The sequence below is a fragment of the Dyadobacter luticola genome (assembly GCF_005860805.1).
GTDB lineage: Bacteria > Bacteroidota > Bacteroidia > Cytophagales > Spirosomataceae > Dyadobacter > Dyadobacter luticola.
Genome location: NZ_VCEJ01000002.1, coordinates 1,514,134 through 1,571,804 on the forward strand (window position 1 = coordinate 1,514,134; position 57,671 = coordinate 1,571,804).

Sequence of the window (57,671 nt, forward strand, 5' to 3'; positions counted from 1 at the left end):
CCTCTGATTTTAGTCGCACTTTTTGCTACTTCCTGCGAGTGGCTGGGCAACTCGCCGAGTTTCAGCGACGATTTTATCACCTACACCATCCAGAAGGGCAACCACGATCCGGACAACAACATTAACACCCCATTTACCTCAACCACCCTGCATTTTCAGGCGCTTTTTGACAGTACCTGTGTGTACCAAAATGCCGTTGTGGAAAACCAGAATGATATCAATAAACTCTACGGATTCTCTGATTGCAGCTCAACGCACCAGAATAATAGTGCGCGTTTTGGCTGGAACTGGCGCGAAGGTGCGCTGCGGATCTACGCTTACATTTATGTGAACGGGCAGCGCATGGAAAAAGAATTGGGCACTGCCGAGTTGAATGAGCCGACGGGTTTCAAGATCGAAGCGAAAGATAATTCGTATATTTTCACCTACCGCGGGGTAGAAACAACAATGCCGCGCCACTGTTCAGGCGGCGTCGGCATTGCGTATAAGCTGCTTCCTTATTTTGGCGGCGATGAAACTGCGCCGCAGCTTGTCAGGATCAAAATCAGGAATTTATAACATTGGCATAAATACTGCACGATTCCGCCGGAACATTCAAGACGCCAGTGTTAATCTCCTCATCCAATGTTCGTTCCCCTTTCCAGCTTTCGTCAGAAGAAGTGATCAGCTTCTTCCAGCTTTTCTGATCTCCTGGCAGCGAAACTTCCTGTGAAGATTTAGAAAAATTCAAAACACCCACAACTTCCTGCTCCGCCGAAATGCGGTGGATTAAGATCATTTCCTTATCAGGAAAAGCCTCCACTGTCAGGCCATCGCGATCGGTATTGTTTAGAGCCGACTGCGTTTTTCTCAGATGAATCAATTTTTTATAAAACTCAAACATCGTCTTATGCGGCTCTTCGCTCAGCAAATCCCACTGTAATTTCGACGCGTTGAATGTATCCTCCGACATCGGATCGGGCGCTTCGCCTTCCAGGTGAAATGCAGAAAATTCCTTTTTACGGCCTTTTCTGACGGCTTCTGCCAGCTCAGGATCCGTGTGGCTGACGAAATACTGAAACGGATTCGGTTCGCTCCATTCTTCTCCCATAAATAGCATCGGCAGATAAGGACTGATCATTACTGCACCCGCCAAAAGTTTCTGCATTTCAAAACTCACCAGCTGGCTGGTACGCTCGCCGAGCATCCGGTTTCCGATATGGTCATGATTTTGGGAAAAAACCACAAACTGTCCGCCGGGACTTCCCTCGGCTTTTACACCAAAACGCCGCTTGCGGTGCTCCGACCACTGACCGTCAAAAACGTACGCGTCCTGATAGGATTTCGCCAGCGAAACAATCGGGTCAAAATCAGAATAATAACCGCTTTTTTGCTGACCCGACGATACCCGCAAAGCATGGTGAAACTCGTCGATCCACTGCGCATCCATGCCGTAGCCGCCTGCGGAAATCGGGTTAATAAACCGTGTATCATTCAGGTCCATTTCCACGATCAGGTAATGTTGCCGGCCGGTTTGCTGAGAGAGTTCATCCACCCGCTCGCGGATTTCCTGCAAAAGCTGCCTCGGCCCAAAATCCTTGATAGCATGAACCGCATCGAGCCGCAGCCCGTCAATGTGGAAATTGCGGAACCACATCAGCGCGTTTTCAATAAAATATTGCCGCACGCCGTCACTCCAAGCATCGTCAAAGTTCAGCGCGTCGCCCCAGGGCGTGTTGTATTTATCGGTAAAATACGGTCCGTACTTCGAAAGAATGTTTCCTTCCGGCCCAATGTGGTTGTACACCACGTCCAGGACCACCGCGATACCCTTGGCATGACAGGCATCGACCAAATGCTGCAAACCTTCCGGCCCGCCATAAGAATCCTGCACACAATAAGGAAAAACGCCATCATAACCCCAGTTACGTGGCCCGGCAAACTGGGACACCGGCATAATCTCGATCGCATTCACGCCCAGCTCAACCAGGTAGTCCAGCTTGCTTTCTACCGCTTCAAAAGTTCCTTCCGGCGTAAATGTGCCGACGTGCAGCTCGTACATGATGTAATCTTTCAGGGCAGGATTTTGCCAATCCTTATCCGTCCACTGCATATTCTTCACATCATGCGCCCCCGACGGTCCGTGCACACCCTGCGGCTGCGACAAGGAAGCCGGGTCGGGCAAAGGCTCGTCGTCATTCACCATAAACTGGTAAAGATCACCCGGTTTCAGCTCCGCGGTCATCAGCGACCAGTAGCCAAACTGTTCCTTTTTTAAAAGTAATTTCTTGTTTTTGTCCGTAATTGCAACCGTTACTTGCTCCGCTTCCGGTGCCCACACCAGTATTTTTGCCTCGCCAAATTCATTAAAGCTCACGCCCGGCTGCCCGTGCCAAATCTCAGTCGCATTCATATTTTCTGTTCCTCCAAAGCGTGTTTAAAAACTACGATAGACCGGCTGTCCACATTTACCTCCGTCCCCGCCGCGATCGTCTGGCCGTCGTCGCTCACGCAGCAGTCGGCGGTATCGATCACCTTGCGCCAAAGGCTGCCATATTTTTCCGGCGGAAGCGTATAGGTTACAGGTTCATAATGTGCATTAAAAATCATATAAAAACTGTCGTCGTAAATCGGCGCACCTTTTGGGTTGACATGACGTATCCCCTTACCATTCAAAAACACCCCGAGCGATTTGGCATAATCGTGATTCCAGTTTTCTTCGGGCATTTCGGTGCCTTCCGGCAGGAACCAGGCGATATCTTCCAATCCTTTGCCTTTGATGGGTACGCCCCGGAACCAATGTTTCCTTCTGAATGTCGGGTGCTTTTTCACAAACGCAATAAGCTGCTGCGTAAAGCCCAATAGTTTTTGGTCAACCTTATCCCAGTTCAGCCATGAAATTTCATTATCCTGGCAGTAGGCATTGTTGTTTCCGCCTTGCGTCCGCCCCCACTCGTCACCCGCCACCAGCATGGGCACACCTTGCGATAAAAATAACGTTGTCAGGAAGTTGCGTTTTTGTTTATCGCGCAGGGCGATGATCTCGGGGTCGTCGGTCGGGCCTTCCACACCACAGTTCCAGGAGCGGTTATGGTCGTCCCCATCATTGTTATCTTCGCCGTTTTCGAAGTTACGCTTCTCATTATACGAAACCAGGTCGTTCAGCGTGAAACCGTCGTGTGCCGTGATGAAGTTAATGCTGGCAGTCGGGCGTCGGTCTTCACCTTTGTATAAGTCCGAACTTCCTGTGAAGCGCTCGGCAAACTCGGCGAGCATACTATCCGCACCACGCCAATAATCGCGCATACAGTCGCGGTAGCGACCATTCCACTCCGCCCACCCGATCGGGAATTTCCCTACCTGGTATCCGTCGTGGCCGATATCCCAGGGTTCGGCGATCAGTTTTACCTGCGAAATGACGGGATCCTGGTGAATGATATCAAAAAAGGCGCTGAGACGGTCTACCGCATGTAATTCCCTGGCCAATGTGGACGCGAGGTCAAAGCGGAAACCATCTACGTGCATTTCGGTGATCCAGTACCTGAGGCTGTCCATGATGAGCCGTAGTACGCTTGGAAGCCGCGCGTTCAGTGTATTGCCGGTGCCGGTGTAATCCATATAATAGCGGCCGTCCATCAAACGATAGTACGCCATATTGTCGATCCCGCGGAAAGAAAGCGTGGGGCCCATTTGGTTACCCTCGCCGGTATGGTTGTACACCACGTCCAGGATCACTTCAATCCCGGCCCTGTGCATTTCCTTAACCATATTTTTGAATTCCGCGACCTGCTCGCCGTGCGTCCCGGCGCTGGAATACCTGGCGTCCGGCGCAAAAAATCCGATGGAATTATAACCCCAGTAATTCGTCAATCCACGTTCTTTCAAGTGCCGGTCGGCCACGAAATGGTGCACCGGCATCAGCTCCACTGCATTGACACCTAATTTTTTCAGATAAGAAATGCTCGCCGGGTGCGCCATACCTGCATAAGTACCCCTGATCTCCTCGGGAATTTCGGTATTGAGATTGGTAAAACCCTTGACGTGTGTTTCGTATATAATGGTATCGTGATAAGGAATCTCGGGTGCTTTCACATCCTCCCAGTCAAACCGGTGATCGATTACGACGGATTTTGGAATGTAGCTGCTGCTATCCGTTTCACTAAAACTGAGGTCTTCCGCCGGATCTCCGATATTATATCCAAAAAGCGAATCATGCCACTGAATGGTACCTGAAATCGATTTTGCGTAAGGATCGATGAGCAGTTTGTTCGGATTAAAACGAAGACCGACGGTTGGCTCAAACGGCCCGTGAACCCGGTATCCATATAGCTGACCCGGTTTTAATCCTGGCACATATACATGCCAAACGTGGTGAGAAACTTCCCTGATTTCAATTTTGACATTTTCAGCCAGACTATCCGGACTATCAAACAAACACAGATCAACACCTGTGGCACTTTCTGAATATAGGGCAAAATTCACCCCTTCTTCGTCCCAGGTAGCACCCAGTGGGTACGGTTCTCCCGGATAAACAATTACATTATCAAGTTTCGACTGATCCTTAACTTTCTTATTGGCAATTTTTCCCATAATGCTTTGATTTGTAAACGATTGGCCACTTCCCACCAGCCCGGACCGGGCTTGCTGCACGTCCTGTCTTTTTGTTTAAACTGAAAAATTGCGGCCTGAGAACGCTATTTGCTATAAAATTATGCCAGTGAGCCAGCGAATGGCAGGGAATATTTTCCACAACTGGGATTTTGAAAAAGTAAAAACCGGCACGATGGACCAGCAAAAACTAACAGACATTTACACATTTTTAGAAGAAACGGAGCGGACCAACGAGGATACCGAATATGATCCATCGCAGGAACCGCTGGTGAATGCGATCATCGAGCTGGTAAATAAGAATGGTAATACATCCATCGCAGAAGATTTCGGACAACCGTTTGTACATCCGATGATTACGATACAAAAATGGGTTACGGAGCTGAAAGATATTGTTCGCGACGAAATGGACGGGAATTTACATTAGCAAGAAGAAAATGTGCTTTGGGACGGCCTGAGGCACGATTTTTATGAATTCTCAACTCGTACACACACTACGATTTTGCAGTAGCACGCTACATGCAGTAATTGGTGTCGTATATACTCCCCGGTTTATTAAAAACTTGAAGTAATTTCGTCCCGAAACCCAGGAAACTCTCCTGTTCTTTACAAATACTTAACCGAAATTATGATTCTGATTGTCGACGACAGGCCGGAAAACATTCTCCCTCTTAAAAAAATTCTGGAACTGCATGATTTTGAAACAGATAGCGCTGAATCCGGTGAAGAAGCATTAAAAAAGATCCTGAAAACGACTTATTCCGTAATCATCATGGACGTGCAAATGCCCGGCATGGATGGTTTCGAAGTGGCTGAGGCAATCGCCGGTTTTAATAAAGCAAAAGATACCCCCATCATTTTTCTCTCGGCGGTGAATACCGAGAAACGTTTTATTACGAAAGGCTATTCTTCGGGCGGTATAGACTACCTCACGAAGCCCGTCGATCCGGATATTTTGCTGCTGAAAGTCAAAACATTTTACAAACTCTACGAGCAGCAGCAGGAGTTGAAAGTGATTCAGGAATCATTGCGCCGGGAAATAGATTCCCGCAAACGTGCGCAGGAGGAACTTGCCGCCAGGATGGAAGAGCTGCGGATGGCCCATGAAATGCTCGAACAAAAAGTGCAGATCAGGACAAGTGAGCTGACGGACAAAAACTCGGAACTGGAAACCACCAACCATGAATTGCAGCAATTTGCCTGGGTTGTATCCCACGATTTGAAAGAGCCGCTGCGCAAAATTCAGACATTCAGCCAGTTAATTAAAGACAAATATTTAAGCGAAAATCCGGAGGCAACTTCTTACCTCAACCGGTCTATCAATTCCTCGGCACGCATGTCGCGGCTGATCAGCGATTTGCTGGATTATTCGCGGCTGTCGGTGAAAGCTTACTTCCAACCTACCGACTTGTATGCGCTGGTAAATGAGCTGCTGCTGGATTTTGACGAGCAGATCAGCGAAAAGAATGCGGTGATCCATCTTGCCAAATTGCCGGTCGTAGATACGATACCGAGCCAGATCCGGCAGGTATTTCAAAACCTGATCAGCAATGCTTTGAAATTCTCGAAACCAGACGTGCAGCCGGTGATCAACATTACCTGCGCGCTCTGTGAAACGAAAGATACCACAAGCCCGGAATCCCCTACCGGCCGGTTTTGCCGGATCAGCATTGAGGATAACGGAATTGGCTTCAACGAAAAATTCCTGGACAGGATCTTCATCATTTTCCAGCGGCTCAACAATCCCGGAAATTATGAGGGTACCGGCATCGGCCTGGCCATCGCCAAGAAAATTATGGACAAACACAACGGCTTAATCTCGGCCCATAGCATGGAAAACCAGGGCGCTAAGTTTGTGCTGGTTTTGCCTTTGGAACAAGATAAACCGCAAAAAGAAACTCAGTCAGAAAATCAGTACACGGAAAATTTATGAATAGACCTTCTAACACCATCATTCAGCAGTTACAGATTGTCTTCTCGTTTTCTATTCTCCTGCTCATTTTCAGCCTCCTGGCGTCCTATTACAGTACGCAGAAACTCATTAACAACTCGGAGTTGGTAAATCATACCAATGAAGTCCTCATTGAAGCCGAAAGCATTATTTCGCACATGAAAGATGCGGAAACAGGCCAGCGCGGCTTCCTGGTAACCTCCGACGAAGCATTTCTGGAACCTTATAATGGTGCTTACCAGGCCACTACCGATAGTTATAACAAGCTCAGCGACCTTACCGCTGACAACCCGACCCAGCAAAAAAACCTGCGGGAAGTGAAGGCTTTGTACGAAGCCAAGTTCGGACAGATGCAAAACATTATCGATCAGGCGAAGCGGTCGCAAAATTTTGTGAATGATACCGAGAGCCGCCTGAAAGAAATGCTGCGGGGAAAAAAGCTGATGGACGATTTGCGGATGGCGACCAAGCGGATCAAGGAGGAGGAAGCCGCAATCCTGAGTACCCGGCTAGAACAGCAGCAGATCTACATTACTTATACGCCGGTGCTGCTGGTGATCGCTGCACTGATTTCCATCCTGATTACGGTATTTGCTTATATCCGGATCAAAAACGACATGGACAAGCGCATTGCGCAGCAAAACCGCGACGCGGCGCTGTATGATGAAACAAACCGGCGGATCGGGCACATTGAAGAAGTAACCAGGCAGGTATCGGCGGGGGATTTTACCGTACGAAGCCAGGACGATAAGGAAGACGAGCTGGGCCGGATTTCGGTGGCGCTAAATGCTATGACCGAGTCGCTGGCGAGTACGATTTCGGATTTGACTACCCGTAACTGGCTGCAAACCGGTACGGTAAAAATCAGCGACGCGATCCGGGGCGAGCGGATCGTAAAAAAGCTGGCCTCCAATTTATTGAATGCACTGACGGATTATACCGGTGCGCAGCTGGCGACGATTTATATTCTGGATAATGACTGGAATTTCAGGCTGACGGCCTCTTATGCCGTGCAAAATGCGCCGGAGGTAATCCTGGCGGGCGAAGGTTTGACGGGCCAGGTGATTGCGACCATGAAACCGATGATCGTGCGGAATGTGCCTGAAAATTATTTGAAAGTGAAATCGAGCCTCGGTAACAGTACTCCGGGTGCGCTGGCAATCCTGCCTCTGACTTACGCCTATGAATGTATCGGGGTGATTGAGCTGGCCTATCTGCAGGCGCCTGGCGAAACGGAAGTGAAATTCCTGGAAGACAACCTCGAAGCGATGGCGACGGGGATCAACTCGGCGATGGACTACCTGAAACTGCAAAACTTCCTGGAAGAAACGCAGGCGCAGGCCGAAGAGCTGCAAACCCAGCACAACGAGCTAGAAAACCTGAACGCTGAGCTGGAAGCGCAGTCGCAGAAATTGCAGGCTTCGGAAGAGGAATTGCGAGTGCAGCAGGAAGAGTTGCAGCAAACCAATGAAGAGCTGGAAGAACGCAGCGGGCTGCTAGAAGAGAAAAACCTGGAAATCCAGAAAAAAGCGGAAGAACTGGAACTGACGACGCGCTACAAATCGGAATTCTTAGCCAATATGTCGCACGAGCTGCGGACGCCGCTGAACTCTATTCTGCTGCTCAGCAGGCTTTTGGCAGAAAATGATGATAAAAATCTGAATGCTGAGCAGATTGAATATGCGACGGTGATCCAGTCGTCTGGTAATGGTTTGCTGGGACTGATCGATGAGATCCTCGACCTTTCCAAAATCGAAGCCGGTAAGATGGAGCTGGACTACGTAAGTGTTTCGGTGAAGGAAATTGCCGAGGATATGAAGGCGCTTTTTGCGCCGGTAGCACGGGAAAAAGCGCTCGATTTCGATATTCAGGTAGCTCCGGGCGTACCGACATTGATCGTGACGGACAAAATGCGTTTGGAACAGATCATCAAAAACCTGCTTTCGAATGCATTGAAGTTTACTTCAAAAGGCTCGGTGAGAATGGATGTGAAGCTGCGCGACGACAGCAATAACATGATCTGCTTTTTGGTAAAAGATACCGGTATCGGTGTAGCAGCCGACAAGCAGGCGCAAATTTTCGAAGCATTCCAGCAAGCCGACGGTTCTACCAAAAGAAAATACGGCGGCACGGGGCTCGGGCTCTCGATCAGCCGTGAGCTGGTGAAATTATTGGGTGGGGAAATTTCGCTGACGAGCGTGGTGAATGAGGGAAGCGAGTTTACGATCATTATCCCGATATCACCGGAACATGCACTTAATGATCCTGAAAACGCCAATTTTGTTTTAAAACCGACGGTGGCAGACGAGTCGCGCCTGCGGAAAATTTCCATCAAAGATCCACAGTATATCAGCACGGTCATCCCTGAAAATATCCCCGACGACCGCAACGAAATCACGGAGCACGATAAAGCGATCCTGATCATTGAGGATGATACTTTTTTTGCCAAATCGTTATTGGACTACACTCGCAAGCAAGGCTACAAAGGCATTGTTTCGGTGCGGGGCGATGAGGGTTTGCAGCTAGCCCAGACATTCAAGCCGATGGGTATCCTGCTGGACATTCAGCTGCCGATCGTAAGCGGCTGGGAAGTGATGGACCAATTGAAGGCGAATGCGGAAACACGGCACATTCCGGTTCACATTATGTCATCGCACCGGTTAAAAAACGAAAGTCTCATGAAAGGCGCGATCGATTTTATCGATAAGCCTGTCTCCGGTGACAAAATCCAGGAGGTGTTCAGGAAGATCGAGCACGTGATTAATAAAGAATCGAAAAAGGTGCTGATTCTGGAAGATAACTCCATGCACGCTAAGGCATTGGCTTATTATCTGGGCACTTTTGATATTAATTCCGAGCTGAAAAGCGACATTAACGAGGGTATCGACGCATTAAAACGGAATCAGGTGGACTGCGTGATCCTGGATATGGGTATCCCCGACAAAAAGGCCTACGAAACGTTGGAGGAAGCCAAAAAGAACCCGGGTTTTGAAAATGTGCCGATCATTATTTTCACAGGAAAAAGTCTTTCGATGTCGGAGGAGCTGCGGATCAAGCAGTATGCGGATTCTATTATTGTGAAAACCGCACACTCCTACCAGCGTATGCTCGACGAAGTTTCGCTTTTCCTGCATGTGGTGGAAGAAAACAAGAAAGATGCGAAGCGGTCGGACCAGAAGAAATTGGGTGCGCTGGGCGAGATCCTGAGCAACAAAACGGTACTGATCGCCGACGATGATGTGCGCAACATTTTCTCGCTTTCCAAATCATTGGAAAACTATAAAATGAATGTGATCACGGCGCTGGACGGAAAAGAAGCTTTAACTAAACTGGAAGAAAACCCGGAGATCGACGTGGTGCTGCTGGATATGATGATGCCGCAGCTGGATGGTTACGAAACCGCCCGCCGCATACGTGAAAATATAAAATGGCGAAACCTGCCTGTGATCGCCGTGACTGCCAAAGCCATGACCGGCGACCGCGAAAAATGCATTAACGCCGGCGCTTCGGATTACATCACCAAACCAGTCGATATCGACCAGCTTTTATCGCTTTTGCGAGTTTGGCTTTACGAACGATTTTAAATCCTAATCCCTCCCATGAAAAAGAAAGTGCTGATTGTTGATGATGATGCCCGGAATATTTTTGCCTTGAAGGCTACTTTGAAGGCGAAAGGTTTTGAATGCATTTCGTGTATGGCTGCGACGGAAGCGCTCGACATTCTCCGCTCCGAACAAGAAGTTGACGCCGTGCTGCTCGATATGATGATGCCGGAAATGGATGGTTATGAGGCGATTCCGCTGATTAAGCGCATGGATAGCCGGGAAAATATTCCGGTGATCGCGGTGACGGCGCAGGCCATGGTAGGCGATAAAGAGAAATGTCTGCAGGCGGGCGCTGATGATTACATATCAAAACCCATCGATGTCGAAAAATTGTTAAAGCTCTTGCAGGATATTTAATATGTGGGAAATGATTGAGGACGAAGACATTGACCTGTTACTGAACGACTTATTTGATCTGTACGGTTACGACTTTACGAGTTATTCCCGGGCGTCGCTCAAAAGGCGTATTGTGCGGTTATGTTCCCTGGACAAGTTTCCCAGTTTCGCGGAGCTGCGTTACCGCGTGAAGAATGATCCCGATTATTTGAAAAGATTTGTGGAGGAGATCACGGTGAATGTGACCGAAATGTTCCGGGACCCTTCTTTTTATAAATCATTGCGTGACGATATTCTGCCGATCCTGGGTACCAAACCGTTTATCCGGATCTGGCATGCGGGCTGCTCCACAGGTGAGGAAGTGTATTCGATGGCGATCTTATTAAAGGAAGCCGGGCTGCTCAAAAAATCACTTTTATATGCTACCGATCTGAATCCGAGTGTTTTGGAAAAAGTACGGAAAGGGATTTTTCCTTTGAACCAAATGAAGCAATACTCGGAAAACTACATTGCTTCGGGTGGCAAAAAAGACTTTTCGACTTACTATACGGCCAATTACGGACAAGCCAAATTGGACCGCGACCTTTCGGAAAAAATCATCATTTCAACGCATAACCTGGTGTCGGACAGCTCTTTCAACGAATTTGACCTGATCCTTTGCCGCAATGTGCTGATCTATTTTGATAAAAATTTGCAGGACAGGGTACTCAATCTTTTCGACGCAAGCCTGGGATCGCTGGGTTACCTCGCGCTCGGGACGAAAGAGACATTGAAATTTTCGGCGATCCAGAACAAGTTCAAGCAGATTAACCGGGAAAAAATATGGAAGAAAATCGTGTAGTACCACCTTGCCAACTGCTCCTGATCGGTGGCTCGGCCGGCAGTTTGGAAGTACTTTTCAAGCTGCTTCCGAGGCTGAATGCAGACCTTCCTTTCGCAATTGTGCTGGTACTGCACCGCCGCAGCACCGGCGATTCTTCCCTCACAGAATTGCTTTCTTCCAAAACCGTGAACCACACTTCGGAGGTCGAGGACAAGGAACCCGTCAAGCCGGGCAACATTTACCTGGCTCCCGCCGACTATCATTTACTCATTGAAAAAGACCGCACATTCTCGCTGGACTATTCGGAAAAGATCAATTTCAGCCGACCCAGCATTGACGTTACGTTTGAATCCGCCTGCGAAATTTATGGGGAATCGGCCGTGGCATTGATTTTGTCAGGCGCCAACGAAGACGGAACGCATGGTATGAAATGCATTAAGAAGGCCGGCGGACGTACGCTGGCGCAAAATCCCGAAACTGCGCAAATGCCTTTTATGCCGAATTACGCTATAACTCATGGGGTGATTGATTACGTTCTTGACATTCCGCAAATGGCGGATTTCATCAATCAAATGAAGTGAAAATTCAGGCGATCGTTGATTTCTACCATAAAAGAAATGATCAGTCTTTTGTTGTGACGCAGATTTCGGGGAAATTTGCAGGAAAGTAATTCGTACCAGATCATTAAGACAACATGGCAGCGCCCAACAGATTATATAGCGTCTTATTCAACAAATGCCCAAGATGCGGCGTCGGCGATTTTTTCATTACAAAAAGCGCCTATAACCTCCGGAATTTTGATAAAATGCACAAACATTGCCCGCATTGCGGCGAAAACCTGGTGCCCGAGCCGGGATTTTATCAGGGTGCATTGTATATGAGCTACTCTTTCTATGTAGCTTTCATGGTGATCTACTTCCTGATCTTTGTCAACTTTTTTGAAAAATACATCGACTATTTCCTGATCAGCATTATCCCGATTCTGATCATTCTTACACCGCTCTTTTACAGGCTGGCGAGACGTTCCTGGCTGGCATTATTCATCAAACCCCTGGAAGAAAAGCATCCCGAAAACTCGGCACATTAAGCCACAGAGCGTTTTCGGAACTCTTCGGGCGTAATACCTGCTTCTTTCTTGAAGAATTTCGAAAAGTAAGAGTTATCGCTAAAATTGAGCTGATCGGAAATTTGGGAAATGGTCAGGTCCAGGTTGACGAGCAGCCTTTTTGCTTCCAGGATAATCCGGTTCCGGATCATTTCCCCGGCCTGGATCCCGAGCCGCTCCTTGCAGATCGCATTCAAATGGTTGGGCGTCAGGTTCAGCATGGAAGCATAAGCACCCGGCAGCCTCTGCTCGTGAAAATGGGTCTCGATCAGCTTTTTAAAATCCCTTACTACCTGACCTTTACGCCCCGCAGGCTCATTTTCTATGTCCCGTGTCCGGCTCTGTTCAATGGTCAGAAACACTTGCAGCAGCAACGCCCGGATCATATCTTCCCGCAGAAAAGATTTGCCGGCAGCCTGCTCAACCAATACTTCCAAAAGGGCTACTACCGATTTCCCAACACTGACATCAAGATCAACAACCGCATGACTTGCATCACCATCGAAGAAAGAAAAACTTTCCAGATAATCGGGCTGGTGCAGAAATGAGCGAAAGAATGTGTCGGAGAAATTGACAACATATCCATCCATCTTTCCGGCAAAATACCAGGCGTGGACCTGGCCCGGCACCATGAAATAAATCTGGTAAGGCACAACTTCAAACCGGTGAAAATCAATGGTATGATAACCGCTGCCCTCAGTGAAAAGCACCATGTGATAGAAGCTGTGGCGGTGCGGAAAAACCAGGTTCTGGTGCGCTTCCAGATAGTCGGCAAACCGGCTGACCATCATATCGTCGGACCTAAAATCTGATAGCGGGCCAATATCCAGCCGCGGAAATGTCGTCTGCATTTTCGTTTTTTAAGTGGTGTTGGGGCGAACCTGGATGTTGGGGCGAACCTCCTGGTTCGTTCCGCCTTTTCCAAGGCCTCCGGCCGCATTATCTTTGAACACCGGCCAGAGGCCTGTTAATAATCGGCACGAACCTGAGGTTCGCGCCAGCTTTCGTCGCGGGTGCCTTGTCGCTTTAAGATTAATGCGCAAATCAGGGATACGATGAGACCTACCGGCAAAATTTCCATATAAGTCAGCAAGGCGAAGCTGACCGGATTTTTATACATTTCCTTATAACCATTCATTTCGTCGATTTGTGATTGCAGCTCCGCGCCCGTCACACCTTTGGCTTGCAGGCTTTTGATTTGTGCGGCGCAGAATTTATCCATGAAATCGGGCATAAAAAAATGGAAATCGATGCCCCAGGCGATGACATACATGGTTGAAGCGATGAGCGAAATGCCCAGCCCGATCATCAGCGCCTGCCCGAATTTGATCCTACCCTGATTATACTTATCCCGGAAATTTTTTACACCCACAAAAATCAGTGAAAACGACAGCAGCATCGAGGCATAGCCGACGATCATCCCGCTGTTCGAATCCATTTTATCGTGCAGGAAATTCATTGAGAAAAGCATAAAAGCCGATACAATTGTCCCGGCAATCAATCCGCAGGTAAGTATTACTTTTTTCATTTTGTTAAATGTTTTGGTAAATGTGATGCCGCAAATTTGAGTTTCAGGGCCGGTTTTCGGGTCATACTTTCGGGTGATTTTAAGCAGAAAAAGCGTTTTTCACCTAAAAGTATTAAGGGATAAGGCTCAACCTCCTCGCTTTTTCGACCGCCTGGATCCTGCTTTTCACTTCCAGTTTTTCAAAAAGACGAGAAGTGTGTGTTTTAATGGTGTTGAGGGAAACAAAAAGCCGCGACGCGATTTCCTGGTTGCTATGACCTTCGGCGATCAGCTGCAAAACTTCCAGCTCGCGCCTGCTCAGCCCGAGGCGCAGCATTTCGCTTTCGTTAAAGGTAAACTGGCCGTCGGAAACAACCCGTATTTCTTTTTCGATGACAATGGTTTCTACGCGAGGCGTGCCGATGCCCGGCGTACCGACGCCCGGCGTAATGAGTTTCAAAGCGAGCCAAATGCCGAGGCCGGTGAAAAGCAGGGCGATTGCCCCGGCGTAAATTTCAAAAGCGTGGTCGATGATGAGGAAGCGGAATTCCAGCCATTTTAACAAAAACAGCAGCAGCGCGAGGGACGCGCCGTAGAGAATTACCTGCCTGTGTCTTGTGAAGAAGCCGGTCAACATTCGCTGGATGATCTGAAATTTAAGCCAGCCAAAATTAAAAATTTTTTGATGCTGGCTGGCTTAAATTTCGAAGGCGACCGGGCTGCAGTGTGGTTTAAACTACTTTTTAGGATTGATAACCTGGTCCAGGCCTTTGCACATTTTCTTGATGCGCTGGTACGATGCCAGACTATTCTGCCTTTTATCGAGCTCAATTTCCAGCTTCCCCGGCGAGGCTTCGTAATCAAATTTCGTGTTGTCATCGAGCGTCGTAGTAACATCCACCGCATTATCGTAACTAATACTCGACGGCGAAATGCGGTTGTTGATATACCGCTCCACATCCCGGCTCCTGCTCCTCGGAAAAGTTGCGTTGTACCGGTAAATGTGATCATCATCCACAACTTTAATACTAATGTTGTCCGATTCGCGGCAGGCAACAAGACTGACAAATAAGCAAAAAGCGAAAAGAATGTTTCTAGATTTCATGGCCATTATTGTTTTGCAAGGTACTATGCAATATACAGTAGCTACGTGTTGAAGTGCAGTTTGTTATACATGAGCGGGCTAATTTCGGGACGAGTAACTCTGTTTTGCCATTTATGATTAAATTGGCATACGAACCATTATGAAAATATTTTGAAAAAGACGCTGCTCCACTTCATCTTCTGCCTGGCGATTTTCACATCGGCATCCACCTTCGCCCAAACCAAAATCAACCAGGATTCCCTTTACATCCGCGAACATTATGATAAAATCGAGCGGATGATACCGATGCGGGATGGCGTGAAACTGTTCACTTCGATCTACATTCCGAAGGACATTTCGGCAGCTAAAACGTATCCAATCATGCTCAACCGGACGCCGTACAGCGTCGCGCCTTACGGAGAGACAGTGTTTAAACCGCTGATCGGGCCGAGTATGTTTTTCGCGAAGGAGGGCTACATTGTTGTTTATCAGGATGTGAGGGGTAAGTATATGTCGGAGGGTGATTTTGAAGCCTACCGCCCTTTTATTCCAAATAAAAAAGGGAACAAGGATATTGACGAAAGTTCAGACACCTACGATACCATTGAGTGGCTGATCAAAAATCTTGAAGGAAATAATGGAAAAGTAGGTACCTGGGGTATTTCGGCGCCTGGCTATTATACCACGATGACAAATGTGGAAGCGCATCCCGCATTGAAAGCTTCATCACCACAAGCTCCTGTAACCGATTGGTTTATGGGCGACGACCGCCACCATAATGGTGCATTTTTCCTGATGGGTACCTTTGCGTTTCTGTCTTCTTATGGCGCGCCGAGGCCGGTTCCAACTCCCACGGGTACGCCGCAGTTTTCTGCTTACGGGACGCCCGATTCCTATGAATTTTACAAAAATCTCGGTCCGCTGAAAAATGTAAACGAGAAAATTTTTCATGGCGAAAACCGCATCTGGAACCAGATGATGGAAAATGAAACTTACAACGATTTCTGGAAAGCGCGTACGCCGGTGCCACATTTGAAGAACATTAAGCCTGCGGTAATGGTGGTCGGCGGCTGGTTTGATCAGGAAGATTTGTACGGACCGCTGAAAACCTACCAGGGCATTGAAAACAACAAACCGAAATCGCCGAACCTGCTGGTGATGGGTCCTTGGATTCACGGCGGCTGGGCGCGCGGGCTGGGCGAATATCTGGGCAACATTCGTTTTGGTTCTCAAACAAGCCTTTTTTACCAGAGGGACATTGAATTTCCATTCTTCAACCATTACCTGAAAGGCACCGCCGACCCGGCCTTGCCGAAAGCGATGATCTTCGAAACCGGCGCAAATGAGTGGAGACAGTACGACCAGTGGCCGCCTAAAAATACGGTCGAAAAAAAGCTGTATATGCATCCCGACGGCACATTATCCTTCTCACCCACAATGACAACCATGCAAGTCGGCGCTAAACCAGATTTCAAAGAATACACCAGCGATCCGGCCAAACCGGTACCATATACTTCCGAAATCCGCATCATCCGCGGCAGCGATTTTATGTATGAAGACCAGCGGTTTGCGGCTACCCGCCCGGATGTCCTGGTCTTTCAGTCGGAAATTTTGAAAGAAGATGTGACAATTTCGGGTAATGTTTTTGCCGATCTGTTTGTATCGACCACCGGCACGGACGCGGACTTTGTGGTGAAACTGATCGATGTTTATCCCGGCGACGCCCCGAACGACAGCCCGATTAACAAGAATATGAAAATGGGTGGTTTTCAGCTGCTTATTCGCGGGGAAGTGATGCGTTCGAAGTTTAGAAAAAGCTTTTCCAAGCCGGAAGCGATGGTACCCGGAAAAATCGAAAACGTAAAATTCGATATGCAGGATGCGGCGCACCGGTTCAAAAGGGGGCACAAGATCATGATCCAGGTGCAAAGTTCCTGGTTTCCGCTGGTCGATCGTAACCCGCAGAAATTCGTCAACATTTATAAAGCTTCCGAATCGGATTTTCAGGCTGCGCAACACCGGGTTTACCTTTCAGGAAATAGCTCCTCTTATGTCGGCGTGCGGGTGGTGGAGTAGCTTACAGCTTGTACTCGTCGATTTTGCGGTAGAGGGTAGCAATGCCAATTTCGAGCAGCCGCGCGGCTTCTGCCTTGTTGCCTTTGGTGTAGTTCAGGATTTTTTGCAAATGCAGCTTTTCGGCGCTGGCGAGGGAAAACGCAGACAGGTTTTTTGAATTTCCATTTGAAATTTGCAGCAGCTCAAATGGCAGGCTTTCCACATTCAGCTCTTCGCCATCGGTCAGGATCACGCTTCGCTCGATCACATTTTTCAGCTCCCGGATGTTACCATTCCAGGCATAATGTTCCAACGCAGCAATAAAATCCCGGGAAAGTGACTTGATCTTTTTATTGGCCTTTAATGCAAAACGTGTTGCAAATTCGGTAGCGAGCGGACCGATATCCTCTACCCTTTCCCGCAAAGCCGGAATCGTGATCTGAAAAACCGAAAGCCGGTAAAACAGGTCGCTGCGAAAATCACCGGAAGCGATTTCTTTTTGCAGATCGCGGTTTGTGGCCGCTATAATCCTGACATTCACTTTGGTAGGAACCGTCTCGCCGATTTTGATAAATTCGCCGGTTTCCAACACACGCAGCAATTTCGCCTGTAACTCCGATGCCAGCTCGCCGATTTCGTCCAGAAAAATGGTACCGGAATTAGCCTCCTCGAACAGCCCTTTTTTGTCGCGGATCGCGCCGGTAAATGCGCCGGCTTTGTGGCCGAACATTTCACTTTCCAGCAAATCTTTCCCGAATGCCGAACAGTTGATCGCAACAAATGACTTTTTGGCCCGCGGGCTGGCCTGGTGGATGGATTGGGCAAAAACCTCTTTGCCAGTGCCGGTTTCGCCCAGCAAAAGCACCGTGGTATCGGTGGGCGCTACACGCCTGGCAAGTTCAATGCTGGCCGTAATGTTCCTCGATTTGCCAATGATCGAATGGAAAGAATATTTATCACTTACCTGTTTTTCAAGCTTTTGGACACGCTTGTTCAGCTCGGCTTTTTCGAGTGCGCGGTAAATCAGCGGAATGATCTTATTGTTGTCGTCACCTTTGGTAATATAATCGAAGGCGCCGCTTTTGATCGCCTGCACGCCGTCGGGGATGTTACCGTAGGCCGTGAGCAGGATCACTTCCAGCAAAGGATATTTCTCGCGGAGCGTTTTTACAAACTCAACCCCGTTTCCGTCAGGCAATTTTACGTCGCAAAGTACTACGTCAATGTCCGACTGGTCAAGCTTTCTGACAGCCGATTTGAGATCTCCGGCTTCAAGCACTTCGAAACCTTCAAGTTTAATGATCCGCGCGAGCAGCCCTCTCAGCTTTTCCTCATCGTCGATAATCAGGATTTTATTCATCAATGACTGATTCGCTACGTACGGTTGGGGTGCAGGCAGCATTGCCAGTAATCGTAGATAATTTTGACGCGTCTTTTCAGCTCGTCAAAACTGCTTTCTTTCTTGAAAAAACCTTGTATAGTAGAATCGTACGCGGCTTCGATGACCATTGGATTGTCCGCTGTGCTCAGGAAAACGAAGGGGATGGATTTTTTTCTGAGGTAATCATTCTGGTCGATGCGGCCCCTGAGTTCCAGGCCGTTCATGATGGGCATGTTAATATCGCAGATGATCAGAAAAGGTTGTTCATTGGTTGTTTCGAGGTGCAGCAGCGCTTCCAGTCCATTCCCGAAAAAAAGCAGCTTGTTTGGGATCTCCAATTCTTCTATGACGCTCCTGACTAAAAACTGGTCGTCCGCATCGTCCTCAATACAAATGATCGGCCCCTTTATCGACATTCCTAAACTTGTTAAGTATAACCAGGGGCAAATATCGCACTATTTACGTCCAATAACAATCCGTAAAATTTTGAAGAAAATCCGTTTCGCGTAGGTTTTACTCCTTTTTGCGTAGGCACCCTGCTGCTGCTGCGGGCTACTTTTGCATTGAAATTATTAGCCACGTCAAATAAAATAGCAAGATGAAAATGTTAAAATCTATGATGAGAACAGGTCAGATCGGTGCAATGCTCGCAGTATCGGTAAGTGTATGGAATTGCACCGATCACGCACCTGATACGGCCAACTATAAGCTGAACGACGCTGTTTCGGTAGCAGAGTGGAAGGGTTACCTGAAAACCGGGTACTTTAACGAAGGGTCTATCACAGTGAAAAGTGAAAGTCTTGTTATCCGCGACGGCCAGGTAAAAAGCGGTTCTTTTACGATCCCGGTTTCATCGATCCTCAATTTTAATCTGCCTACGGACGAGTTGAAGCACCAGCTCGTACACCACTTGCAGAGCCCCGATTTCTTCAACATGGCTTTGCATCCCGATGTCAAGTTTGAGATCAGCAACGTGTCGCCTTTTTCCGGAACAGGTGAAAATGTGGTTCCTGGCGCCAATTTTCAAGTGACCGGCAATTTAACAATGTTAGGGAAGACCAATTTGATCGTATTTGCGGCGAAAATCGATCTGATCGGGGACGACTTCAAACTAGAAGCCCTCGCCCCGATCGACCGCACCAAATGGGGCATGAACTATGCCACCGAGTCAAACCTGCCGGACGATGCATCGATCAAGCCCGTCATTGATGTGCATCTGAAGTTGAGTGGGAAAAAGTTGTAACACCTGTCATGCTGAGCGGATCGAGCCGCTCAGCCTAACTTGTTTACAGATTCATCCCACCCGACGCTTCAATCCTTTGCGCATTTACCCACCCGGCTTCCGGGGAACAAAGAAACGCTACGACGCCGCCAATATCATCGGGACGACCGACGCGGCCCAGGGCGGTGATTGAATTCATGTGATCTTCCAGGCCTGGTACGCCTTCGAAAGAGCCTTTGGTGAAATCGGTGTGAATGATGCCGGGCGCTACAACATTAGCAGTAATGCCGCGGGAGCCGAGTTCTTTGGCGAGGTAGCGGGTCAATGTTTCGATCGCACCTTTCATCGAGGCGTAGGCCGCGTATCCCGGCGTCGAAAATCTGGCTAAACCAGTGGACAGGTTGACGATCCGTCCCCCATCGGCAATGAGTGGTAACGCTTTCTGTGTGAGGAAGAAAACACCTTTGAAGTGAATGTTCATCAGTTCATCAAACGCTTCTTCCGGTGTGTCCTGAAATGCGTAATACTTCCCGATCCCGGCATTATTGATCAGAAAATCGAAGGTATCCCTGCCCCATTTTTCTTTCAAAATGCCAGACAGGTTCGTCAGAAATGCGTCAAAAGATTTGGTGTCGGATGTGTCGAGCTGCACAGAAACCGCTTTTCTGCCCATCGCTTCAATTTCGGCGACAACTCCGTTGGCTTCTGCTTCTTTGCTGCGGTATACGACAATGATATCGGTACCTTTTCCGGCGAGCGTCAAAGCCATATTTTTTCCCAGGCCGCGGCTGGATCCGGTGATGAGTGCGATTTTGTTACTTGATTCCATCTTTTTTGTTTGTTTAAAATTGATAGAACAAAGGTATACCACAGCATTGCGGCGCATTTGCCGGTTTCAAATCAAAACTTACAAAATTCAAATCTATACCCGGAATGCGCGCGGACTGAGAGATGTATGTTTCTTAAAAAGGTTATTGAAATGGGACGCTTCTTCAAACCCGAGGCTATACGCAATTTCCGAAACATTCCAGTCGGTGTGTTTCAAAAGGATTTTGGATTCCTTGATAATGCGGTCAGTAATGAGCTCTGTGGTGGTTTTGCCGGTAATTTCCTTTAATACTTTGTTGAGGTAATTTACGTGGATCGAAAGCTGGTCCGCGAAATCTTTGGCAGAGCGGAAATTCAGTTTCTGGTGCGGCGGCTCGATGGGAAATTGTCTTTCCAACAATTCTATAAAAAGGCTGGAAACACGCTTGTAAGCATTCGTTTCCGTAAAAAGTGAGGTAGCAGGCTGCAACTTTTGCCCAAAATGGATCAGCTCGATCACATAATTACGCAGCAGGTCATATTTGTAGGCATAATCAGAATTGATTTCCCGGAACATTTTGTCGAAAATGTGCCGTGTTTCTTCAATCTGCGCCTGATCCAGTGTGAACACCGGCGTGCCGCCTGGCTTAAAAACCGGCAGATCTTTGAGCTTGACGCCGCTGTTATCCTGCGTCAGAAAGTCTTCGGAAAAGATACAGAACACGCCGGACTGTTGATCATCCAGCGGTTCGTAATTATAGGGTATCAGCGGGGTAGCAAAAAGCAGTGCATTATGCTCAATATCAATTACTTTGTCTGCATACTCCGCCCGGTTACGGCCGAGTATCAGGCTGATTTTATAGTATGCCCGCCGGTTATAAGGCATTCCCTTGGCTTTTCCCGCCCGGAACAGATCTTCGGTTTTAAATAAATTAAAATGCCCGATTTCTTTCTGTACCGGCTCCGGGATCAGCTGGGAAATCTCTTTGTAAAATTCAGGAACCGTGGTCGACTTTTGCATGCCGAAAGTTACGAAATTCAATACAACAAAACGTCCTAAGTGTATCTCACAAATGCTTCGTCGACATAGCACCACATCCAGTTGTCGCCCGGCTCGGCGGAAATGACCACCGGGTGGCCGGTATGGTGGAAATGCTGCGTCATGTGCTTTGCAGGAGAAGTGTCACAACACAATGTTACGCCGCAGGTCTGACAGGTACGCAGATGCACCCAGCTGCCGCCTACTTTCATACATTCCTCACACACAAACTCGTCGGGCGTTTTCAGCTCCGTGATCTCGCTGATATGCTTACAAACATCACTCATTATACTTCGCTTAAATATTGGTGAACAAAACTGATGGACATGGATCCCTCGCCTACCGCCGATGTTACCCGGTTCATGGCCCCTGCGCGCACATCGCCAGCCGCAAATATGCCCGGAGAGCTGGTTTCCAGCAAATAAGGATCGCGCTCGGCTTTCCAGATCTGCCTAAAATTCTTGTATCCCTTCATTTCCCGGCCGGTTTCAATAAAGCCTTTGCCGTTTTTGATAATTTCCAATCCTACCCAATCGGTGTAAGGTTTGGCGCCGATGAAAATGAATAAGGCATCTGCTGGCACCGTCCGCTCTTCGCTGGTATTGAGGTCAACCAGCCGGAGTGATTCCAAATGCTCATTTCCTTGTGCCTCAACGATTTCTGTACAGCCCAAAACGCTGATATTATCCGTACCGCTAATCTGGTCGATCAGGTAGGACGACATCGAGGACGTCAGATCATTTTTGCGGATCAGGATGTATACATTTCTTGCAAATTTGGAAAGATACATCGCAGCCTGGCCCGCTGAGTTACCGCCGCCCAAAACGTACGCATCTTTGTTTCCGCAGGAAGATGCCTCCGTACTCGCCGCGCCGTAATAAATTCCTTTACCCGTAAAGTCCTCAATGCCTTTGGTTTCCAGCTTACGATAGTCTACGCCCGTCGTAATGACCACGGCTTTTGCATTCACTTCACTGCCATCGCCCAGGATGATGGTTTTGTATTTGTCTTTCAGCTTAATTTCCTTCACATATTGCGGGGAGAGAAATTCCGTCCCGAAACGCGTCGCCTGGGTGATTGCCCGGCGCGTCAGTTCCGCGCCGCTTAAACCCGTCGGGAAGCCTAGATAATTTTCTATTCTCGAACTTGTACCAGCCTGACCGCCAGGCGCTTTTCGCTCGATCAGTAAAGTACTTAAACCTTCGGAAGCGCCATAAACAGAAGCCGCCAGGCCAGCCGGGCCTGCACCGATGATCACAACGTCGTAAATCTGCTGCTTGGTTTTAGCATTCAACCCGATCCGCTCCGCAATGTCGATCAGGGAAGGTGTTTTTAGCAAGGTACCGTCTTCAAATATCACGGCGGGAAAATCCACCGGACATAAATTGTTGGTGGCGGCAATCTGCTTACCAACATCGCTGCTTTCGGCATCCAGCCAGGAATAAGGTACCAGATTACCCGCCAGAAAATCCTTAATTTCGTGCGCTTTGGGTGAAAATTGATAACCCAGCACCTTGATACCTTTAAAATCCGGACGATAGTTGGCCTGCCAGTCTTGCAGCAGATCGTCGATCGCCGGGTAGAGCTTTTCCTCGGGGGGATCCCACGGTTTCATGAGGTAATAATCCAGCTTCACTTCATTAATCGCCTTGATAGCCGCCTCAGTATCAGAGTATGCCGTGAGCAAAACCCTTTTTGCAAAAGGAAACATTGTCATCGCTTTTTCCAGAAATTCGACACCCTGCATTTCGGGCATCCGCTGGTCTGATACGAAAATGGCCACTTCCTCCCCTTTGTTTTGCAATTCGAGCAGGCTCTCCATCGCTTCGGCTACGGAGGTGGTGCTCAGCACTTTGTATTGTTCGCGGTAATGTGCTTTCAGGTCGCGGCTGATCGCTCTCAGTACCTGCGGGTCGTCGTCTATCGAGAATATAATGGGCAAACCCATGGGGAGATTTTTGTTAAGATTAATAACCAATTTATCCATTAATCGGGAAACAAACCAGAAATTCGGTTTTCCCCGCCTCAGAATGCAATGTTACCGAGCCATTATGCTGTTTTACAATCCGGTTGACCACATCCAGGCCCAGGCCCGTACCCTTACCGACCGATTTGGTAGTAAAAAAGGGATCGAAAATTTTGTTCTTGATCGCCTCGGGAACGCCCGGACCGTTGTCGATGATGCACACTTTGATAAAATCCTTATCAAGGTGTGTGCTAATGGTCAGCTCAGGATTCGGCTGGCCTTCCAGCGCGTCGATTGCATTGTCGATGAGGTTGGTCCAGACCTGGTTCAGCTCACCAACCATCGCCCGGAGATGCGGCAGGCTGAGGTCGAATTCTTCCCTGACTTTAATGTTACCCTTCTTCAATTTGTAATTGAGCATCGTCAGGGTATTTTTTATGCCGGTGTGAATGTCGATTACCTCCTTCTCGCCGCCGCGGTCCATGTGGGTAAATGTTTTCACAGAGCCGACCAGGTCAGCAATCCTTTTGGAAGCTTCCTGGATGTCGGCCACCATTCTCTCGGTCGTTAGATTATTATTGATCCACAGCAGGATAGGCGAAAAATCGTCCTTATTAATTTTGGCTTTTAAATCTTCCAGATCGTCTTCGGTGATCCCAAATTCTACCAGGTTATCCGCAATGTCGTCGCAGCCATTTACATTATGGCCGTCGAGCCAGTCGAGAATTTCATCCTCTTTTTCCGAGCGCTTCATCATGCTCAGCACCGGGCGGTTAGTGTTGCTCAGGATCGCCGCCATTTTATCATTGATCAGGTCGATTTCTTCCGGCGATAAATGGATGGAAATGAGTTTCTTGAAATCGCTGGGCTGCATCAGCAAATGCTTTTTAAGCGAAACCGAGCCACGCACAATCGCCGCCGCCGGGTTGTTCAGCTCGTGGGCAAGGCCAGCTGATAATTTTCCCAGGGCCATCATTTTCTCATTCTGCTGTTCCAATTCCGTAAACTCCCGCACCCGGGACGTCATCACGACGACCAGCGCCTGCGTCAGCTCATAATGCGTCACGATCAGGTCGCGCATTTTCTCAACCGGGTAAGTCATCAGCTGCGCCAGCTCGGTGCATTGCCCGTAAGCTACGCCCACTTTTCCGCGCGAGAAAGGCAATGTACCCGTCACATCGCCTGCATGCAAATCTGCAATAAAAAGTTTGGCATTGTTCTGGATCCTGTAAAGCTCGATTTTCCCGCTGAAAATCACGTGCGTGCCGGTGATCGGCTCGCCGGGCTTGGACAAATATTCGCCTTCCTGCAACTCATAATGCCTGCTCTGATCGATCATCCATTGCAGCTGGTCCTCGGGAACATCCTGAAAAACCTTGATGGATTTCAAATCCTTTGCATTAATATCTTTCATGGAACGTTGGGTTGTCATTGAGAACCCAATTACGGGATTAATCAGGATTTACCTCAAAAATTTTTGGGTTAAACCAGCGAATTTCCGACTCTGCTAACTTATGCCGCGCTGCCCGTCACGATCCGGCTGTAAATCTTGTATTCCGGTAGACCCGTAAAATTTTCGGCTACACTTATTTCCACCCAGTCGCGGTTGTGCTGGTGTACAAATACGCCGTTGAATGTCGGAAATAAGGCTTTTAGTATTGAAATGGATTCTTCGTCCAGGATAACTTCTTCATGGCCAAGGTCGCTCGCGTGATAATGTCCGCGGCAAAGACCGATAGAAGTTTCAAATTCTATTTTAATCAGGCTTCCGGAAATTTCGGGCTGCATCACTTCCACCACAATTTCTTCCCGCAGATCTTCTGCCGTACCCAATGTTTCTTCCTGGTCGCCCAGAATATCGATCACACTCATCAGTAACAGGAGTTTAAGTTTAACCTTTCAAGTCAAAAACCATTCCTGATGACGTTTAGCGAAGTCAGTTTCAGGACGGTACGATTATTTTATCCGAGGCATTTTTTAAATGTTTCAAAATGGAAAGTGGTCACATTCACATTGGTACCTCTGGTTGGAGCTATAAACATTGGGCGGGTATTTTTTATCCCGAAGATGTGAAGCCGGCGGACTATCTTTCCTTTTATGCCAAACGTTTTTCCGTATCCGAGCTAAATACCAGCTTTTACCGGTTACCCTTAAAAAGTACGGTCAAAAAGTGGGTTTCCATGGTTCCGAAAGGCTTTCTGTTTTGCCCTAAAATGAGCCGGTATCTCAGCCACATGAAAAAACTGAATGATCCGGAAGAGCCGCTCGAACGTTTTTTCAAAATCTTCGAACCTATCAAAAATCACCTCGGCCCGATACTGATCCAGCTCCCGCCGGGCGTGCAATTTCACCATGATGTGGTCTCACATTTCTATGGTGTCGTGCATGAACATTACAGCGAATACCGGTTTGCGATGGAGGTCAGGCACCCGTCCTGGTTTGGCGAGGAGAGCATCGATTTGATGAAAAAGAATAAAATAACCCTCGTTTTTGCGCAGTCCGACCGGTTTCCCTACCATGAGGAAATCACGGCAAAAGATATTTTTTTTCGTTTCCACGGCCCGAAAGACTTGTACAGCTCTTCCTATCCCGACAGCGCATTGAAAGAATATGCCCAAAAATTCTGCGATTGGAGCAACGAGGGACACAACGTGTGGGCATTTTTTAATAACGACGTCAACGGTCACGCATTCCGTAATGCGGCGAAATTACAAGAATACATTGACCAGCTTGCCTGACACCTTTTCTCAACATTCTAAATTACCAAAACCATGAGCCTCACCAAATACAACGAAAAACGGAAATTCGATAAAACGCCCGAACCCAAAGGCGGTAAAGCCAAATCGGAAGAATTGATTTTTGTGATTCAAAAACACGACGCAAGCCGCCTGCATTATGATTTCCGACTGGAAATGGATGGCGTACTCAAAAGCTGGGCAGTTCCCAAAGGTCCATCTACGGACCCGGCGGTGAAACGGCTGGCCATGATGGTGGAAGATCATCCTTACGATTACAAGGATTTTGAAGGCATTATTCCGGAGGGAAATTACGGCGCGGGTACGGTGATGGTGTGGGATTATGGTACGTATGAACCGTTGGAAGAGGCTGAATCCAAGGAGGATAAAGAGAAGATGTTACTGAAAGAACTGCATTCAGGATCTATCAAAATCCGCTTGCATGGAAAAAAATTGAAAGGTGAATTTGCGCTGGTGAAAACCCATGGTATGGCAGAAAATTCGTGGCTGCTCATCAAGCACAGAGATAAGTATGCTGACGAAGATGACATTACGGAAAAAGACCGGTCTGTCATTTCGAAAAAGACATTAAAAGGTATTGAAGAAAATCCGGGTGCCGTTTACGGCGAGGACGACGAGGAGCCGGAGGCAAAAACCAAAGCGAAAGAGGACAAGCCCAAAGAAAAAGTGAAGGTAAAGAAAGAGGCAAAAAACTCGAAAAGCACGGCCAAGGCGAATGAAGTTTTAGAAGAGGAAACAGAAAAGGACAGCAAGGCCGATACGAAAAAAAAAACGGCGGACATCCTGAAAAGCGCGCCAAAGGGTAAGTTTCCGGAAACATTGAGCCCCATGCTGGCCACGCTGGTCGGCGAGCCTTTTGACGATCCGGGCTGGGAATATGAAGTGAAATGGGATGGGTACCGCGCGGTTGCGTTCATGAACGAAGGTTCGGTGGAGATCAAATCGCGGAACAATAAATCTTTCAATGATAAATTTTATCCGGTCCTTCAAAGCCTGACGGATTGGAAGATCAATGTGGTCCTGGATGGGGAAATCGTGGTTGTGAAAGAGGATGGACATTCGGATTTCAATGCGCTACAAAACTGGCGCAGCGAGGCGGACGGGCAGCTGATCTACTACGTTTTCGACATTTTGTGGCTCGATGGGAAAGATCTGACCGGCCTGCCGCTTTCGGACCGGAAGGTGATTTTACAAAATATCGTCACCGAAGACAGCCCTGCGAAGCTGGGATACAGCATTGAAGCAGAGGGTACCGCGTTTTTTGAAGCGGCAAAAAAAATGGGACTGGAAGGTATCATTGCCAAAAAATCAGACAGCACTTATTCGGTAGGAAACCGGACCAAGGACTGGCTTAAGATCAAGATCAACAAGCGTCAGGAAGTAATTGTGGCGGGTTACACCAGAAATGAGGGCACTTCCAAACCTTTCAGCGCGCTGCTTCTGGCGACTTATGAAAATGGCGTCTTGCAATACGCGGGAAAAGTCGGCACCGGTTTCAAAGATGCACAGCAGCGCGATATGCTGAAACTTTTTAAACCGCTTGTGACGGAGGACAGTCCGTTTAAAGAGACGCCGGATTACAATAAACCGTCCAGTTTCCGGCCCAATCCACCAAAAGCCAATGCGACCTGGCTGAAACCGGAGCTGGTGTGCGAGGTGAGTTTCGCGGAAATTACTTCCGACGGTGTTTTCAGGCATCCGTCATTTGAGGGAATGCGGGAAGATAAGTCGGCAAAGGATGTGGTGCGCGAGGTCGCGAAGGAAACCGACGAGGTTGTGGAGGAAACAAAAAAGCCGGTGACGAAGGAAAAAGCGGCAGAAAATGAGGTGATTAAAAAACCCGGGCAGGCGGGCCGCAAAACATTGCTGAACCCGAAAGACGAGTCGCAGGTGCGGAAAGTCAATGGGCATGAAGTGAAATTTTCGAACCTGAGCAAGCTTTACTTTCCGGAGGACAAAATCTCCAAGCGGGAGCTGATCAATTATTATTATCAGGTGGCGCCTTACATTCTGCCTTATCTGGAAAACCGGCCGCTGTCCCTGAACCGTTATCCGAATGGGATTAACGGAAAAAGTTTTTACCAGAAAGATGTAACCGGAAAAGTGCCTTCGTGGATCGAAACGACGCCTTATGTTGCTGGCGAAGAGGACGAAAAGAAAAATTTCATGATGGCCAATGATGAGGCAAGCTTGCTGTATGCCGCAAATCTGGGTGCGATCGATGTGAATCCCTGGAACAGCCGCATCGAAACGCCGGATAATCCCGATTGGTGCCTGCTCGACCTTGATCCTGACACGACGAATACATTTGAGCAGGTGATTGAAACTGCGCTGACGATCAAGAAGCTGCTGGATTTGATCAAAGTGGATAGTTATTGCAAAACTTCCGGCTCTACGGGTTTGCACATTTACATTCCGCTGGGCGCAAAATATTCCTATGATCAATGTCAGATGTTCGCCCAGTGGGTGGCGGCGCAGGCACAGCAGAAGCTGCCAAAGTTTACCAGCATTGAACGCATGACCAAAAACCGGAAAGGCAAACTATACATTGATTACCTGCAAAACCGGCCCAAAGCAACATTGGCGGCTCCGTATTCTGTCCGCCCCAAGCCAGGCGCGACGGTTTCCATGCCGCTGCATTGGGAGGAAGTGAAAATTGGTTTGCAGCTGAAAGATTTTACCATTCATAATGCGATGGAACGTATCCGGCAGGAAGGAGATTTGTTTAAACCGGTGCTGGGAAAAGGCATTGACCTGGAAGATGTGATCTCAAAAATCGATCAGTTGGAGACGGCGTAAAGTCGATTTACTTCGATATAAGACAGGCTGTTTTACCGATCGCTAATTGATTCCTGCCTATAAATCATTGCTTTTGGTTCTGGGAAAGATAAGCGTTTTGTTTGTGACGGCTTAATAACGAAGGGTCGCACACACTATCATCTTAAAACTGTACACACACTACCTTTTTCAACACACCGTCTCAGGTAAAACTACAGTACGCTGCCTACGCTACCTCTTCAATCCCCGGCGGGTTCTTTCCACCCCCAACCAAATGAGCGATTAACTTTCTATATTTGAAAGCTTGATTCTCAACTGCCACATTAAAAAAGGCACTTTTTCACAATTTTAAGTTTGAATGGCGACATACCGTAAATGGTTTGCTGGCTTGATCTGGGCCTTACTGGCAACTGTTATCCTTACATTCTGGCTATCCGCCTTTCAGTTTTCCTACAACTTTCCCTATTACGACGATTTCCAGAATATAGTCCAGTTCATTTACAATTATGTCAGGGCTGAAAACTTCGGCACGCAGCTGGCTTTGCTCTTCGAACAAAACTTCGAACACCGGGTAATTTTCGCCAAATTTCTCACATTACTGCAGTTCCGGATTACCGGCAGCATCAACATTCAGTGGCTGATTTTCCTGGGTAACCTCAGCATTCTGGGCATTCTGGCCTTGTTTTTCCCGTATTTTTCCAGAAAACAACTCAGCCTGATCGCACTGTTTGCAATCACCTGCCTGCTATTTCAGATGCAGCATTACGAAGACACCATCTCCTGGGCGACTTGCAGCCTGCAGCATGCGCCCTGCGTTTTCTTTTCTTTGTGGAGTTTTCATCTGGCGCTCAATCGTCGCAACCTTTTTGCGAGCGCGGCACTGGCGCTGCTGGCGTTATTTACCAGCGCCAATGGTCTTTCTACAATCGTTATCTGGCTCATTATTGTCCTTTTAGTTTCGGAAAACCGGAGAAAAGTGGTGATCCCTGCGCTGCTCCTCGTCGCGGTAACAATCATTCATCTGGTAACATTAACCATACATTCTGGCTCGTTGCTAACGCACGTTACCCACTCAGTCGGGGCGAAATGTATCCTGCTGCTGTCCTTTGCCGGGCTGGTCGCGGATCCGAATATTTTACATAGTATCTGGCCCAGCGTGCTGCTGGGTGCGGTTTTTCTTGCGCCGCTGCCGATTGTTGCATTTCAAATGATCCGGGGGAGACACCGGCAAGTCACTACTTTGCAGTGGCTTTGTGTTACTGGCTTGGTCACATTGCTGTTTGTCGCATTCCTGATCGTTTTTGCCCGCGGGACCGATGCCGACTACGACGGCTACAAAATGGACCGGTACAAGATATACGCAGCTTTTTTTGCTGCGCTGGCGGTGGCGTTTTATGACGGGTATTGGTCTGGTTTTCAATGGGAAAATGTTATTCGACTTCCGATTGCCGGGGCAGCACTTTTGTTTTGCATTGCGTCTTATTACCTCTATTACGGCAGCATTGTCAATTACCGGAAGACGATCATCGCCAATCAATACAGCTATCAGTGGAGCAAGGCAATTTACTACCCGGTGATTTACGCCGATGCCAAGACGCCTCTTTACATGGATTTTGCTTTGAAAACCTTTTTCAAGCCGGAGAATGCATTTTCATTTTCAAGCATTAACTGGAAGTCGGTCACAGATACTGTTTCTGTCAGAAGAAGTGATCAGGGTTCTTATTTTGATATTTCAAATCAGGAATGGGATGATACCTCAGGACCAAATGAAGCCTTATATGCGGTGGCTGTGGATCCGGTTTCTTCACAACCCAAATATCTATTTTCTGCCGAAACCAGCTATCAACGTGCTGTAAAGCAATTTTATACAACATTCAAAAGACCAGTCTCTCCCGGATTCAGCTGCGTGATTTACAAAAAAGAGTTACAAAAAGGCAGCTACGACATTTACCTTTTGACCATAAAAAAAGGCCAGGTTTCCCGGGCCTTTAAACTTGCTTCGATTGTTGTTTAGATTAGTGTTTCTGCCATCTGCAGGAAAATAACCCGCTTGTAATATTCCGGGTCGTATTTTACCAGAACCTGGCTCCCCTGCCGCATCGAATCGTATTTAGAATAAGAAAGTATCTCTGTCATTTCCGCTTCAAAATGTTCTCCGGCCTGCGGTTTGATCTGCACCCTTACCTGAAATTCGGGGAGGTTATTGAGGTACTCGCCGGTGGGTTTAATGTTCAGTACGGTGGCGCTTGCTTCCACACCTTGCTTTAATATTTTTTTCTTCCGATTGTTCCTGATCTTTTTACGAATTGATGAAAACACCCAAAACGCGATCATGCATATCAATATAATGGTTGCTCCAATTGCTCTGTTGTTGGTTTCCACTGCCTTTGTGTTAGAGTTACAGAACAAATAACGCGAGTGTGTAGAAAACGTAAAGGCTTTCAGTTACTGAACGGTTCCTTTTCTTAGTTAGTGGTGATAAAGTACTTTCACACCTGCCCCGTGAACCGAGATTTTGTATCCAACATTCACTGGATCTTTCCGTGAAGCATTATTCAATTGCACATTTTCCGACCACATTTCGTCCGTAGAATCCAGTAGCAGAGACCATTGCGGCTGCGCATGCGGGAATGTCCAGACGATCGTTTCATCCGAAAGATTGAAGACGCAGGCCAGCTCCGTCTTCTGGTCGGCGCTTCTCCGAAAAAGCACAAATGCACGATCATTGAGCATATTGAAACGGACATCATTTTTGTTAAAATTACAAAGTGCAGGATTTTTCTTTCTTAGGCTGATCAGCGTTTTGTTCCATTCCAGCATGATCCGGTATTTGCCTTCATCCCGTTTTTCCCACTGCAATTTTGACTTTTCGAATGTTTCCGTTTCCTGGGGATTGAGCGGATCACGGTCCCACTGATAACTTTCAAATTCCTTTTTCCTTCCTTCGACCACTTTTTCAATCAGCTCCTCCTCGGTATGGCTTACGAAATAAAAGAATGGGTTGTCCTCGCCATATTCCTCGCCCATAAAAAACATGGGGAGATAAGGTGCCAGCAACATGGCGGCAGTGGCCACTTTTTGTTTTTCAAAATCAATCAGTACGCTCAGCCGCTCCCCGCCTACCCGGTTCCCGACCTGGTCATGGTTTTGATTGAAAACAACAAACTGATCACCAGGAATGCCCACAGAGGGTGCGCCGTGCGTTCTTTTACGAAATTTGACATACTCGCCGCTATGCACGAAACCGTCGGTAATTGCTTTTCCAAACTGTTCCAACCTTCCAAAATCCACGTACCGCTCGCGGCCTTTTTCATCGAGGAGCACATATAATGCATGGTGAAAATCGTCCAGCCACTGCGCGGTAAAGCCGTAGCCGCCATATTCCGGTGATTTCACCACTCTGGGACTATTGAGGTCACTTTCAGCGATTACATGAAACGGATGCCCATTTTTCTGACGCGCAGTTTTCAGTTTTTCATAAACCAGCTCCCAAAAATGCACAGCCCCATTATCATATATTGTATGAATCGCATCCACGCGCAGACCATCAACATGATATAGCTCATACCAATGCAGAGCAATGCCTGAAAAATAGTCCCGCACGCCGTCCGACCATTCTCCGTCCATATTGATCGCCCTGCCCCAGGGTGTGTTATAGGTATCTGTGAAATAAGGTCCGAACTCGGCGAAATAGTTACCCTCGGGGCCTAAATGATTGAAAACCACATCCAGGATCACGGCAATTCCTCTTGCATGCGCTGCATCGACCAACCTTTTCAAACCTTCGGGGCCGCCGTAGGAATGGTGTACGGAATAAGGATAAACGCCGTCATAGCCCCAGTTCCGGTTTCCTGGGAACTCGATCACCGGCATCAGTTCGATGGTATTAATACCCGTTTCGGCAAGTTGGTCTAGCCGGGGAATGATGGCATCGAATGTTCCTTCGGGCGTGAATGTGCCTACGTGCAACTCATATAAAACAAGCTCCGATAATGCCAGGCCTTTCCAGGAAACGTCCGTCCAGTGATAAGAAGCGTGGTCTATAACTTGTGAAGGTCCATGGACGCCCTCGGGCTGGCAATGTGAAGCCGGGTCGGGATAGGCTTGTCCGTTTTCCGGCGCGAGCAGATATTTTGCGCCATCACCTACGTTCGAAACCGTTAATGTAAAGTACCCGTCGCCGTCAGGCTGCATGTCGAGTTCCTGCTGCTGGGGTGAAATCAAATGCAGCTTCATGCTTTGTTTCTCAGGCGCCCACACGGTAAATGTGGTCTGATCTGCATGGACAAAAGCACCGGCTTTTTTCATAATGTAAAAGGGTAAGAAGAATAAATCGGAAGTCGGAGCCGTAAAAATTGTGCCATTCTGCGGTCCTGGGGCATTTACTTGTGATTTAGCGGATTTACAAAAGAAGATTCCAGGCTCGATTTTTGAACATAAAGCGGTTTCAATCCTATTAACTACAATTGTTATGGAGCAAACCAGCACAGCAACATTGACTGAAAAAAAACATCTCTGGTGGCAAAACGGAGTGGTATATCAAATTTATCCGAGATCATTTCAAGACTCAAACGGCGATGGGATCGGCGACTTAAAAGGTATTATCAGCAGGCTCGATTACCTGCAATGGCTGGGTGCCGACTGCGTCTGGCTTTCGCCGATCTACCCCTCCCCGATGGCCGACTTTGGCTACGATATTTCCGATTACCGGGGTATTCATCCGCTTTTTGGTAACATGGACGATTTCGACGAGCTGCTGCATGAAGTGCATAGTCGTGGCATGAAGCTACTGCTCGACCTTGTACCCAACCATACCTCCGACCAGCATCCCTGGTTTCTGGAAAGTAAATCATCCCGCCACAATCCGAAACGCGACTGGTATATCTGGCAGGACGCGCGGCCCGACGGCTCTTTGCCAAACAACTGGCTGAGCGTTTTCGGCGGACATGCCTGGGAGTGGGACGACCAGACCGGGCAATATTATTATCATGCATTTTTAAAAGAACAACCTGACCTGAATTGGCGGAACCCGGAAGTACAGCAGGCAATGCTCGACGTGATGCGTTTCTGGCTTGAAAAAGGCGTGGATGGTTTTCGGGTAGACGTAATGTGGCACATGATCAAAGATGAGCAGCTGCGTGACAACCCGCCGGCGCCGGACTCCAAATTTGATGCATCAGACCTGATTTACAACCATTATTCGCCAGTATACTCCACCGACCAGCCGGAAGTACACGAAATCGTGAGAATGATGCGCAACCTGACCGACCAGTATGACGAGCGCGTGATCATCGGTGAGATTTATCTGCCCATTCCGAAGCTGGTTACTTACTACGGCCACGACAACAAAGGAGCGCATTTGCCATTTAACTTTCAGTTGCTTACACTACCGTGGGAGTCGGCAGCGATTGCTTCGGCGATAGATCAGTATGAGGGTGCACTGCCGGCGGAGGGGTGGCCTAACTGGGTATTGAGTAACCACGACCAGCCACGGATAGCAAGCCGCGTAGGAAGGTCGCAGGCCAAAGTAGCGGCGATGATGCTGCTTACTTTAAGAGGCACGCCGACCATTTATTATGGCGACGAAATCGGCATGCGTGATGTAGCGATCCCGATGGAAGAAGTCATTGATCCGCAAGGACTAAATATGCCTGAGCTGAATGTAAGCCGCGACCCCGCACGTACGCCGATGCAGTGGAATGACGATATTTATGCTGGATTTTCCATGCACAAGCCCTGGCTGCGGCTGCCTTATAATTCGGCCCGCGTGAATGTAGAAGTGCAGCAGGAAAATCCCTATTCGATGCTCAACTATTACCGCAAGCTGATTGCGCTAAGGAAAGAGCATACCGCATTGAATGTGGGCAGTTACCGCCCGGTGTATGCCGACGATCAGCTGATCTCCTACATCCGGGAATATGGAAATGCCCGCTACCTGATTATACTCAACCTCAGTCACCGACCCGGATATTTCAGGCCTAAGAAAGATTTTTTTAAAGGTCAGATATTGCTTAGCACCGAAATCGAGCGCGTAGGCATGAATGTTGAAGGCGTGATCACCCTCGGCGGGGACGAAGCCCTGCTGATCAAAATTGATTAGAGACTTAAACTGACATGCAATTATGCTATCCCAAATTGTCCTGGATTGCAGCAAGGCACTGGCCGAACAGGGTCTGACCGTCGCATTTGCAGAAAGTGCGACGGCCGGAAGGCTTGCTGCTGAATTTTCTCTTTGCCCTGAATCGGGAAGTGTACTGAAAGGATCGCTGGTGTGCTACGATGCGTCCTTAAAGGAAAATATCCTTCGGGTGCCGCCGGAAATGTTAAGGAATTTCACCCCTGAAAGCGCCGAGGTAACACAGGAGCTGGCGCACAGGCTGCAGACATTTATCCCAGCCGATGTGCACGTAGCGGTAACCGGCCTGACAACCCCTGGCGGCAGTGAATCACCTGAAAAACCAGTGGGAACCATGTTTATCCATGCATTTTTCAAAACAAAATCCGTAGCGGCACGAGATGTTTTTTCCGGCAGTGCAGAGGAAATCGTTTTGCAAACCATCGACCGCATCGCGCGGTTGATTTTAGAAGAAATACCATCAGCAGTGAATATTCATCAACAATAATAAATTTTATGAAAATGATCAGAACCGCCGGCTCTATGCTGGTATTGGCAGCCGCGTTGACATTCGCTTCTTGCGGCACAGAAAAAGGCGATAAAGAAGGCAGCGAAGGCTCAGGCAGCGCCTCACAAACGACTCCGAATGATAGCAGCGGTGCCGAAAGCCGCGCCGCAATGGGCGTAGGCGAAGATAATCAAGACGATAGCCTGGGTTACCCGTCGAACCAATCCAATCTCAATGCGGATTCGACGAGCAAAAAACACGATGATACTTTGAAAGCTTCGAAGAAGCCAAAGCAATAAGTTAACTGAAAGTCAATAAAAAAGGCCGGATAATCCGGCCTTTTTTCTGTTTGATGATGAAGTTGTAATTTTTATTATTGAGCTACTTTTTCAGCGTCACGAAGACGTTTGATTGTATCATGACCAATCTTTAAAGTAGCCTGTTGCTTGATGATGAGTGAGCGAAGATCAGCGGTAAGATTGTCTGATTTCAACGCAGTTTCGTATGCTTTTTGTGCCGCATCTTCTCCAAACTCGGAATTATCCAATGAAGTTTGGCGACCATTGCTGCTGAATGCGGATCTTACGTCCATCCACGTTCTGTAAATTTTACCAGATAACATGGTTCCGGTTGCTGGTTCGCCTCCCAGGGATGTTACCTCAGAGCTTAGCTCAGACGAAAATTGTCTGCTATCGTCGGCCAGCTTATTATATAATGTTCTCAGATCAGAATCTGATGCGTCGGTTTCATCAAATGATTTTTGATAACCTTCAACTCTATCGTTATTAATTAAGATCAGATCGTTTAGTACTTCGATAATTTCTGAATTCTCCGCCATGACTATGGTATGGTTAGTGATGCCCGCTTTTTTAAATTATCATTCCAGAAACGAAATGGCCTGATATGCAATGCCAGGCGAAAACATTGTGGAGGTTTTTGCGCCGTATACTACGAGGGTGACATACCGGCTGATTCAGCTTTCCCCTGCGCTTAGCTTTCGTCTTACTTTGCTCAGGAATTCGGGTGAGAATCCCAGATATGATGCGATGTAATGTTGTGCAACACGCTGAGGAATCGTCGGGTAACGATTCAGAAAATCGAGATACTTTTCTACCGCGCTGGTCGAAATGGTCCGAAACAGCCTTTCCTGCGTCTGCGCCAGGTTTCTTTGCACCATCAATCTGAACATTCTTTCAAAACCGGGCACATGCACCAGCAGCTCTTCCTTGGTTTCCGGCGTCAGGATTAACAGTTCGCAATCTTCCAGCGTTTCGATGTACATATGGCTCGGCGCCTGGTTCTGGAAGCTGATAATGTCGCTGACCCACCAATCCTCAATCGCAAATTGCAGGGTTACCTCCGCGCCGGTTCCATCAATGTAATAAGTCCGGATGCAGCCTTTGAGAATGTACGCCTCGAATTTGCACACTTCCCCTTCGAGCAGAAGGAAGGTCTTTTTAGGTGTTTTTTTAAATTGAAGAAGCGAGTCGAAATAAGCCAGGTCCTCTGGCGTGAAAGGCATGCAGCGCAGCGCGTAACTGTTTATTTTTTCAAACATATCAGGCAAAAATAAAAAAGCATCCCGCAGGAAACGGGATGCTAAAATATTCATTTATGCTACTGGACGACCTTCGTCTGCCAACAAATTTGGATTTCAATCGAGAATGTGGGCATTTGCCTGCCTGATCTCATCAGAAGAAATGGTATGCTGGCGACCCGGATAAACCGTAAATGTCACGAAAGCATTCATCCGTTCCAGCACCGCAATGCTCTCCTTCACCCGCGAAACGGGCACATGCGGATCGGGATCGCCGGTGGAAACAAAGACCGGTGTTTCAGCAAGATCGCCTGTATATTTCGCTTCGTCCAGGTGCTGACCAATCAGCCCGCCGGTAAATGCGATCACTCCGCCGTATCGCTTTGGGTGCGTCGCAATGAATTCCAAAGTCAGACAAGCGCCCTGTGAAAACCCGGCGAAATAAATGTGCTCCGCCAGAATTCCCGCCGCTTCTATCTCCGCCACAGTCTGCGCCACAGTTTCCAGGGCTGAGTTCAATGCAGGCTGGTTCTGCTCATCGGGTGCCATAAAACTGTAAGGATACCAGCTGTTATTCGTCGCCTGGGGCGCATAAATTGCAAATTCATTAAGGTGCAAGAGTCGCTGCAGCGAAATAATATCCGCCGCCGATCCGCCGCGTCCATGCAGCATAATAATCGCTTTCGTCGCCTCCGCAATCGGCACGCCGCTGGATATCAGGTTTTTTTTGGTATTCATGGGATTCTTTTTTAATGATCAAAACTGATTATTACCTCAAATCCTTTTTAACTCAAAACCGGCAGCACTTTTTCAATCTGCGCTCTTCTTGGCTCGTACTGCGCAGGCAACATTAGTCCGGTACCAAGGTTTTCAACCGTTTCATCTACGCCGAAGCCTGGGTTGTCGCTGGCAAGTTCGAAAAGGACGCCGCCTGGCTCGCGGAAATAGAGGGAATAAAAGTAATTGCGGTCTATTTTGTCCGTGATCTGGTAACCAGCTTCCACGATTTTTTTGCGGTATTCCATCAGGATTTGATCATTTGCTACCCTGAATGCCACGTGGTGAACCGAACCACCCGCTACATGTCCCGCTCTTTCGCCCGGTACTTCCACCAGGTCGACGATCGCTGCGGTATCCACCGCATCAGTCACAAATCTGAACCGGTTTACATGCGTTTCTGTCAGTTTATATCCAAAAATGTCAGTCAGGATTTTGGCCGTATCTTCCATTTTGTTGCTCGTAATTGTAATGTGGTGAAAACCGCGGGTTGCATTTTCAGCAGTCACTTCGCTGGTTTCCCAAGGCGTGCGGGCGTCAGCATTTTTAGGTACGGTCAGCTCGAATTTCAAACCGTCCGGATCCAAAAAGGTCAGATATTTTTCCCCGAATTTTTCAGACACCTTATTATAGGTAACACCATTTGCTTCAAACCTTTTTTGCCAGAAATCCAGACTACCCTCAGGCACCGCATAACCAATTTCCGTTACCTGACGTGTACCTCGCCTACCCGCAGGGATTTGACTTCCCCAGGGAAAAAAGGTCAGGATTGTTCCAGGCGTACCTACGCCGTCGCCGTAATAAAAGTGGTAAGTATTGGGATCGTCAAAATTGACAGTTTTTTTCACCATCCTCAACCCCAGGATACGGGTGTAAAAATCGTAGTTCTTTTTAGCGTCACCAGCGATGGCTGTAATGTGGTGGATACCTTTGATTGTATTTTCCATGATCTTATCTCGTTTACTTTTTTCGTTTTTGTTGATACAAATGTACCACCCCAGGCAGGGCGGAAACATTGAACTAGGTTAAGAAAATGGGGAGGCAGCGATGCACTGCAACATTGCCATTCTGACATACCCAAGTCCCATGGACAGCTTTTTGCTTCCGTGTCAGAAAGCAAAAATTTAAAGTTATGGACACGTTTTCGACCATGATCATCGGCGCGGTTGATAAGATCAAGAATGCCGTGGTCAAAATTGATATATATAAAACACAAAATGGCAAGCTGCGCGCTGCCGGCTCGGGATCGGGGTTTATATTTTCTTCGGACGGTTTCGTTTTTACGAACAGCCACGTCGTGGAAGGCGCAGAGAAAATTATGGTAAGCCTTCTGAATGAAAATGAGATCGAGGCTACTTTGGTGGGGAAAGATCCGGATACGGACTTGGCGATCCTTAAAATCTATGCGCAGGGACATTCCGTGGCGAAATTGGGAGACACCAGTGAACTACAAATCGGCCAGTTTGTGATCGCGATCGGCAATCCTTATGGGTTTCAGCATACCGTGACCACCGGCGTGGTAAGTGCTTTGGGCAGGACATTGCAGACGCAATCCGGCAGGATGGTCGATAATGTGATCCAGTCTGACGCGGCATTGAATCCTGGCAACTCGGGCGGGCCGATGATTAATACGGACGGAGAAGTAATTGGCGTAAATACGGCGGTAATCCAAGGCGCCCAGGGACTTAGTTTTTCGGTGGATATCAATACTGCCAAGGAAATTGCGCGACAAATTATCCGCGACGGAAAAGTTTTTAAAGCCTACCTGGGACTGCAATTACAGGACGTACCGGTAAATGAAAAAGTAAGGCAACATTACAAACTCCCAAACCGCGGCGGCATTTTCATAACACGGATAGAACCAAATACGCCCGCTTCCCGCTCCCAACTACTTGAAGGAGATATCATTGTATCATTCAACAACAAGGTCGTCAGCAACTCCAACGAACTTTTCAAAGAACTCACCCACCGCGAAATCCTCGACATCACCAACATTTCAGTAATCCGCCACACAGAGCTGCTGAATTTCATTGTTGTACCGGTTGAGAAGAAGGTTTAGGAAGTGCCGATTCCGCATTTTTCAAACCTTCGGGAATGAAAAAGACTTGGATTGATGTTAGGTAAACACTGGATCATCCCCAATAAAATATGAACTGGATTACAATTAATACCGAGGAAGAAGTACAGGATATTCATAAATCGGCCGATTACGCGATTATTTACAAGCATAGTCCCAGATGTATGACGAGCCTGATGGCGTACCGGCAGCTCAAATCAGAGGTAAGCGCCGTGCCTCATGTAGACATTCCGCTTTACATTGTGGACGTCATCAATAACCGGCGGGAATCAATGGCGATTGCCAGCAATTTCAAAGTGGAGCATCAGTCACCGCAAATATTGGTTGTAAAAAATGGCGAGTGCATTTACGATGCATCGCATGAAGCAATTTCCCTGAAAAACACGCTGGATGCGGTCGTAGCTTAAAATATTTTACTGCTAAGTCACTGTTTATGAATGCCCGATATCCGGGCATTCATATTTTTTAAAAAAAGATTAAGGATTATTTCCAATTATATGGATTAATTCCATACTTTTGGATCGGAAATAAGCGCACTTCATCAGACAAAAAAGCAAAGGAGCAGCTGATGGCTGCTCTTTTTGTTTACAAGTGCCCTGAATATCACGTACACCCACTTTATCAAAACCTTGATATGATTTTAATATTATTTCTACCATTTCGTATTGAAACCGTCAATGCTATATTTGTAGAAAGAAAATCATTCATTTTGCCTTCCAAACCTTCGTTTTATAATATCTGGGTTCGATTATCGGGCGATCCTGAGCAATTCCCACTCAATGCCCGCATTTTCCATTCCATTTGCCTGATTTCGATCCTGGCGCTGGGATACAACGTTCCATTTAATTATTTCATCGGCCTTCCAGAGGTAGCGCTGGCAAGTTTTATCGTTCTGCTCATTTCCGGCGCGATTTACTACGCGTCCCTTTTCCGGGGCAAAGTCACGATCAGTATTTTTCTTTTTAACATCCTCGGGCTCTCCCTTTTCACCGTCAACTATCTTTTTAATTCAGGCCAGGAGGGGCCAACCGACCTTTTTTTCCTGCTTTTCCTACTCATCACGATTGGCATCAGCCCCGTCAATCAATACAAAATCTGGATTCCGGTCAACATTATCCTTTTCCTATCGCTCAATATTTCCGAATACCTCGATCCTACCCTCGTCCCCAATACCTACGACAATCGTTTCACCCGGTTCGTCGATCACATATCGGCCTATTTGGTCGTTGCGGCGATAACTTATTTCTGTATCGATTATATTAGGATCAGTTATGAGAGAGAAAAGGCTTCTGCCGTGGAAAAAGCGAAGGCGATTGAGCAAAAAAATGAACAGATATTAAAACAAAACCACGAGCTGGAAAGGCTCAATTCCGAAAAAAATAAATTGATGTCGATCGTCGCGCACGATCTTCGGTCGCCACTGGGGAGTATCCAGAGCTTCCTGGAACTACTTTCGGAGCATGAGCTCGATGCCGACGAGAAGCAGAACATCGAAAGTGATCTGCTTACTTCCACAAAAAGTACGCTGGCCATGCTTTCCAAGCTGCTCGACTGGTCAAAATCTCAGTTGCACGGCATTGCGGCACGCAGGGAATACCTGAATCTGGCCAAGGTTTTTGAGCCCACATTGAAACTGGAACAGGAAATTGCTGCGCGAAAAGACATTGTGCTGGAATACGATTTCAACCCGATCATTATGATCTATGCCGACAGCGATATGATGCAGCTGATCCTGCGAAACATTGTCGGGAATGCGATTAAGTTCACAAAAAGAGGCGGCAGCATTGTCATTACAGCAGATATCAAAGGTTCGGACTGCCTGATCACGATCCAGGATAATGGTATCGGGATGCCGCCGGAAAAGCAGGCGGCCATTTTTTCGCTGAATGTCCAGTCCAGTTTTGGTACCAATAACGAAAAAGGGATCGGGCTGGGTTTGCTGCTATGTATGGAATTTGTACGGGCGCAAAACGGAAAGCTCTGGTTCACAAGCAGTCCCGAAAAAGGTACCTGTTTTTACATTTCCATACCGATCGTCGAGCAAAATTATCTCTGGCCGTCCGGACTTTCCTGACAACTGGCACTGCTTGCCTAAATGCTTATTTTTGATTCGTATTGATTACCTTGATCAAAATGAATGTTTAGCATGAATTTCCAGGAGCGTAAGAAAAAAATTATCGAGGCAGTCTATGAATCGGGCAGCTTGTCCGTCTTCGAGTTATCCGATCAGCTTGCGATGTCGCCGGCCACGGTTAGAAGGGACCTTCATGACATTTGCGAGGAAGGGCAGCTCGTAAGAACGCATGGCGGAGCAATGCGGCCGGAAAATCCGATGTTCACGAGTTTTGTTGAAAAAAGTGGCTCAAATAACCAGAAAAAGGACTTAATCGCCAAAGCCGCTGCCGAGCTGGTAGCAGATGGAGAGAGCATTTTCCTGGACTGCGGCAGCACGGTTTACAGAATGTGCCCGTATCTCAAAAAACGAAACGACCTGCGTATCATTACGAACTCCCTCCCAATCCTCGCGGCGCTGATCGATGTCCCAGGCATTTCAATCAACATCATTGGCGGAGAACTGGACAAGCCGCGCAAAGCGATTCACGGTGAGAAGGCAATACAACACATCAATAGTTATCATGCCAAAAAAGCTTTTATCGGCGTCGACGGCATTTCTGCTGGAAACGGATTGACAGCGCATACCGAAAAAGAATCAGCCATCACCTCCGCTTTTATCCGTAATGCCGATCAGGTCATGCTGCTATGCGATTCATCTAAAATTGGAAAGGACAGTTACATTAAATTTGCCGGTCTGGATGAAATCAGTTGTCTGGTTACCGACGACGAAACCAGCTCGGAAAGCAAGGAAAGCTTGAAGAAACATGGTCTTTCAAAGATTATTACCGCCAAGAAATAAAGCATTAAAGGGAATAACAAATCTGCATTCAAATGACTGAACTGACAGAAACGCAAGTCCGGCATTTCATCGAAAAGGGCTATATCCGACTGGATGATACATTTTCTGCTGAGCTGGCTGAACAAGGCCGTGAGATACTCTGGAAAGATACCGGCTGCGATCCAACCAACCCAGCAACCTGGACAAAGCCGGTGATCAGGCTGGGTGATTATGCGCAGGAACCTTTCAGGCAGGCTGTAAATGCTCCCCGACTGCACAAGGCATTCGACCAGCTGGTCGGCGCTGGAAAGTGGCTGCCGCGCTATTCACTGGGAACATTTCCGGTGCGTTTCCCATCAGAAAACGATCCCGGCGATACCGGCTGGCACGTGGAAGCCAGTTTCCCCGGTAACGAGCCGGTTGATTATTTCAAATGGCGGATCAATGTAAAATCGCGTGGCCGGGCATTGCTGATGCTTTTCCTATTCTCAGACATTGAAGAAAACGATGCGCCAACCCGCATCCGCGAAGGTTCTCATATCAAAGTTGCAAGCATACTCGAACCTTTTAGCGACGACGGACTAACCTTCATCGAACTGGCCGAAAGACTCAATTCTACCGAAGGCCTACCGGAAGTCAGCGCTACCGGAAAGGCCGGGACTGTATACTTCTGCCACCCATTCCTGGTCCACTCCGCCCAATCTCACCGCGGTCAAAACCCCCGCTTCATGGCTCAACCACCACTCATGCCTGCTGGGGAGTTTAACATTTATGATAGTGAGATTGACTTCTCGCCGGTTGAAGAAGCGATACGAAAAGGGCTTGAATTTTTGTAACCCAAGCCCCTTACTTTATTTCAATGCATCTTACTGAATATCCTCATACTTCCCCTGGCTCATATCACCCGTATCAAAACCCTTTTTGAACCAATACATCCGCTGCTTCGAAGTGCCGTGGGTGAATGCATCGGGTACTACGCGGCCCTGGGATTCTTGCTGTAACTTATCGTCACCGATGGCGTTGGCGGCATTTAGTGCGGATTCAAGGTCGCCCGGTTCGAGGATTTTACTCATTTCCTGCGCGTGGTTGGCCCAGACACCTGCGAGAAAGTCTGCTTGTAATTCTAGCTTGACCGACAGTTTGTTATATTCTGTTTCGCTCATTCGGCCACGGGCTTCCTGCAATTTTTCGCTGATACCCATCAGGTTTTGTACGTGGTGACCTACTTCGTGTGCGACAACATAAGCCACCGCAAAATCGCCTGGTGCCTGAAAACGTTCGCGCAGTTCATCGCAGAAAGAGAGATCAATATAAACCTTCTGATCGGCAGGGCAGTAAAATGGGCCCATGGCCGAAGATGCTCCACCGCAGCCGCTTTGCGTGGCATCGTCGAAGATTTGCAACTTCGGTTTTTCGTAAGTCGCGTTGTTCTCTTTGTAAATTTCCGTCCAGACATCCTCTGTGCTTCCCAGCACGGCAGAAACAAAATCAGCCGTCCTGTCGTCGGGACGTGGACCTGGCGGCCGGGTTTGCGCCTGTTCAGTTTGGTTACCCTGTATATTCGATAGAATTTCGCCCGGATCTTGTCCGGTCAGTAGCCCAATTGCCAGCACAATGATGGTACCAATACCACCCAGTGCAATTTTACCGCCCCCGGACATACCCCGGCGGTCTTCCACATTGCTGCTTCTCCGTAAATCAGACCAACGCATAGATGATTTTTTTAGGTTAAAAACGCTTCTTAGAATGCTTAGCTAATAATGTGCCACAACCTGAGGTTGTATCAGCAAATATGCCAGAATTATTCGGTGTTGTATTATTTATACAAAATCTTATATTATAAATTTGTTAGTGACTTGACGTTGACATGGGACGGATATTCTTCTTCATATTTTCATTTTTTTCTTGCCTGCTCATTTTTTCCTGCTCGCCTGACCTTCCTGAGGATGTGGAAGTCGCGATGGAGGATCTGCCGGACAAACTGGATTATAATCAGCACGTTAAGCCGGTACTATCCGATAAATGCTTTGCTTGCCACGGCCCGGACAAAGCGAAGCAAAAAGCAGGATTGCGGCTCGATATGGCTGAATCTGCATTTGTAAAACAATCGAAAGAATCGGGTCGGCTGGCGATTGAACCGGGCGATCTGGCTGATAGTGAGTTCTTTCACCGCATTATTTCCAGCGATCCCGAGTATGTAATGCCTACCCCTGAATCGCATTTGTCACTTTCTGCGAAGGAAAAAGCGATTCTGATCAAATGGATCAAAGATGGTGCGGAATACAAGCCACATTGGGCTTTCGTAAAACCGGAAAAAGCCGACATTCCTGACGTAAATCATGAAGTTCTGGTCGTCAACCCTATCGATAACTTTGTTTTCAAAAAATTGGAAGAAGAAAAGCTGCAACCTTCCGCACAGGCAGACAAGGAAATTTTGCTGAGAAGATTATCCCTGGATTTGACCGGTCTGCCCCCAACGTTGGAGGAAACTGATCAATTTTTAAAAGATAATTCCCCAAATGCTTACGAAAAGCAAGTTGATCGTTTACTGAAATCGCCACATTATGGCGAAAAAATGGCCGTCGATTGGTTAGATCTGGCGCGTTTTGCGGATTCGCACGGCTACACCGTTGACCGGGTTCGGGATATGTCGCCATACCGGGATTGGGTAATCCATGCATTTAATCAAAATATGCATTACGATCAGTTTGTCCATCAGCAACTTGCGGGTGATTTAATGCCGAATCCGACGAAGGATATGCTGATTGCGACGGCATTTAACCGTAACCTCCAGCAAAATATGGAGGGCGGAATTATTGAAGAAGAATTCCAGACTGAATATGTGGTAGACCGGACGAACACTTTCGGCGACGCTTTTTTGGGTTTGTCAGTCGGCTGTGCCAAATGTCATGACCACAAATACGATCCGGTTTCTCAGAAAAATTACTACGAACTGTTCAGCTTTTTCAACAATGTGAAGGAAGCGGGGCAAATTTCCTGGGACGATGCGTTACCCACGCCAACATTAATGCTGCCTACCGCCGAGCAGGAAAGCATGTTGAAATTTATCCAAACCAAGGTCGGTGATCAGGAAAAGCAACTGCATACTGCTGAAAATTCTGCTGAGCCGGCATTTGAAAAATGGCTGAGCGAAGGTTACTACAAAGCATTATCCAAGCAGCAAGTTCCTTCTGCGGGCTTACAGGGCTATTTTTCATTCGATCATGCTGCGCTCAAAAATTCAGCGAATCCCAAACAAACCGGCGTGATGAAGCGAGAATCCGGGCAGGCTGGCGGTGATCCAGAATTTGCGGAAACTACACGCGGCAAGGTGCTGCATTTGAACGGCGACGTTTTTCTGGACCTTTCTCCGGCGGGCGTTTTCCGAAAATCCGAACCTTTCAGCGTCGGGGCGTGGGTTAACATTCCAAAGGAATTGAAGGAGGGTGTGATCCTGCACAAAAGCAATGCGGAGCGGCTTTACAACTTCCGCGGCTATCATTTATACCTGAAAAACGACCGGCTGGAAATCAATATGGCACATACTTCGCCTTCCAATGCCATTACAAGGGTTATGAAATCACCGGTGCCAAGAAATCAGTGGACACAGCTGACAATTACTTACGATGGTTCCTCAAAAGCTGATGGTTTTAAGTTGTATATCAATGGCAGTGAGGCTGCTATGGAAACTACGATGGACCAGCTGACGAAGGATATTTTGTTCAGTGGTTCTAATCAGCCGGGTTTACAGATCGGTGGCTGGTGGCGTGGGCTGGGTTTTAAAGATGGTCAGGTCGATGACATTTCGATTTACAACCGTGCGTTGACGCCTTTTGAAATTGAAATTTTGGCGAATAAAAAAACTTGGAATGTAGCTGCGGGCAAACTGCCACCACAACTTTCGCTGGATGAAAAATCGGCTTTAAAGGCTTATTACTTCTCGGCGATAGATAGTGAGATAGCGAAATCAAGAGCGGCTTTGCAGCAGGCCCGGATGATGCAGTCGGACTCTACGGAAAACATTCGCGAGCTGATGGTGATGCAGGAAATGCCCAAACCGAAGCAGGCGCACATCTTAGTCCGGGGAAATTATGATTCTCCGGGAGAAAAAGTATTTCCGGCGACGCCCACGTCTGTTTTAGCTTTTCCAAAAAATCTGCCCAAAAACCGCTACGGCCTTGCGCAGTGGCTGACGCACCCGGACAATCCGCTGACGGCTCGCGTGGAGGTAAACCATCTCTGGCAAAATTTCTTCGGAATTGGTTTGGTCAAAACAACGGAAGATTTTGGTAACCAGGGCGAAATGCCGAGCCACCCCGAGCTACTCGACTGGCTGTCGGTAACATTCAGGGAATCAGGCTGGGACATTAAAAAAATGAATAAAATGATCGTGATGTCGGCGACTTACCGACAGGACTCACGGACGAGCAAAGAAGTTCGGGAACGTGATCCTGAAAACAGGTTACTGTCTCACGGACCTGCAAACCGGATGTCTGCCGAAATGATACGAGATAATGCATTGCTGGCGAGCGGTTTATTGAATAAAAAGATTGGCGGTAAAAGTATAAAACCTTATCAGCCAGACGGATTATGGTCGATCAACAGCAGTAATTATGTCCCCGACTCTGGGGAAGCGGTTTACCGGCGGAGCCTTTATATTCTGGCCAAAAGATCGGTGCCTAACCCTACTCTCTCCACATTCGACGGTACGTCACGAAGCTTTTGTGTCGTCCGCAGGCAAAAAACGAATACACCTTTACAGGCTTTGGTAACATTAAACGACCCGACTTTTGTGGAAGCTGCCAAGGTTTTAGGAGAACAAATCACCAAAACGCAGGACAAAAAACTGGCAATCACGACCATTTACCGAAAATTAACAGGCAAGAAACCACCCGTAAAAGAGGTCAATTTGCTGATGACTTTGCAGAAAATAGAAGAAGATAAATTCCGGAAAGACCCTAAAAAGGCTTCCGGATGGATTTCGACAGGCCAATTTCAGCTAGACAAAAATCTGGATAAAGCCGCGCTCGCTGCTAACAGCGTGGTAGCCAGCACAATTCTCAATTCCGACGCCTGTTTAACCAAAAGATAACATGCACCATCATCACGACGACGAGTTCAGGCTCCATACTCCGGAATTCAACGAATTACACAAAAAGCTTGACCGGCGCAGGTTTTTGACCAAAACTTCATTGGGCCTCGGCGCGATGGCGGTAGGCTCACTGTTTGGGTTGGACAAACTGTATGGCGACGCTACCAGAAAGGCGCCGGTTGCGGGTGGCTCTTCTGATCTGGAATCCGAGATTTTAGCCGCATTGCCGCACATTGCGCCCAAAGCGAAGCGGGTGGTTTATCTCTTCATGGCGGGCGGGCCCTCGCAGTTTGAAACATTTGATTATAAGCCAAAGCTGGTCAACCTCGCCGGGCAAAATTTGCCGGATTCAGTCAGGAAAGGCCAGCGGTTGACGGGCATGAGTGCCAACCAGAGCGCGCTGCCCATGGTGCCGTCGATTTATAAATTCGGGCAGCATGGGAAAAGTCAGACTTGGGTGAGTGAGCTTTTGCCTTACACTTCCAAAGTTGTGGATGATCTGTGCATTGTCAAATCCATTTATTCTGAGGCAATTAATCACGATCCGGCAATTACTTTTTTCCAAACCGGCAACCAGCTTCCGGGTAGGCCGTCGATTGGTTCGTGGGTGAGTTATGGGCTGGGTACTGACAACAATAATCTGCCGACATTCATCGTGTTGGTTTCCAAAAATGCGCCGAAGGACCAGCCGCTGTATGCGAGGCTATGGGGAAATGGTTTTCTGGAATCGCGGCATCAGGGCGTGCAGTTCCGGTCCGGAAAAGATCCGGTGCTTTTTTTGAATAATCCTGAGGGTTACGATGGTGCTGATCGTAAGGAAATGCTGCAATATCTGGCCAAGCTCAACCAGTTGCAGAATGATTCTTACAGCGATCCCGAGATTGAAAACCGCATTGCGCAATATGAAATGGCATTCCGGATGCAGACTTCGGTGCCGGAGGTAATTGATACTTCCGACGAGCCGGATGAAGTTTTTGATTTGTACGGAGAAGAAAGCCGCGACGCAGGTACCTATGCGGCTAATTGTTTGCTGGCCAGAAAGTTGCTGGAAAAGGACGTAAAATTTTTGCAGCTCTATCACCAGGGTTGGGACCAGCACGGTAATCTGCCGAAAGGTATTGCAAACCAATGCAAGCAAACGGATCAGGCGACCGCGGCATTAATTATGGACCTCAAACGCAGGGGATTAATGGATGATACGCTGGTGATTTGGGGTGGCGAATTCGGTCGAACAGTCTATTCCCAGGGTAAACTCACCGCTGATGATTACGGCCGCGACCATCACCCGCGCTGCTTCACGATGTGGATGGCCGGCGCTGGCGTAAAAGCTGGTATCAGCTACGGCGAAACGGATGATTTCAGTTATAACATTGTAAAAGACCCTGTGCACGTCCACGATTTTCACGCAACACTTATGCATTTGATGGGTGTTGATCATGAGCGACTTACGTATAAATTTCAAGGTCGAAGATTCCGGTTGACTGATGTGCAGGGGAATGTGGTGAAAGATCTTTTGACTTGATCTTATTGCCACCTAAAATAAATATTATGCAACGCATTCCTTTCCCAAGATGAACTTCTCAAATCTTAGCAAATACCTTTTCCTTTTTTCAACTACAATAACCAGCACATTTGCCCAGCAGGCCAATGTTAATCTGGATTTTAATCCTCAAAAGAATACCCAAAACCTCGCGCCCTACGGCGGCAATGTGGTTTCACCGGAAGTGAAGGACGACAATACCGTCACTTTTCGCGTGAAAGCGCCGGATGCGAATAAAGTAGAGCTGACTGGCGGGCCCATATTGCTTGCGCTGAAATCCAAAACGAACATTCCGTTTACAAAAGGAAGTGACGGTGTCTGGACGCTTACAATCGGACCGGTGAAGCCGAATATTTATGTGTACCGGTTCTTGCTGGATGGCGTCGCCATCGTCGATCCGAACAATACATTTACCGGTGCTTCAAACCAGCCGGGGTATAGCAATTTGATTGTTCATGATTCAGCACCAGCGTATTATGATGCGCAAAATGTTCCGCATGGCAATGTTACGCGACATATTTATCATTCCGATGTTTCGGATGGCGAGCGCGAAATGTTTGTGTATACCCCGCCTGGCTACAATCCAAAAACCAAATACCCGGTGCTCTATCTTGTAGGTGGCAGCGGGGAGCTGGCTTCGGGCTGGACGCTCGATGGTCGCGCGAATATCATTGCAGATAACTTGCTGGCTGAAAAGAAAATGGTGCCGATGATCATCGCGATGCCAAATAACCAGCTGCTGCACCGGAATGATCCCAACCATCTCGACAAGACTTATAAACTTTTTGAGGAAGAACTTAGAAAGCAGATTGTGCCTTACATAGACGCGAATTATTCGAGCATTAAAGATCGAAAAGGTCGTGCGCTTTCGGGACTTTCCATGGGCGGCAGACATACCGAAGCCGTGGGTTTCAATGCATTGGATTTGTTTAGCTCTTTTGGCATTATGAGTGCCGGAGATTTGGAACCGGAGAAACTGAATCCGGCATTTTTCAACGATCCCAAAATCAACGACAAAATTGATTACCTGCTTGTTGGTCTGGGCAGCGGCGAAACAGAATCGGCCGTCGGCAAAAGATCCGCTGCCACCGACGCAGCACTAACCAAAGCCGGCATCAAGCACGAATATTTCATCGGGGGCGAAGGCGCCCACGACTGGGGCACCTGGCGACTGCTGCTGCATGATAAGTTGCTGCCGAATCTTTGGAAAAAGAAGTGAGGCGGACATTACTTTACACATTTGAATTTCGCCACGATATCTTTCCAGGAGCTTATGATAGTCATTACGCCCCCTATTATTAAAAGCCCTTTGTCAATATTACTATCAGTACAAATTTTGGGATCGAATGAAAGCAGGATGATTTTTACTCCGGCACAGACCGACACTAAATGATAAAAGATGGAAAAAATCTCTTTTTCATTGACGTCGTCTAATGTCTTTTTTTACAATAACGTACCCAATATATAATACTGTTCCAGCCGTTGCAAAAGCGAACGGAATTGAGATTTCCGAGAAAGTCAGCATTTAGAAAGTAAGGTTTTAGGCGATAGTTTTCTTGATCTGATCCTCGTTTGATGACTGTTTTTTTGTTGAGTTTTGTTTGTAGTCGTGCCAATAGCCTAGCGCAGCTCCTGCAATTGAGCCAATTAAAGCACCAATCGGGCCGGCAATAGCATTAAATACAAGACCTGCGGCAGCGGCGGCCGCCAGAGGTGTATTTGAAGAGTTTCTTTCAGGGAGGTTAGCCATTTTGATAGTCTTTTTAAGTGAGTGTAAATTTCGCGATCCGCTTTTCGGATAAACAAATGTAAAATAATTCTTCAAATGGCATACATAAATATTACTTCCGTAAAACAGCAGACCTATGATGCGATTGTGGTGGGGACGGGGATAAGTGGGGGCTGGGCGGCTAAGGAGTTGACGGAGAAGGGTTTGAAGACGCTGGTTTTGGAGCGGGGACGGGATGTAAAGCACATTGTAGATTATCCGACAACCAATATGCGGCCCTGGGAATTTGAACATTTGGGACAACCTACGCTGGCGCTGCGGGAGGCGAATCCGATGGTGAGCCAGCATTATATTTTCCGCGAAGACGCGATGCATTTTGTCGTGAAAGATGCTGAGCATCCGTATGTGCAGGAAAAACCCTTTTCGTGGATGCGGGGGTACCAAGTAGGTGGCAGATCGCTGCTCTGGGCGCGGCAAACGCAGCGGTGGTCGGATTTTGATTTTGAGGGACCGGCCCGCGACGGCTTCGCGACGGACTGGCCTATACGTTATGCTGATATTGCACCCTGGTATAGTTACGTCGAAAAATTTGCAGGTATTTCGGGAAATAAGGATGGATTGCCTCAGCTTCCCGATGGCGAATTTCTGCCCCCACATGAAATGAGCTGCGTGGAAAAACATTTCAGCGAGCAAACTGCCAAACATTATAACAACACCCGCCCAATTATCATTGGCCGCGCGGCGCACATTACCGATCCGCAGCCGATCCATACCGAGCAGGGCCGGGCCAAATGTCAGCACCGGAATATGTGCCAGCGCGGTTGTCCTTTCGGCGGGTATTTCAGTACTAATGCAGCTACCCTACCCTGGGCCGAAAAAACCGGAAATCTGACCTTACGACCGCATTCTGTGGTGCATTCGGTGATTTATGATGAGAAAAAGAAGCGCGCAACCGGCGTGCGGGTTGTGGATGCGCTCACCAAAGAAATGATAGAATTTTACGCCAAAATCATTTTCATCAATGCATCGGCGATCAATTCCAATCTGATTTTACTTAATTCAAAATCTAACCGTTTTCCGAACGGCTTCGGAAATGACAGCGGCTACCTTGGAAAGTTCATCGGCTTCCACAATTACCGTGGCCGGGTTACTGCGGAATTTGACGGATTTCATGACAGGACTGTCGATGGTCGGCGGCCAAATGGTGCTTATATCCCCAGGTTCCGCAATGTATTTAAGCAGGAAACTGACTTTTTGCGCGGTTATGCCACTTCTTTTTCAGCCAGCAAAATGGGAAATGCTACCACCGGCATTGGCGAAACACTGAAAGAGAATTTGTTTAAACCCGATGAAAGCGGCTGGTCGCTGGGTGCGCAGATGATGGGCGAAACGATCCCGAAAGAGGCCAGCACGGTACGACTTGATCCCACTCTGAAAGATCCGTGGGGCATTCCGCAGCTAAGAATGTCGGTGGATTTTGACGACAACGATATGAAAATGGTGAAGGATTTTTACACAGAACTGAGCGAAATGCTCGAAAAATCCGGATTTACCAACATTAAAACTTCTGACACAAAACGCAATCCCGGCAGCGAGAACCACGAAATGGGTGGCGTAAGGATGGGCAACGACCCAAAAACATCGCTGCTCAACAAATGGAACCAGATGCACAGCTGCCCGAATGTGATCGTCACCGACGGCGCCTGTATGACATCGACCTCCACCCAAAACCCGTCGCTTACCTACATGGCGCTGACTGCGAGGGCCGTGGACCATGCGGTGGCGGAGATGCGGAAGGGGAATATTTAATCATTCACCTTCTCAAACTCATAATTCCCCTTAATATACCGATTCAAAAAAGTCCCTTTGGAAAATGCCGAGGTCATTGCCTGGTACACTTCCAAAGGGACCTTTTTATAATCGTAAACCATCCCGGAGACATAAATTACCCTTAATGTCTCTGTATCGCCGTCATAAATGAATTTGGAACTAACGGAAGATGGCATCGGTTGTTCATTTTAGTTGAACTCTTCCAGCTTGGCCCGCAGCTCCGAAACCGGCTGTGAGGAATTGGCGGAACCTTCAAAGGTCGTATTCGCATTGACCCAGTTGCTGTAAAATGCCCGGTTAGCCTTATCGTCAATCGCCAGCGCTGCGCCATTTAATGTGATTCCTGCAAACAAACCTTTGCTTCTCGAATAGGAATAAACTTCGGCTTCGAGCTTGTAGTCGGTTTGTGCTGAGGAACTTCTGCCCATCGGGCCAGCTGCTACCGATACATCGCCTCCCAGGGTGAAGCTGCCTTTCCCGATCTCTTTGAGCGACTTACTGCTCTTGAAAACCAAAACCAGGTCAACCGCCTGCACACCAATCTGCGCACCGACGCTGCCTCCTGCGATCGTAATGAAAACCGGGTCGCTCCACTCACCGTCATCATTCTTCACCATTGCCAATCCGCGGCCGTATTTTCCGCCGACCATCAGTCCGGCATTGATCATTTTTGGAATAATGATTACCCCTTTGGATTTATTTAAAAGCTGCGCAGGAATGTTTTCCTGCATTTCGTTAAAGTCGTTAAGTACTGCCGTGGCCGCCTTAACCTTATCTTCTTCTTTGTTTTGCGCAAATGTGGGTGCCGCTGCGAATGAAAAGATCAGCGCCCAGATCAGCAAGTTTGTCGATTTCAAATTTTTGAGAAACATAGTAAAACAATTAGTGGTTGGTAAATGAATAAAAAGTATCGTGCCGGGATGACAAAAAATCGGACATTACAGCCGAAAAACGGACTTTTCTGGACAAATTTGTCAGCCGGCAATGCACTAACGTATAAGGTCGTCAGATCACATATTTTGGTACGGTTTTGTTGACCGGAATTTCAAAACACTTTCAACCAAGCATAAGTTATGGATGCCAAAGCAATCAGCCTGAATGAGCAGGAAGTAAAACCTGTGGTGGATCTTTTGAATGATTACCTCGCCAATTATCATATTCACTACCAAAAATTGCGGGGCTGCCACTGGAATATCAAGGGCCAGAATTTCTTTACGCTGCATGTCAAGTTTGAAGAGCTTTACACGAACGCACAACTGACGATCGACGAGATTGCCGAGCGCGTGCTCACATTGGGTAAGCCACCTCACAGCCGTTTTGCAGACTACATCAGCGAATCGTCGATCAAGGAAATTGATACGATCGGACTGGCAGATCTGGCGATGGTCGATGCGCTCCTGGAAGATATGGGCAAGCTGATCGAGCTGGAACGTGAGCTTTTGAAGGCTTCCGAAGAGGCAGGCGACGATGGTACCAATGATATGGTGAACCGTTTTATGCAATTCAAAGAAAAAAATACCTGGATGCTGCGCTCTTTCGCAGGCAAAAAGTAAAGATGCCGCCGCTGCCGGTCTATACAGGCAGCGGCGAACATTCACCTAAACCACCTTACCAAAATACATGCGCCCAATACCTGAATTCAAGCTGGGACGATTTGGTTTTCTTGCGCCTTTCAAATTTGCCGGTGACCCGCTGCATTTTTTGGGTCAGGGTTTTAACACTTGCGGTGATACCTTCCGGTTGAAGTTATTCAGGGAACTTGTCGTCACCCGCGACCCGGCTTTTTTCAGGCACATTCTTCAACAAAATAACAAGCATTTTAAAAAAGGCAGCTCCTCGAAAATGCTGCGGCCGGTTTTGGGAAACGGGCTTGTAGTAAGCGACGGCGATTTCTGGCTTCGGCAGCGGAGACTGGTACAACCCGCATTTCACCGGGAACGATTGCAGGAGTTATTCCTGGAAATGGGCAAGCTGACATCCACTTTTCTCGAAGAATTGGAGGAATTCAGAGGAAAGAAATCCGTAGACATCGATGCCAAAATGATGGGTGTCACTTCCGACATAGCGCTCAAAACGCTTTTTGGAAACATGAGCACGGAAGATAAAGCGCAGATTTACAAACAGGTAACCCGCACCCAACGCTATCTCGTCACAAAAGTCCGCCGGCCGTATCGCATTCCTTTGATGAAAGTGAATGGTGAAGACCGGCGTTTTGCAGAGGATCTGGCTTACTTTAATAAACTGGTTTTTGATTTTATAGGTCAAAGAAGAATTTCAGGCGAAACGCCGAATGACCTGCTGCAACTTCTGCTGGATAGCCAGGATGAGGACACCGGCGAGCAAATGAACGACGAACAGATTCGGGACGAGGCAATCACCATGTTTGCGGCAGGGCACGAAACTTCGGCTACCGGGCTGAGCTGGCTGCTTTGGGAGCTGGCCAAACAACCTGAAATCGTGGCAAAAATGCGGCAGGAAAGCCAGATTTTCCATAATGTACCCACATTCGCGCAGCTGATGCAAATGCCGTACACCCGGCAGGTAGTGGAAGAAGGTTTGCGGATGTACCCGCCCGCCTGGACCATGACGCGGGAAGCCATCACTGATATTGACATTGAGGGTTACCAGCTCAAAAAGGGCACATCGGTGTTTCTGTCGGTGTTTGAGCTGCATCGCAATCCGAATTTATGGGAAAACCCGTTGCGATTCAACCCGGACAATTTCAGTCCGGAAGCCGTGAAAGACCGACCCAAATTCAACTATCTGCCTTTTGGTGCCGGGCCGCGGATCTGCATCGGGCTGCAATTTGCGATGATGGAAATGCAGCTCATCCTGTCGGCACTCATCAAGCGATTCGATTTCAAAAGTGACCCGGCACATCCGGTTGGAATGCACCCGCTCATAGTACTTAAATCGACAAATGGCATTAAATTGTTCATCCGATAAGCCTGGCATTCAACGTCCTCCATGCACAACACCATCATTTTATACCTTTCGCTGATTGTCGTTATCCTTTTTCTGGTCATGCTGGCGCAGCGGATCAAGATCTCCTACCCGATTGTTCTGGTGCTCGGCGGGCTGGTGCTGGGTTTCATTCCCAGTATCCCCGAAGTATCGGTAGACCCGGAACTCATTTTTCTCATCTTCCTCCCCCCGCTCCTGTACGAAGCCGCGTGGCAAACTTCCTGGAAAGATTTCTGGAAGTGGCGGCGCGTGATCGGTTCGTTCGCATTCATTATCGTGCTGCTGACATCCTGCGTCATCGCCTACGTGTCGCATTCCATCATTCCTGGTTTTACTTTGCCGCTCGGATTTTTGCTTGGAGGAATTATCTCGCCGCCCGATGCAGTCGCGGCGACTTCGGTTTTCAAAGACATTAAAGTCCCCAAAAGAATTATTGCCATCGCCGAGGGAGAAAGCCTGCTTAATGATGCGTCCAGCTTGATTGTCTTCCGTTTTGCCGCAGCGACGGTCGTATACGGCACATTCAATTTCTCGGAAGCAGTGACCGATTTTTTTCTTGTGATCACAATGGGCTTTGCGGTCGGGATTGGCATTGCGCTTATTTTTTATGCCGTCCACCGCTGGTTTCCTACCACGCCGAGTATCGATACCATTCTCACCTTCGTGGCACCTTATGCGATGTACATTACCGCCGAACATTTCGAATTTTCGGGTGTGATCGCCGTGGTGACTGGCGGCCTGTTTTTGTCAGACAGAAGCCACTCCATCATGGGGCATTTGAGCCGCATACAGGGCGTAAACGTCTGGGCTACTGTTGGTTTTGTGTTAAACGGAATTGTCTTCATGCTCATCGGCCTTGAACTGCCGGTTATCGTGCAGCAGCTCGGAGAAAATGCCCTTTATGATGCGATCAAATACGGATTGATCATTTCCGGCGTCGTGATTGTGACCCGCTTGCTTTGTACATTGGGCTCATCCTGGTTTACGGTTTTTATCAGCAACTTTATCACTACCGCCGACAGTCGGCCGGGCTGGCGTGCGCCACTGGTTTTTGGCTGGGCAGGAATGCGTGGGGTAGTCTCGCTGGCCTCCGCTTTATCGGTACCGCTGCTGATCCACAGCGGCCAGCCTTTTCCGCAGCGTAACCTCATTATTTTTATCACCTTCGTAGTGATCCTGGTAACCCTCGTTTTTCAGGGATTGACATTACCGCTTTTGGTAAAGTGGGTTGATCTGGATGAGATGGACTATGAAGTGCCGTCGGGTGAGCAGGATGTGATGATCCGCCGGAAGCTGGCGCAAATGTCTTTAAAACACATTGAAGAAAACTATAAAGAGGAAATCCCCAGAAACGAACTGCTGCAAAGTTTGAAGTTTAAGCTTGAAAGCGATATCGGTTTCCTGGATCACGTCAAAGAATCTGACCCGACAAATGGCGGACATGATTATGTGACCAAATATCAATTCATTACCAAAGAGTTACTGGACAAAAAGCGCGTGCTCCTGCATCAATTCAACAAAAAGGAAATGTTTGAGGACGAGGTGATCAAGCAACATCTGGCGCAGCTTGATCTGGAAGAAGAAAAAGTACGGCAACAGTTTTTACA

At 47.9% G+C, this 57,671-nt stretch carries 52 protein-coding genes (2 of these 52 only partly in view); 28 read left to right on the forward strand and 24 right to left on the reverse strand.

The window, feature by feature from the left end:
* Nucleotides 1-558: the 3' portion of a hypothetical protein gene (locus tag FEN17_RS06420; protein ID WP_138364449.1), read on the forward strand. The gene continues 15 nt to the left of window position 1, outside the view; the window shows 558 of its 573 coding nt (coding positions 16-573); its start codon lies off the left edge, out of view; its stop codon occupies nt 556-558.
* On the opposite strand, the gene treZ (FEN17_RS06425) is transcribed toward FEN17_RS06420, so the two are convergent.
* Nucleotides 545-2,392, reverse strand: coding sequence for a malto-oligosyltrehalose trehalohydrolase (gene treZ / locus FEN17_RS06425; RefSeq protein ID WP_138364450.1), 1,848 nt, complete (start codon nt 2,390-2,392; stop codon nt 545-547). The two genes, FEN17_RS06420 and treZ (FEN17_RS06425), sit on opposite strands and share 14 nt — an antisense overlap.
* Nucleotides 2,389-4,569 carry a glycogen debranching protein GlgX gene (gene glgX / locus FEN17_RS06430; protein WP_138365287.1) on the reverse strand — a complete coding sequence of 727 codons (2,181 nt, stop codon included), beginning with the start codon at nt 4,567-4,569 and terminating at the stop codon, nt 2,389-2,391. The genes treZ (FEN17_RS06425) and glgX overlap by 4 nt, the downstream gene beginning before the upstream one ends.
* Nucleotides 4,570-4,708: 139 nt before the next feature.
* Here glgX and FEN17_RS06435 point away from each other — a divergent pair, with 139 nt between their 5' ends.
* The 7 genes from FEN17_RS06435 to FEN17_RS06465 all read left to right on the forward strand — a co-directional run bounded on the left by FEN17_RS06435 (nt 4,709) and on the right by FEN17_RS06465 (nt 12,389).
* Entirely contained in the window at nt 4,709-5,014 is a 306-nt protein-coding gene (locus tag FEN17_RS06435) for a hypothetical protein (RefSeq protein WP_229208708.1), read from the forward strand.
* Nucleotides 5,015-5,215: 201 nt separating this feature from the next.
* Nucleotides 5,216-6,520 carry a hybrid sensor histidine kinase/response regulator gene (locus tag FEN17_RS06440; protein WP_138364451.1) on the forward strand — a complete coding sequence of 435 codons (1,305 nt, stop codon included), beginning with the start codon at nt 5,216-5,218 and terminating at the stop codon, nt 6,518-6,520.
* Nucleotides 6,517-10,122, forward strand: a complete 3,606-nt coding sequence (locus tag FEN17_RS06445) for a response regulator (RefSeq protein ID WP_138364452.1) — start codon at nt 6,517-6,519, stop codon at nt 10,120-10,122. The genes FEN17_RS06440 and FEN17_RS06445 overlap by 4 nt, the downstream gene beginning before the upstream one ends.
* 15 nt (nt 10,123-10,137) lie before the next feature.
* The gene (locus FEN17_RS06450) at nt 10,138-10,500 is read left to right on the forward strand and encodes a response regulator (RefSeq protein WP_138364453.1); all 363 of its coding nucleotides are present in this window, start codon (nt 10,138-10,140) and stop codon (nt 10,498-10,500) included.
* 10 nt (nt 10,501-10,510) lie between these two features.
* Nucleotides 10,511-11,320, forward strand: a complete 810-nt coding sequence (locus FEN17_RS06455) for a CheR family methyltransferase (protein ID WP_138364454.1) — start codon at nt 10,511-10,513, stop codon at nt 11,318-11,320.
* On the forward strand, nt 11,302-11,883 hold the full coding sequence (locus FEN17_RS06460; protein ID WP_138364455.1) for a chemotaxis protein CheB: 582 nt from the start codon (nt 11,302-11,304) through the stop codon (nt 11,881-11,883). The genes FEN17_RS06455 and FEN17_RS06460 overlap by 19 nt, the downstream gene beginning before the upstream one ends.
* A 113-nt stretch (nt 11,884-11,996) precedes the next feature.
* Nucleotides 11,997-12,389 carry a DUF983 domain-containing protein gene (locus FEN17_RS06465; RefSeq protein WP_138364456.1) on the forward strand — a complete coding sequence of 131 codons (393 nt, stop codon included), beginning with the start codon at nt 11,997-11,999 and terminating at the stop codon, nt 12,387-12,389.
* On the opposite strand, the gene FEN17_RS06470 is transcribed toward FEN17_RS06465, so the two are convergent.
* The 4 genes from FEN17_RS06470 to FEN17_RS06485 all read right to left on the reverse strand — a co-directional run bounded on the left by FEN17_RS06470 (nt 12,386) and on the right by FEN17_RS06485 (nt 15,019).
* Nucleotides 12,386-13,258 (reverse strand): helix-turn-helix domain-containing protein, encoded by an 873-nt coding sequence (locus FEN17_RS06470; RefSeq protein WP_138364457.1) that lies wholly within the window; start codon nt 13,256-13,258, stop codon nt 12,386-12,388. The two genes, FEN17_RS06465 and FEN17_RS06470, sit on opposite strands and share 4 nt — an antisense overlap.
* Nucleotides 13,259-13,374: 116 nt before the next feature.
* Entirely contained in the window at nt 13,375-13,935 is a 561-nt protein-coding gene (locus FEN17_RS06475) for a DUF4199 domain-containing protein (RefSeq protein WP_138364458.1), read from the reverse strand.
* A 112-nt stretch (nt 13,936-14,047) separates the two neighbouring features.
* Entirely contained in the window at nt 14,048-14,551 is a 504-nt protein-coding gene (locus FEN17_RS06480) for a response regulator transcription factor (RefSeq protein ID WP_138364459.1), read from the reverse strand.
* A 99-nt stretch (nt 14,552-14,650) separates the two neighbouring features.
* Nucleotides 14,651-15,019 carry a hypothetical protein gene (locus FEN17_RS06485; RefSeq protein ID WP_138364460.1) on the reverse strand — a complete coding sequence of 123 codons (369 nt, stop codon included), beginning with the start codon at nt 15,017-15,019 and terminating at the stop codon, nt 14,651-14,653.
* A gap of 150 nt (nt 15,020-15,169) precedes the next feature.
* Here FEN17_RS06485 and FEN17_RS06490 point away from each other — a divergent pair, with 150 nt between their 5' ends.
* Nucleotides 15,170-17,074, forward strand: coding sequence for a CocE/NonD family hydrolase (locus tag FEN17_RS06490; protein WP_138364461.1), 1,905 nt, complete (start codon nt 15,170-15,172; stop codon nt 17,072-17,074).
* A gap of 1 nt (nt 17,075) precedes the next feature.
* On the opposite strand, the gene FEN17_RS06495 is transcribed toward FEN17_RS06490, so the two are convergent.
* Nucleotides 17,076-18,413, reverse strand: a complete 1,338-nt coding sequence (locus FEN17_RS06495) for a sigma-54-dependent transcriptional regulator (RefSeq protein ID WP_171037850.1) — start codon at nt 18,411-18,413, stop codon at nt 17,076-17,078.
* Nucleotides 18,414-18,427: 14 nt separating this feature from the next.
* Nucleotides 18,428-18,850 (reverse strand): response regulator, encoded by a 423-nt coding sequence (locus FEN17_RS06500; RefSeq protein ID WP_138364462.1) that lies wholly within the window; start codon nt 18,848-18,850, stop codon nt 18,428-18,430.
* 200 nt (nt 18,851-19,050) lie between these two features.
* On the opposite strand from FEN17_RS06500, the gene FEN17_RS06505 reads away from it, so the two are divergent.
* Entirely contained in the window at nt 19,051-19,677 is a 627-nt protein-coding gene (locus FEN17_RS06505) for a YceI family protein (protein ID WP_229208709.1), read from the forward strand.
* A 43-nt stretch (nt 19,678-19,720) separates the two neighbouring features.
* Here the strand turns inward: FEN17_RS06505 and FEN17_RS06510 are convergent, their stop codons facing one another.
* The 6 genes from FEN17_RS06510 to FEN17_RS06535 form a co-directional block, all read right to left on the reverse strand.
* The gene (locus tag FEN17_RS06510) at nt 19,721-20,485 is read right to left on the reverse strand and encodes an SDR family NAD(P)-dependent oxidoreductase (RefSeq protein WP_138364464.1); all 765 of its coding nucleotides are present in this window, start codon (nt 20,483-20,485) and stop codon (nt 19,721-19,723) included.
* A gap of 93 nt (nt 20,486-20,578) precedes the next feature.
* On the reverse strand, nt 20,579-21,484 hold the full coding sequence (locus tag FEN17_RS06515; protein WP_138364465.1) for a helix-turn-helix domain-containing protein: 906 nt from the start codon (nt 21,482-21,484) through the stop codon (nt 20,579-20,581).
* Nucleotides 21,485-21,519: 35 nt separating this feature from the next.
* Nucleotides 21,520-21,789 (reverse strand): UBP-type zinc finger domain-containing protein, encoded by a 270-nt coding sequence (locus tag FEN17_RS06520; RefSeq protein ID WP_138364466.1) that lies wholly within the window; start codon nt 21,787-21,789, stop codon nt 21,520-21,522.
* On the reverse strand, nt 21,789-23,450 hold the full coding sequence (locus FEN17_RS06525; RefSeq protein ID WP_138364467.1) for a response regulator: 1,662 nt from the start codon (nt 23,448-23,450) through the stop codon (nt 21,789-21,791). The genes FEN17_RS06520 and FEN17_RS06525 overlap by 1 nt, the downstream gene beginning before the upstream one ends.
* A 31-nt stretch (nt 23,451-23,481) precedes the next feature.
* Nucleotides 23,482-24,882 carry an ATP-binding protein gene (locus FEN17_RS06530; protein WP_138364468.1) on the reverse strand — a complete coding sequence of 467 codons (1,401 nt, stop codon included), beginning with the start codon at nt 24,880-24,882 and terminating at the stop codon, nt 23,482-23,484.
* A gap of 98 nt (nt 24,883-24,980) precedes the next feature.
* The gene (locus tag FEN17_RS06535) at nt 24,981-25,340 is read right to left on the reverse strand and encodes a hypothetical protein (protein WP_138364469.1); all 360 of its coding nucleotides are present in this window, start codon (nt 25,338-25,340) and stop codon (nt 24,981-24,983) included.
* A gap of 119 nt (nt 25,341-25,459) precedes the next feature.
* On the opposite strand from FEN17_RS06535, the gene FEN17_RS06540 reads away from it, so the two are divergent.
* From FEN17_RS06540 to FEN17_RS06550, 3 genes are all read left to right on the forward strand, one after another.
* Nucleotides 25,460-26,206, forward strand: a complete 747-nt coding sequence (locus tag FEN17_RS06540) for a DUF72 domain-containing protein (protein WP_138364470.1) — start codon at nt 25,460-25,462, stop codon at nt 26,204-26,206.
* Nucleotides 26,207-26,239: 33 nt separating this feature from the next.
* Complete coding sequence (ligD, locus tag FEN17_RS06545) at nt 26,240-29,023, forward strand: DNA ligase D (RefSeq protein WP_138364471.1); 2,784 nt, start codon at nt 26,240-26,242, stop codon at nt 29,021-29,023.
* Between the two features lie 337 nt (nt 29,024-29,360).
* Nucleotides 29,361-31,016, forward strand: coding sequence for a hypothetical protein (locus FEN17_RS06550; RefSeq protein ID WP_138364472.1), 1,656 nt, complete (start codon nt 29,361-29,363; stop codon nt 31,014-31,016).
* Here FEN17_RS06550 and FEN17_RS06555 read toward each other — a convergent pair.
* Nucleotides 31,013-31,336, reverse strand: coding sequence for a hypothetical protein (locus FEN17_RS06555; protein ID WP_229208710.1), 324 nt, complete (start codon nt 31,334-31,336; stop codon nt 31,013-31,015). The two genes, FEN17_RS06550 and FEN17_RS06555, sit on opposite strands and share 4 nt — an antisense overlap.
* A 135-nt stretch (nt 31,337-31,471) precedes the next feature.
* Nucleotides 31,472-33,310 (reverse strand): malto-oligosyltrehalose trehalohydrolase, encoded by a 1,839-nt coding sequence (gene treZ / locus FEN17_RS06560; protein WP_138364474.1) that lies wholly within the window; start codon nt 33,308-33,310, stop codon nt 31,472-31,474.
* Nucleotides 33,311-33,473: 163 nt separating this feature from the next.
* Here treZ (FEN17_RS06560) and FEN17_RS06565 point away from each other — a divergent pair, with 163 nt between their 5' ends.
* From FEN17_RS06565 to FEN17_RS06575, 3 genes are read left to right on the forward strand one after another with little or no spacing between them, the layout of a single operon-like run.
* Complete coding sequence (locus FEN17_RS06565; RefSeq protein ID WP_138364475.1) at nt 33,474-35,102, forward strand: alpha-amylase family glycosyl hydrolase; 1,629 nt, start codon at nt 33,474-33,476, stop codon at nt 35,100-35,102.
* A gap of 22 nt (nt 35,103-35,124) precedes the next feature.
* Nucleotides 35,125-35,625: a CinA family protein gene (locus FEN17_RS06570; RefSeq protein WP_138364476.1), complete on the forward strand. Its 501-nt coding sequence runs from the start codon at nt 35,125-35,127 to the stop codon at nt 35,623-35,625.
* A gap of 14 nt (nt 35,626-35,639) precedes the next feature.
* Nucleotides 35,640-35,924 (forward strand): hypothetical protein, encoded by a 285-nt coding sequence (locus FEN17_RS06575; RefSeq protein ID WP_171037851.1) that lies wholly within the window; start codon nt 35,640-35,642, stop codon nt 35,922-35,924.
* 74 nt (nt 35,925-35,998) lie between these two features.
* On the opposite strand, the gene FEN17_RS06580 is transcribed toward FEN17_RS06575, so the two are convergent.
* The 4 genes from FEN17_RS06580 to FEN17_RS06595 form a co-directional block, all read right to left on the reverse strand.
* Complete coding sequence (locus FEN17_RS06580) at nt 35,999-36,463, reverse strand: PA2169 family four-helix-bundle protein (protein ID WP_138364478.1); 465 nt, start codon at nt 36,461-36,463, stop codon at nt 35,999-36,001.
* 135 nt (nt 36,464-36,598) lie between these two features.
* On the reverse strand, nt 36,599-37,183 hold the full coding sequence (locus FEN17_RS06585; protein ID WP_138364479.1) for a Crp/Fnr family transcriptional regulator: 585 nt from the start codon (nt 37,181-37,183) through the stop codon (nt 36,599-36,601).
* Between the two features lie 96 nt (nt 37,184-37,279).
* On the reverse strand, nt 37,280-37,900 hold the full coding sequence (locus FEN17_RS06590; protein ID WP_138364480.1) for an alpha/beta hydrolase: 621 nt from the start codon (nt 37,898-37,900) through the stop codon (nt 37,280-37,282).
* 47 nt (nt 37,901-37,947) lie between these two features.
* The gene (locus FEN17_RS06595) at nt 37,948-38,886 is read right to left on the reverse strand and encodes a ring-cleaving dioxygenase (RefSeq protein ID WP_138364481.1); all 939 of its coding nucleotides are present in this window, start codon (nt 38,884-38,886) and stop codon (nt 37,948-37,950) included.
* A 185-nt stretch (nt 38,887-39,071) separates the two neighbouring features.
* On the opposite strand from FEN17_RS06595, the gene FEN17_RS06600 reads away from it, so the two are divergent.
* The 5 genes from FEN17_RS06600 to FEN17_RS06620 all read left to right on the forward strand — a co-directional run bounded on the left by FEN17_RS06600 (nt 39,072) and on the right by FEN17_RS06620 (nt 43,745).
* Nucleotides 39,072-39,998 (forward strand): S1C family serine protease, encoded by a 927-nt coding sequence (locus FEN17_RS06600; RefSeq protein WP_138364482.1) that lies wholly within the window; start codon nt 39,072-39,074, stop codon nt 39,996-39,998.
* A gap of 89 nt (nt 39,999-40,087) precedes the next feature.
* The gene (ytxJ, locus tag FEN17_RS06605) at nt 40,088-40,423 is read left to right on the forward strand and encodes a bacillithiol system redox-active protein YtxJ (protein ID WP_138364483.1); all 336 of its coding nucleotides are present in this window, start codon (nt 40,088-40,090) and stop codon (nt 40,421-40,423) included.
* A gap of 227 nt (nt 40,424-40,650) precedes the next feature.
* Entirely contained in the window at nt 40,651-42,090 is a 1,440-nt protein-coding gene (locus FEN17_RS06610; RefSeq protein WP_229208711.1) for a sensor histidine kinase, read from the forward strand.
* 72 nt (nt 42,091-42,162) lie between these two features.
* Nucleotides 42,163-42,930 carry a DeoR/GlpR family DNA-binding transcription regulator gene (locus FEN17_RS06615; protein WP_138364484.1) on the forward strand — a complete coding sequence of 256 codons (768 nt, stop codon included), beginning with the start codon at nt 42,163-42,165 and terminating at the stop codon, nt 42,928-42,930.
* Nucleotides 42,931-42,962: 32 nt separating this feature from the next.
* Nucleotides 42,963-43,745: a phytanoyl-CoA dioxygenase family protein gene (locus FEN17_RS06620; protein WP_138364485.1), complete on the forward strand. Its 783-nt coding sequence runs from the start codon at nt 42,963-42,965 to the stop codon at nt 43,743-43,745.
* A 30-nt stretch (nt 43,746-43,775) separates the two neighbouring features.
* On the opposite strand, the gene ypfJ is transcribed toward FEN17_RS06620, so the two are convergent.
* Nucleotides 43,776-44,621 carry a KPN_02809 family neutral zinc metallopeptidase gene (gene ypfJ / locus FEN17_RS06625; RefSeq protein ID WP_138364486.1) on the reverse strand — a complete coding sequence of 282 codons (846 nt, stop codon included), beginning with the start codon at nt 44,619-44,621 and terminating at the stop codon, nt 43,776-43,778.
* A 155-nt stretch (nt 44,622-44,776) separates the two neighbouring features.
* Between ypfJ and FEN17_RS06630 the strand changes: the two genes are divergently transcribed.
* Genes FEN17_RS06630 through FEN17_RS06640 form a run of 3 tightly spaced genes read left to right on the forward strand, consistent with a single transcriptional unit; the run spans nt 44,777 to nt 50,760 of the window.
* Nucleotides 44,777-48,001, forward strand: a complete 3,225-nt coding sequence (locus FEN17_RS06630) for a DUF1553 domain-containing protein (RefSeq protein ID WP_138364487.1) — start codon at nt 44,777-44,779, stop codon at nt 47,999-48,001.
* A 1-nt stretch (nt 48,002) separates the two neighbouring features.
* Nucleotides 48,003-49,523, forward strand: a complete 1,521-nt coding sequence (locus tag FEN17_RS06635) for a DUF1501 domain-containing protein (RefSeq protein ID WP_138364488.1) — start codon at nt 48,003-48,005, stop codon at nt 49,521-49,523.
* Nucleotides 49,524-49,572: 49 nt separating this feature from the next.
* Nucleotides 49,573-50,760: an esterase gene (locus FEN17_RS06640; protein WP_138364489.1), complete on the forward strand. Its 1,188-nt coding sequence runs from the start codon at nt 49,573-49,575 to the stop codon at nt 50,758-50,760.
* Between the two features lie 321 nt (nt 50,761-51,081).
* Here FEN17_RS06640 and FEN17_RS06645 read toward each other — a convergent pair whose 3' ends face one another.
* The gene (locus tag FEN17_RS06645; RefSeq protein WP_138364490.1) at nt 51,082-51,291 is read right to left on the reverse strand and encodes a hypothetical protein; all 210 of its coding nucleotides are present in this window, start codon (nt 51,289-51,291) and stop codon (nt 51,082-51,084) included.
* A 75-nt stretch (nt 51,292-51,366) separates the two neighbouring features.
* Here FEN17_RS06645 and FEN17_RS06650 point away from each other — a divergent pair, with 75 nt between their 5' ends.
* Entirely contained in the window at nt 51,367-53,079 is a 1,713-nt protein-coding gene (locus tag FEN17_RS06650; protein ID WP_138364491.1) for a GMC oxidoreductase, read from the forward strand.
* Here FEN17_RS06650 and FEN17_RS06655 read toward each other — a convergent pair.
* Nucleotides 53,076-53,276, reverse strand: coding sequence for a KTSC domain-containing protein (locus FEN17_RS06655; RefSeq protein ID WP_138364492.1), 201 nt, complete (start codon nt 53,274-53,276; stop codon nt 53,076-53,078). The two genes, FEN17_RS06650 and FEN17_RS06655, sit on opposite strands and share 4 nt — an antisense overlap.
* 12 nt (nt 53,277-53,288) lie before the next feature.
* On the reverse strand, nt 53,289-53,972 hold the full coding sequence (locus tag FEN17_RS06660) for a lipid-binding SYLF domain-containing protein (RefSeq protein ID WP_138364493.1): 684 nt from the start codon (nt 53,970-53,972) through the stop codon (nt 53,289-53,291).
* Between the two features lie 201 nt (nt 53,973-54,173).
* On the opposite strand from FEN17_RS06660, the gene FEN17_RS06665 reads away from it, so the two are divergent.
* The 3 genes from FEN17_RS06665 to FEN17_RS06675 form a co-directional block, all read left to right on the forward strand.
* Entirely contained in the window at nt 54,174-54,653 is a 480-nt protein-coding gene (locus tag FEN17_RS06665; protein ID WP_138364494.1) for a Dps family protein, read from the forward strand.
* 67 nt (nt 54,654-54,720) lie between these two features.
* Nucleotides 54,721-56,046, forward strand: a complete 1,326-nt coding sequence (locus FEN17_RS06670) for a cytochrome P450 (RefSeq protein ID WP_138364495.1) — start codon at nt 54,721-54,723, stop codon at nt 56,044-56,046.
* A 21-nt stretch (nt 56,047-56,067) separates the two neighbouring features.
* Nucleotides 56,068-57,671, forward strand: the 5' portion of a protein-coding gene (locus FEN17_RS06675; protein ID WP_138364496.1) for a Na+/H+ antiporter. Its footprint extends 10 nt past the window's final position; the window shows 1,604 of its 1,614 coding nt (coding positions 1-1,604); the start codon lies at nt 56,068-56,070; the stop codon falls past the right edge of the window.

Coding starts and splice junctions, on each gene's coding strand:
- treZ (WP_138364450.1), bottom strand. CDS start 2,392: ATGAATGCGACTGAGATTTGGCACGGGCAGCCGGGCGTGAGCTTTAAT.
- glgX (WP_138365287.1), bottom strand. CDS start 4,569: ATGGGAAAAATTGCCAATAAGAAAGTTAAGGATCAGTCGAAACTTGAT.
- FEN17_RS06435 (WP_229208708.1), top strand. CDS start 4,709: ATGGCAGGGAATATTTTCCACAACTGGGATTTTGAAAAAGTAAAAACC.
- FEN17_RS06440 (WP_138364451.1), top strand. CDS start 5,216: ATGATTCTGATTGTCGACGACAGGCCGGAAAACATTCTCCCTCTTAAA.
- FEN17_RS06445 (WP_138364452.1), top strand. CDS start 6,517: ATGAATAGACCTTCTAACACCATCATTCAGCAGTTACAGATTGTCTTC.
- FEN17_RS06450 (WP_138364453.1), top strand. CDS start 10,138: ATGAAAAAGAAAGTGCTGATTGTTGATGATGATGCCCGGAATATTTTT.
- FEN17_RS06455 (WP_138364454.1), top strand. CDS start 10,511: ATGATTGAGGACGAAGACATTGACCTGTTACTGAACGACTTATTTGAT.
- FEN17_RS06460 (WP_138364455.1), top strand. CDS start 11,302: ATGGAAGAAAATCGTGTAGTACCACCTTGCCAACTGCTCCTGATCGGT.
- FEN17_RS06465 (WP_138364456.1), top strand. CDS start 11,997: ATGGCAGCGCCCAACAGATTATATAGCGTCTTATTCAACAAATGCCCA.
- FEN17_RS06470 (WP_138364457.1), bottom strand. CDS start 13,258: ATGCAGACGACATTTCCGCGGCTGGATATTGGCCCGCTATCAGATTTT.
- FEN17_RS06475 (WP_138364458.1), bottom strand. CDS start 13,935: ATGAAAAAAGTAATACTTACCTGCGGATTGATTGCCGGGACAATTGTA.
- FEN17_RS06480 (WP_138364459.1), bottom strand. CDS start 14,551: ATGTTGACCGGCTTCTTCACAAGACACAGGCAGGTAATTCTCTACGGC.
- FEN17_RS06485 (WP_138364460.1), bottom strand. CDS start 15,019: ATGAAATCTAGAAACATTCTTTTCGCTTTTTGCTTATTTGTCAGTCTT.
- FEN17_RS06495 (WP_171037850.1), bottom strand. CDS start 18,413: ATGAATAAAATCCTGATTATCGACGATGAGGAAAAGCTGAGAGGGCTG.
- FEN17_RS06500 (WP_138364462.1), bottom strand. CDS start 18,850: ATGTCGATAAAGGGGCCGATCATTTGTATTGAGGACGATGCGGACGAC.
- FEN17_RS06505 (WP_229208709.1), top strand. CDS start 19,051: ATGATGAGAACAGGTCAGATCGGTGCAATGCTCGCAGTATCGGTAAGT.
- FEN17_RS06510 (WP_138364464.1), bottom strand. CDS start 20,485: ATGGAATCAAGTAACAAAATCGCACTCATCACCGGATCCAGCCGCGGC.
- FEN17_RS06515 (WP_138364465.1), bottom strand. CDS start 21,484: ATGCAAAAGTCGACCACGGTTCCTGAATTTTACAAAGAGATTTCCCAG.
- FEN17_RS06520 (WP_138364466.1), bottom strand. CDS start 21,789: ATGAGTGATGTTTGTAAGCATATCAGCGAGATCACGGAGCTGAAAACG.
- FEN17_RS06525 (WP_138364467.1), bottom strand. CDS start 23,450: ATGGGTTTGCCCATTATATTCTCGATAGACGACGACCCGCAGGTACTG.
- FEN17_RS06530 (WP_138364468.1), bottom strand. CDS start 24,882: ATGAAAGATATTAATGCAAAGGATTTGAAATCCATCAAGGTTTTTCAG.
- FEN17_RS06535 (WP_138364469.1), bottom strand. CDS start 25,340: ATGAGTGTGATCGATATTCTGGGCGACCAGGAAGAAACATTGGGTACG.
- FEN17_RS06540 (WP_138364470.1), top strand. CDS start 25,460: ATGGAAAGTGGTCACATTCACATTGGTACCTCTGGTTGGAGCTATAAA.
- ligD (WP_138364471.1), top strand. CDS start 26,240: ATGAGCCTCACCAAATACAACGAAAAACGGAAATTCGATAAAACGCCC.
- FEN17_RS06550 (WP_138364472.1), top strand. CDS start 29,361: ATGGCGACATACCGTAAATGGTTTGCTGGCTTGATCTGGGCCTTACTG.
- FEN17_RS06555 (WP_229208710.1), bottom strand. CDS start 31,336: ATGATCGCGTTTTGGGTGTTTTCATCAATTCGTAAAAAGATCAGGAAC.
- treZ (WP_138364474.1), bottom strand. CDS start 33,310: ATGAAAAAAGCCGGTGCTTTTGTCCATGCAGATCAGACCACATTTACC.
- FEN17_RS06565 (WP_138364475.1), top strand. CDS start 33,474: ATGGAGCAAACCAGCACAGCAACATTGACTGAAAAAAAACATCTCTGG.
- FEN17_RS06570 (WP_138364476.1), top strand. CDS start 35,125: ATGCTATCCCAAATTGTCCTGGATTGCAGCAAGGCACTGGCCGAACAG.
- FEN17_RS06575 (WP_171037851.1), top strand. CDS start 35,640: ATGATCAGAACCGCCGGCTCTATGCTGGTATTGGCAGCCGCGTTGACA.
- FEN17_RS06580 (WP_138364478.1), bottom strand. CDS start 36,463: ATGGCGGAGAATTCAGAAATTATCGAAGTACTAAACGATCTGATCTTA.
- FEN17_RS06585 (WP_138364479.1), bottom strand. CDS start 37,183: ATGTTTGAAAAAATAAACAGTTACGCGCTGCGCTGCATGCCTTTCACG.
- FEN17_RS06590 (WP_138364480.1), bottom strand. CDS start 37,900: ATGAATACCAAAAAAAACCTGATATCCAGCGGCGTGCCGATTGCGGAG.
- FEN17_RS06595 (WP_138364481.1), bottom strand. CDS start 38,886: ATGGAAAATACAATCAAAGGTATCCACCACATTACAGCCATCGCTGGT.
- FEN17_RS06600 (WP_138364482.1), top strand. CDS start 39,072: ATGGACACGTTTTCGACCATGATCATCGGCGCGGTTGATAAGATCAAG.
- ytxJ (WP_138364483.1), top strand. CDS start 40,088: ATGAACTGGATTACAATTAATACCGAGGAAGAAGTACAGGATATTCAT.
- FEN17_RS06610 (WP_229208711.1), top strand. CDS start 40,651: ATGATTTTAATATTATTTCTACCATTTCGTATTGAAACCGTCAATGCT.
- FEN17_RS06615 (WP_138364484.1), top strand. CDS start 42,163: ATGAATTTCCAGGAGCGTAAGAAAAAAATTATCGAGGCAGTCTATGAA.
- FEN17_RS06620 (WP_138364485.1), top strand. CDS start 42,963: ATGACTGAACTGACAGAAACGCAAGTCCGGCATTTCATCGAAAAGGGC.
- ypfJ (WP_138364486.1), bottom strand. CDS start 44,621: ATGCGTTGGTCTGATTTACGGAGAAGCAGCAATGTGGAAGACCGCCGG.
- FEN17_RS06630 (WP_138364487.1), top strand. CDS start 44,777: ATGGGACGGATATTCTTCTTCATATTTTCATTTTTTTCTTGCCTGCTC.
- FEN17_RS06635 (WP_138364488.1), top strand. CDS start 48,003: ATGCACCATCATCACGACGACGAGTTCAGGCTCCATACTCCGGAATTC.
- FEN17_RS06640 (WP_138364489.1), top strand. CDS start 49,573: ATGAACTTCTCAAATCTTAGCAAATACCTTTTCCTTTTTTCAACTACA.
- FEN17_RS06645 (WP_138364490.1), bottom strand. CDS start 51,291: ATGGCTAACCTCCCTGAAAGAAACTCTTCAAATACACCTCTGGCGGCC.
- FEN17_RS06650 (WP_138364491.1), top strand. CDS start 51,367: ATGGCATACATAAATATTACTTCCGTAAAACAGCAGACCTATGATGCG.
- FEN17_RS06655 (WP_138364492.1), bottom strand. CDS start 53,276: ATGCCATCTTCCGTTAGTTCCAAATTCATTTATGACGGCGATACAGAG.
- FEN17_RS06660 (WP_138364493.1), bottom strand. CDS start 53,972: ATGTTTCTCAAAAATTTGAAATCGACAAACTTGCTGATCTGGGCGCTG.
- FEN17_RS06665 (WP_138364494.1), top strand. CDS start 54,174: ATGGATGCCAAAGCAATCAGCCTGAATGAGCAGGAAGTAAAACCTGTG.
- FEN17_RS06670 (WP_138364495.1), top strand. CDS start 54,721: ATGCGCCCAATACCTGAATTCAAGCTGGGACGATTTGGTTTTCTTGCG.